Below are 55,106 nucleotides of genomic sequence, written 5' to 3'. Positions count from 1 at the left end.
AAGATGCGTGAGGTCGGTATCCGCACGGTGGTGCGGGTCCGCCCGGTGACCGGCTGGCCGGCCAGGTTGACCCAGTAGCAGCAGTGCCGCAGGTCGAGACGGTCATGGCTGGCGCGCAGCCAGTCCTCCTGGGATCTCGGGACGAGCATCACGACCAGGATCTTGTGCACCGAGACGGGCGTGCGCGCGAGCTTGCGCAGATGGTCGTTGTCGAGCGTGAAGGAGAAGAAGCGCCCCGGCGGGTTCGGCGGGACCTGGTACGTGCACTTCAGCTGCACCTTGATGGTCACCTCGTCGTCGACGGTGTGCCCGGGCGAGCCGTGACTGACGTGCCAGTCGATGCCGTTGTCCGGAAACGGCTGCGACAGCGAGCAGCCGGCCGCCGCGGCGACCGCGTGCAGATAACCCACCTGCAGTGTCTCCATGCAGGCGGTGGTGGCGAGTGTGCCGCGAAGGGGGCCCGTACGTTCGGGCAGCAGCCCGCCCCGCTCGGGCTGCGCTATCGCCATGACCAACAGCCTTCCACGCCAAGAGTTTCCCCGCTGCGGGCCGCTGAACTGCAAAGACCCGTACTCCTGTTGTGTCCTTCCGGCGTACGGCGCAAACAGCCCGGGTATCACCAAACAGGCAGAAGACGGGACGTCAGCTGCCCTGGGTGAACGAGGAGTTGTGTTGGCATGACGACCTGGTACGAGGGGCCCCTGGCCGCCTTCGACACGGAGACCACGGGCGTGGACGTCGAGACCGACCGGATCGTGTCGGCCGCCGTTGTCGTCCAGGACACCCCGGGCAGTCGGCCCCGGGTGACCCGTTGGCTGGTCAACCCGGGTGTGCCGGTGCCGGAGGCGGCGACGGCGGTGCACGGGCTGACGGACGAACACCTGGCGCTCAACGGCCGCTGGCCGGCGCCCGTGATGTACGAGATAGCCGAGGAACTGGCGGAGCAGGCGGCGATGGCCCGTCCGCTCGTGGTGATGAACGCGCCGTTCGATCTGACGCTTCTGGACCGCGAGTTGCGCCGCCATCGCGCCTCGTCGCTGGACCGCTGGTTCGAGGCCTCGACGCTGCGGGTGCTCGACCCACGGGTCCTCGACAAGCACCTGGACCGCTACCGCAAGGGCCGTCGCACCCTGACCGACCTGTGCGCCCACTACGGCGTCACGCTGGAGGGTGCGCACGACGCGGCGGCGGACGCACTGGCCGCACTGGACGTCGTACGGGCCCTCGGGCGTCGCTTCGCCGCCCGGCTGGAGCGTCTGTCCCCCGCCGAGCTGCACACCCTGCAGACCACGTGGCACGCGGCCCAGGCGCGCGGTCTGCAGGCGTGGTTCGCGAAGAGCGGCACGGAGGAGATCGTGAACCCGGCGTGGCCGCTGCGGCCGGATCTTCCGGCGGCGGCATGAGGGGCGGTGGCATGAAGAAGGCCGGTCCGCTGCTGCGGACCGGCCTTTCCCGGTGGGCGATACTGGGTTCGAACCAGTGACCTCTTCGGTGTGAACGAAGCGCTCTCCCACTGAGCTAATCGCCCGGGAACGCACTGAACCATACAGGTCTTCGCGGGTTTCCTTCAAACCGCTTCCAGGTACGCGACCAGGCCTCGCCGCCCGGCCCGCATCATCAGCCGGTGGTTGGCGCGGAACACCGGCCTGCCCGGTACGGCGAACCGCCTCAGCAGAGGCTTGTGCACGACGACGGCCTGCTCGAAGCGGGCGAGGGTGCCTGCGCCCCCGGCCGTGATCGTCCAGCGCGCCCAGCCCTCGATGTCGCCGGACATGGCGATCTCCAGGACGCCCGCGACGGGGTCGTGCCGCGTCTGGCGGGCGGTGAAGTGCAGGTCGTACGGGAGGACGGAGCGGATCCGGATGACGCCGGTGGTGTCGTCGAGCCGGGTCACCTCCCGCACCTGGGGCCACCAGCGGGGGTACTCCTCGGCCCGCTCCAGCACCCCGTACACGGTGGCGGGCAAGGCGGGCACGGCCCAGAGGCTGCGGAAGCGGTAGTGCGTCCAGTCCATGGCGGGAGTCTGCCCCGTACCCAGGGCGTTCGCCCTCGCATCCGAGCCGCGGTGGCGGGATCTGAGTATGTGGCTGAGTACCTGCACTCATGCCGTACGACGTGACGGGGACCACACTCCGAGGCATGACGCATGTTCCGCCCCCGGCCGAGGAGTTGCGACTCCTCGACGCCGAGCTCTGGCAACTGGACGCCCGCCGGGCCCAGTTGCTCCATCGCCGCGCCTGGCTGGTCGCCGCGCTCCAGGCAGCACGCCCGGTGCACCCGGCACCGCAGGCGCCCGTCGAGGCCTCTCGCCCGGAGGCCACCGCGCCCGGCGTGCAGAACCTTCTGCTGCTGCTCGGCGGGGTCCTGCTCACCGTCGCCGCGATGGTGTTCACGCTGGTCAGCTGGGGGCATCTGGGGATCGCGGGGCGGGCCCTGGTGCTCGGCGCGGTCACGGTGACCGCGCTCGGTGCGCCGTTTCTCCTGCTGCGGCGCGGGCTGCGTTCGACGGCCGAGTCGGTGGCCGGCCTGGGGCTGGCGCTGACGGTGCTGGACGCGTATGCGTTGCAGCAGGTCGCCTTCATGGGGACGGACGGCGCGGGGTACACGGCCTTCGCTTCCGCGCTGCTGGCGGGGCTCTGGGCGGCGTACGGCCTGCTGCCGCGTGCGGCGGAGCTGCGGCTGCCGCTGCCCGCCGCGCTGGCCGCGGCCCAGCTCCCGCTGTTCTTCTGGGCGGTCTCGGCCACCGCGGGGTCGTCCGGGATCGCGGCCGCGCTGCTCCTGACGGCCGGGTTCGACACAGGTGTGGCGCTCCGGGTGAACGCCAGGTCCGTACGCCTCCTCGCCGCCGTCGGCGCGTACGGCACGGGCGCCCTGGGTGCACTGACGGCCGGTTGGCTCTCGTGGGAGGCAGCCGGCCCGGGCGCCGCCGCCCGTGCGGCGGCGCTCCTCACCCTTGCGGCGGTGATCGCGCTGGGCGCCGCCTGGCGGCTGCCGAAGCCGGCCGTGGCGACGGCCAACGCCGTGCCGGGCGGTCTGCTGCTGGTCGCTGCGGTCGGTGGCGTGCTGCGGGGGACGCTGCCCGAGGGCTGGACGGTGCCGGGGTATCTGGCCTGCGGCATCGCGCTGCTCGCGGTCCTGCGGGTGCGGCTGCCCGAGCCGGTGCGGCGGGGGTTCGTCCAGGCCTCCGCCGCGGTGCAGGCGGTCGCCGTCGTCTGTGCGCTGCCACTGGTCATGGTCGCACTGCTGGGCCCGCTGGGCTGGGCGGAGCGCTGGTGGACCGGTGCGCCCTCGGACGCCCGTGCCGCGGCGGCAGTCCACATGCCGTGGCCGCCGTATCCCGGTCAGCTGCTCCTCGGCCCGGTGGTCGTCGCGGCCGTACTGGCGCTGCTGGTCCGCAGCGAGACCCGACGGACCCAGGCACTGACCGGCGCGACGCTCCTCGCCTGGGCGACCGCCATGACGCTGCCTGCGGTACTCCAACTCCCCTACTCCGCCACCCTGTTGCTGCAGGGTGCGGCGACCGGAGCGGCCCTCTCGGCGGCGGCCTTCCGGCTCCTGCCCGCGACCGGCACCACGCTCGCCCTGGGCGGGTCGGTCTCCCTGGTCTTCCTCTCGCTGGCCTCCCAGACGGCCACCCTCACCGTGCTGTCCGCCCTGACGGCGCTGTTCGCCGCTGCCTCGCTGCGGCCGCACCTCGCGCCCGTCACCGCACCGGCCGCGCTCGTGTACGCCACCGCGCTGGCGGGCGCGACGGGTCTGGCGGCCGACTGGCGGCCGCAGCACACGGCGCTGCTGGTCCTGGTGGTCCCGGCGGCCGCGGCCCTGCTCGCCGCACGCCTCGGCGAGAGCCACGCGCGCGTGCCGGTCGAAGTGACCGGAGCCGCCGCCGGACTGCTGGCCGTCGGCCTCGCGATCACCGCTCCGTCGATGCTCGCCCTGGTGCTGGCCCTGTGCGGAGTGATCGCGGCGGGCACGGCGGTACGCCCCGACCGCCGCACCGTCGGATACGCGGCCGCCGCCCTGTTCCTGCTGGCCAGTTGGGTCCGCCTGGCCGCCTGGGACATCGGCACCGTCGAGGCGTACACGCTCCCGGTCACCGTCCCGGCGCTGTGTGTCGGCGCCTGGCGCAGGTCCCGCGATCCGCAGGCGTCCTCGTGGACGGCGTACGGCGCCGGACTCGCCGCCACCCTGCTGCCGAGCCTCGCCGCGGCCTGGCACGACCCGCACTGGACGCGCCCGCTGCTGCTCGGCGCGGCGGCCCTCCTGACCACCCTGCTGGGCGCCCGCCACCGCCTCCAGGCACCCCTCGTCCTCGGCGCCTCGGTACTGGTCCTGGACGCCCTGCACGAACTGGCCCCGTACCTGGTACAGATGACGGGCGCCCTCCCCCGCTGGGTACCTTTCGCACTCGCGGGCCTGCTCCTGCTGGCGCTGGGGGCCACCTACGAACGCCGCCTCAGGGATGTCCGCCGAGTCCGGGACATCTTGACCACCATGCACTGAAGCGCCCCCAAAGGGGCGGGGGGAACTGCGCGACAAGCCGCATACGGCCCGCAGACGACAAACAAGCGCAGTTCCCCCGGCACTCTCAGCGGAGCGCTACGGCATCTTGTCGCCGAGAAGGGCCAGATTCTCGATGGCCGCAAGGCCATACAGCGCAGTGTCGTTCGACGACACCCAAGCGGCCTCGCTGCCGGCGACCAACGTCACCGGCCCGCTCAGCTTCTCCGTCTTCCAGGGCGAAGCGTCGGTATACCCGTCGGAGCTGTAGAACTTCGTCCACGCCCGCTCGGCCAGCGCAGCGTCACCCGTCTGTACGGCGGCGTACGCGTCCAGGCGTGAGTGCCCCTGGAACAGCAGCAGGGTGCCGAAGTCGGAGCCGTAGCGGGCCTTCTGCTCGGCCTTGGTGGCGTTGAAGTAGTGGCAGTAGTCGAAGTACGCCTGGTTGAACTTGGGCATGTCCACGAGGTCGATGAGCTCGGCGCACAGTTCATTGAGGCCGAAGACGGCCGAGAGGTGCGAGACGGAGACCACGGGCGTCGAGGCGACGGCGAACCTGCCGGTGTCGAGGTCGTACAGTCCACTGCCCTGGACGAAGCCGTTGGGCTGGGCGGCGATGCCCTCCATCGTCGACAGGACGCGTGCCTTGGCCTTCTCCCACTTGGGGCCCTTGCGCTCCCACTCGGTCAGCCACGCGGACACCAGACCGCTCCAGTCGGTGCCGAAACCGATCGACAGGGCGTGCCGGTCGGGCGTGTAGGGGTCGGTACGGACCTTGCGCTGCGGGTCGAGGACCAGGAAGGTCTCGTCGGAGTCGACGTTGGCGTGCATGAGGTCGCCGACGCGTTCGTCGGCGGTGAGGAAGTAGTAGTAGCGCCGGTAGGTGGTGTTGGCGATGCGCTGCTGCTTGGCGCTGTCGGCGTAGTGCTGGACGCCGTGCCGGGTGCCGAGACCCGCCCAGTCGCCCAGGTGGTAGACGTCGACCTCGCCCGTGTGCCGGGTGAGGGCCTCGGCGAAGCGGAAGATGTCCGCGCGGCCGGAGCGGATGTAGGCCATCCAGAGCCAGATGTCCGGCGAGAGCTCGGAGTTGTCCCAGGCGTAGCCGCCGACGTCGTACCGCCACTGGTGGCGCACGGTGTCGTAGGAGTGCATGAAGTCGCCGTAGTCCCAGAAGCCGTACCAACGGCGCTGCTCCACCTGGTCCTTGTAGTAGGTGAAGAGGAAGTCGAGGTGGTCCTCGATCTTCGCCTTGGCCGGTGTGGAGCGGTCCGGCTCGGAGTACAGGCCCGGGCCGAAGACCTTGGCCTTGATCAGCTGCCTGGGCGGGGCGGCGAGCTGCGGCAGCACTCGTACGGCCTCGATCTGCTGAGCCAGAGTTTCCGCGGTGGGTGTCGACTCGTTGGCCCAGAAGAGGAGTTCGGAGGTGCGGGCGATGCCGTAGGGGGTGCCGAACTTCGGCTCGTAGTCCTCGTAGGTGATGTTGAGGCCTTCGAGCTGCTTCGCATACGTGTCCTGGCCCATGCCGTCGTGGTAGAAGCGCAGGTCCATGGGCTGGGCCTCGGGCGACCAGAGCCAGAGGGTGACCTCGGCCTCCTCGGTGTGGGCGCCGCGGATGTCGAGCTGGGCGGGGTGCTTCTCCCAGAAGTCCCGCAGCCCGAAGGAGAATCCGCCGCTCACGCCGCCCACGTAGCCGAAGCCGGAGGCCCGCCTGCCGCCGCCGGCGCCGATCCAGCCGTAGCCCTTCTTGGTGCGTTTGCGGAGCGTGAAGCCGTCGGCGGAGAGCTGGGCGAGGGTGTAGTCGCCCCACTCCGGGATGTACTGCAGCCGCGTCGTCACCCGATGGTCCCAGGTGGAGGGGTCGGGCAGCTTCTGGCCCGCGTACTGGGCCGCCTGCACGGCCGCACCCGGGTCGCGGCGCAGGCCGGTGATGCCCTTGACCGCCTCCCGCAGCAGTCCGGTGCCCTCGCCGCCGATGCGGATGTGCCGGTCGTACGACGCGTCCCGCATCGGGACGCTGAAGCGCACCCCCAGTCCGCGGATGAAGTCGCCGCTCGCCCTGCCGGGCTCCTGGGTGCCGTCGTAGGTGATGGTGTGCACCATGCGGAAGGAGTCGGCCCCGGCGTAGAAGTACAGCCGGATGGAGAACGGCAGCCAGCTCCGGTCGCCCTTGCGGTGCTTGCCGTCGATGCGGACGACGGCCCGGACGGGGCCTTCCTGCTCGACGGTGACCTCTCCGACGGCCCCGTCGAAGCGCTCGGTCTTCACCGTGCCCTGGTCCTCGTCCTCGATCTCCGGCTGGCGGATCAGGACGAGCCGACCGTTCCTGGCGATCTCCGTCGATCCACGGGTCACCGACTTGATGATGGTGGAGCCGTTCTTGCCGATCTTGACGGTGATGAGGCCGGTCGAGACGTCGATGGTGCCCCCGCTCCTGTCGACGGTGACCTTCTTGTCGGGGGTCGCCGCGTCGCCGACGGCTAGGGTGAGCTTGCCGGAGCCCGAACTCACCGCGTGCGCCGACCACTTGAGGGAGCCGTCCGGCCAGTAGGCGATCGGCCAGGACTGCACGGGCACTGCCTTGCCGTCCGCGTCCGTGAGCGCGAAGGTCTGGTCGGGCTGATGGGCGCCCTTCGGCCACGGGATGCCGACGGTGGAGCCGGGCGCGGCGCCGAGACCACCCTCCTCCAGCCAGTCCAGGGTCACCGGATCCGCGTCGACCGCCTCGGATCTGGTCTCGGCCTGCGCGTCCGTCGCCCCTGGCGCCCAGCTGAACTGCGCGGCGGCTCCGGCGACGGCAGCGGCTTTGAGGAGGGTCCTGCGGGGGATGGGGGACATGGCCATTCCTTCCATGGACAGCTGGTCAGGGGCATGACAGGGAGAGGTGCGGCGCACAGGGCGTCGACCTCGACGTACAGGGCACCGCCCGTCAGCGGCGCCGGTACCGCTCCTCCACGGCGACGGCCGCGGCCGCGACGGCCCCCAGGACCGGGACCGCCAGGGGCGCGATGAGCAGGGCGGAACAGACGACGAGGACCACTCCGCCGACGAGCAGGAAGGATCCGGCGGGGTCGAGGACGGTACGGCGGCCGGCTTCGGCGAGCAGCGTCCGCCAGAGCGCCCCCGGCTCCCACACCGCCGCCGCACGCAGCCCGGCCACGACGAGTCCGATCAGCGCGAACAGGCCGACGGCCCCCACGAACGGTCCCCCGGGCAGCCCGGCACGCGCGGCCTGGAGGTCCACCCGGACCACGCCCGCCGCGAGCCACCCGACGAGCCCGGCGATCCACCCGCCCCGCAGGGCCGTACGGAAGTCGCGGACGAACTCCTGCCGGCCGCCGCCCTCATGGCCCGTGCGACGGCGCAGATGCCGCGCCCCGGCGGCGAAGGCGGCCGGAAAGGTCACCACTCCCAGCGAGGCCACCGCGATCCACACCCCGGTGAGCAGACATTCGGCGAAGACCCCGAACCGCTCCGCGAACACCGGCTCCTTGCGCGCCTTGACCCGCACTTCGGCCATGGTGACCGCCTCAGCCCTTCAGTCCGGAGGTCGCCATACCGTCGATCAGATAGCGCTGGAAGGCGAGGAAGAACAGCAGCACCGGCAGCAGCGCCACCAGCGACATCGCGATCAGGCCGCCGTAGTTTGCGGCGACGCCGTCGGAGTCGCGGAACATCATCATGCCGAGGGAGACGGTGTACTTGCCGGGCTCGTTGAGGTAGATCAGCGGACCCATGAAGTCGTTCCAGGCGTTGATGAAGGTGAAGATGGCGCTGGTGATGAGCGCGGGCCGGCACAGCGGCAGCACGATCGACCAGTAGATCCGCAGATGCCCGCAGCCGTCGATCCGGGCGGCCTCGTCCAGCTCCCTCGGCAGGTTGCGCATGAACTGCACCATGAGGAAGACGAAGAAGGCCTCCGTGGCCAGGTACTTGCCCAGCAGCAGCGGTACATAGGTGTTGATCAGCTCCAGCTTCTGGAACATCACGTACTGCGGTATCAGCAGCACGTGATACGGCAGCAGAAGCGTGCCGATCATCAGCGAGAACAGCAGGTTCCGGCCCGCGAACCTGATCTTGGCGAAGGCGTACGCCGTCAGCGAGCAGGAGATCAGGATGCCGACGACGGCGCCGCCCGCGTACAAGAGGGAGTTCTGGAAGAACGTCCAGATCGAGATGTCGGCGATGCCGTCGGCCAGGCCCTTGAAGTTCTCCAGGACGGGATGGGCGGGGAACAGCTGAAGGCTGTTGATGATGTCCTTGCTCGGCTTGAAGGACGCGCCGATCACCCAGACGACGGGATAGAGGACGACCGCGAGGACCAGCAGCGAGCCGATGTGCCAGGCGAGCGAGCCGGCGCGCCTGCGGCCGGGACCGCCGAGCGGCTTCGAGGTGGTGGGGGTGGTGGCACTCATCGGGCGTCCTCTGCGTCGTTTTCGTAATGCACCCACTTCTTCTGCGACCAGAACAGGACGGCGGTCACCAGGGCCACGGCGAGCAGCAGCATCCAGGCCATCGCGGAGGCGAAGCCCATCTGGGCGTTCTTGAAGCCCTGCTGGTAGAGGTAGCAGGTGTAGACGAGCGTGGCGTCGGCCGGACCGCAGTTGGTGTTGGAGACGACGTAGGCCGAACCGAAGATCTGGAACGAGTGGATGGTCTCCAGCAGGACGTTGAAGAACAGCACCGGGGAAATCATCGGCAGCGTGATGCTCCAGAACTTGCGGAAGGCCCCGGCGCCGTCCAGCTCGGCGGCCTCGTACAGCTCCTTGGGCACCTGCTTGAGCCCGGCCAGGAAGATGACCATGGGCGCGCCGAACTGCCAGACGGTGAGCGCGACCAGGCAGTAGAGAATCCAGTCGGGGTTGCCGACCCAGCCTCCGACGTGGAAGCCGAAGACCGACATCGTACGGTCGACGATGGCGTTGTCGGAGAAGATCGACCGCCAGACGAAGGCGACCGAGACGCTCGCGCCGATGAGCGAGGGCGCGTAGAACGCGGCCCGGTAGAAGGCCTGTCCGCGGCGGCTCTGTGCGAGCAGCAGGGCGACCCCGAGGGCGAGCAACAGCTTCAGCGGGGTGCCGATGATGACGTACTTGGCCGTCACCTCCACCGACCTCTGCCACCGGGGGTCGTCGAACATCTTGGTGAAGTTGTCGAGACCGACCCACTTCGGGGTGTTGAAGAGGTTGTAGTCGGTGAACGCGAAGTAGAGCGAGGCGACCATGGGCCCCGCGGTCAGGAGCAGGAAGCCCGCGATCCACGGGGACATGAAGAGATAGCCGGCGAGGTTCTCCCGCCGCCCTCGCCGCTTGACGGCGGCGGGGGCGCCGGAGCGGGCCTTCCGGGTGGCAGGCGGTGATTCCTTGACGAGCGTCACGGTGCTTCCCAATCGGTTCCGGGGCCAGGGGTCTCCGGCGAAGGCGCCCCCAAAGGGGCGCGGAGAACTGCGCGACCAGCCACGACGGCGCGGCAGACAAAAAGCAACCCACCGGGCCCCCAGCGGAGCGCCTACGCCTGGAAGGCGGCCTGCGACTCGTCGAAGAACTGCTTCACCGCGGCGGAGGGCTTCGTCTTGCCCTGGGCCAGGTCGCCACCGATGCGCAGGAAGGCCGCCTCGATGGTGTCGGCACCGGAGGGGTGCGGGGTGATCGTGCCGAGGACGCCGGCCTTGGCGGTGTCCGCCTCGTACTGCGCGATCTCCTTGTTGACCGGGTCGGTCGGCTTGAACGCGTCATACTGCTGGGTCGAGGCGAGGATGCCCCGGTCGTAGCCCATGATCTTGCCGACTTCGGGGTCGTGGACCATGAAGTCGATGAACCGGGCGACCTCCTTGGGGTGCTGGGTGCGCGCGGAGGCGCTCAGCATCAGGGAGGCCAGGTACTGCCCGGTGTGCTTTCCGTCGATGGTGGGGATCGGCGCGAGGCCGTACTCGCTGTTGCCCTCGGCCGTGTAACGAACGGTGAAGTTGTCCCAGGTGAATTCCGAGGCTCCGTGGCCGGCGGAGAGGGAGGACTTGGGCCGGTCCTGCTCGACGGTCCTGGGGTCGGTGATGATGCCGGCCTTCACGCGGCTGTAGCCGTCCTGCCACCACTCCGTCAGATCGGCCTTGTCGAAACCGAGCCCGTCCTTGGTGTAGAACGCCTTTCCGTTCTGCCGCAGATACAGGTCGTACAGGTACATGATGCTGAAGTAGCCCGTGTCGCCGGGCACCTTGGTCCTGTCGTGGATGGTCTTGAGGGCCTTGAAGTAGTCGTCCCAGGTCCAGCCCGTGGCCGGCTCGACGCCCGCCTTCTGGAAGACCTTCTTGTCGATCACCAGCGCCATCGTGTTGGAGCCGACGGGGATGCCGAGCTGCTTGCCGTCGACCTCGCCCACCTTGGTGACGCCCGCACGGAAGTCGTCCAGGCTCAGATTGCCCGCGCCGATCTGGGGCTTGAGGTCGAGCAGGATGCTTCTCTTGTCGTACTTCCGAAGGAAAGTGACGGCGTTTTGGAAAACGTCCGGTGGATTTCCGCCGGCCGCCTGCGTCTGGAACTTCTCCCAGAATGAGACGTAGTCCTGGAAGTCCGTCTTCACCTTGATCTTCGGGTACTTCTTCTCGAAGAGCCTGATGGTCCGGTTGATCTTCTTGGCCCGTTCGTCCGCACCCCACCACGAGTAACGGATCGTCACTGTCCCGTCGGCGGAGGTGCCGCTGTCGCCACCGCAGCCCGTCGTCGCGGCCAGCCCCAGCGCGGCCGCCGACGCCCCGGCAGCCTTGAGGATCGTACGCCTCTCAACATTCCTGCTGGTTCCCACAGTCGGGCCCCTCCCCGGCATCATTGCCAGCTGCATGAATCGTTTCAAGTAAGCGCTTGCCGCCACAAGTTACGGAGGGCCTCGGGGTGCGTCAATGATTCGGACAGGAATTTCTTACCGGACGCCCGGACGGGTTGACGGCGCATCGGCATCAGAACGCGCCATGAGCGGGGCGATGCCACAGGTGAGAGGCGTGCGCCCGACGGACCGAACATCAACTGGCCATCCGCACACGGATGTTGCTCGGCCGAAACCCACCGGCACGCGGGACCCGCACGGGGGTGCATACGGCGGCGGCCCGCCTGCTCTCGCAGACGGGCCGCCGGTCCGGGTGGGCGATACTGGGTTCGAACCAGTGACCTCTTCGGTGTGAACGAAGCGCTCTCCCACTGAGCTAATCGCCCGGACGCAGGAAGAACATTACCCCATGTCAGGGGGTGCCTGTGACCAGCATGAACCGGTACGCACCGGCACCCGCGCCGCCCGCCCGGATCACTGGTTCCTGATCTTCCAGGGCATCACGACGCCGAACTTCCAGAGGTAGATCCCGGCCAGCACGCCCACGATCACGAGACCGATCGCCGTGAGCGTGATGTTGCGGCGCCGCACCTTGGGGTCGAGGGCCCGCTGGGCCGCCTCGGTGACCTTGCGCTTCGTCCAGCGGAGCACCAGCTGGGCCCATACGAACTCGGTCGCCCAGATGGCCATGCCACCGAAGATCACCACCCAGCCGGGCCCGGGCAGCGGCAGCATCACGATGCCGGCGACCACGACCGCGAGACCGACGACGAAGACCCCGACCTGCCAGCTCAGATGCAGGGCGCGACGCCTCTTGATGAACGCCGGCGCCTTGGAGCCGAGCCCGTGCTCGCCCTGTGCCCCGTCCGGCCTCGTCTCGTCCGATGCCACGACAGCCTCGCCCGGAACTCCCTCGGTCCGGTTACTCCCCGTATTCATACGGCCAAACTTTACCTTACTTTACCGAGCGGAAACCAGTCACCGGAATGGCCGTACCGCGCGAACGACCCATCGGCCGGAAGAGTTACGTAAAGGCACGCAAAACACTCAGAGGGGTTTACAACGGCACCGTAGGTGGCATGTCGATTTCGCCGACGTGCGAATCCCCGAGCGCACACTGAGCGAAAGGCCCTGGCGCTTATGAACACCACGGTCAGCTGCGAGCTGCACCTGCGCCTCGTTGTGTCGAGCGAGTCCTCCCTGCCTGTCCCCGCAGGCCTGCGGTACGACACGGCCGACCCCTACGCCGTGCACGCCACCTTCCACACCGGAGCCGAGGAGACCGTCGAGTGGGTGTTCGCCCGCGACCTCCTCGCGGAGGGGCTGCACCGGCCCACCGGCACCGGCGACGTCCGTGTCTGGCCGTCACGCAGTCACGGTCAGGGGGTCGTGTGCATCGCGCTGAGCTCTCCGGAGGGCGAGGCCCTGCTGGAAGCCCCGGCGCGAGCGCTGGAGTCCTTCCTGAAGCGAACCGACGCCGCTGTGCCCCCCGGCACGGAACACCGGCATTTCGATCTGGATCAGGAGCTCTCGCACATCCTGGCGGAGAGCTAGGGCGAGGCACCACGAAGCCGCCCGGCGCCGTCGACTCGGGGAGACGGCTCGGGCCAGAACAACTGCATACGGTACGCATCAGCGCCGCCGCCGCGATCGAGTCGTGGGGCGGCGCCGGTGTGTGCGGCGGCGCAGGGGGAAGGAGCCCCGACGGCACGACCGCCCGCAGCCGGGCGGCAAGCCACTAACATCGGCCTGCATGAGGCGGGCGTCCGCCCGACCCCCAGGCCAGGGAGCGAAACGTGCTGATCACCCACGACACCCGGTGCGCGCTCGACACCGTGGTGGATCTGGTGAACACCGCACCGGAGGACGACACGGCACCGGACGGACTGCCCGACGTCGCGGCTCTCGAGGATTTCGTACAAAACCACGAAATCAGCGATGTGGGGGCGCTCTCGGAGTTCGACCTCTCGGCCGTGCGCAAGATCCGTGGCCGGTTCGCCTCGGTCTTCGCGGCACACGATGCCCGGACCGCCGCCGGCGTGATCAACGAGCTGGTCGCCGCCGCCGGCACGACTCCGCGCCTCACGGACCACGACGGCTACGACTGGCATGTGCACTACTTCGCGCCCGGCGCCTCGGTCGCCGACCATCTGGCGGCCGACTGCGGGATGGCACTGGCCTTCTTCGTGGTCGCCGGTGAGCAGGAGCGACTGCGCCGCTGCGAGGCCCCCGACTGCCGGCGCGCCTTCGTCGACCTCTCCCGCAACCGCTCGCGCCGCTACTGCGACAGCCGTACCTGCGGAAACCGACTGCACGTGGCCGCGTACCGGGCACGGCGCAAGGAGGCGGCGGGCTGACATCCGGGCCGGACAGGGATGTCGACGTGGTCCCCCAGCGGGTGGCGCCGGGGACCACGGGTACGGCTCACAGCATCAGCAGGTCGTGCAACGAAGCCATGAGCAGCAGACACCCGATCACCGCAAGGAAGATCATCAGCGGTGGCTGGGAAAGGGCGAAGAGGCATCCGCGCGGCTCGTCCTTCGGCGGCGCGGTGTCGCCGTGTTCCGTGTCCAGCATCTCGCGGCGATGATGGCGCATTCCGCACGTCCGGCGCGCTCAACACGCCCGGAATGACCGGCAGTTCGCCGGAATCCGTGAAGTCCGGTTCGGGTCGTGATCACTTCACGCCACAGCCTTGATCCACTGTGTCGTTTCAGTCGTCATGCGCGGGTCATATGCCGTGCTTCTTGAGGATGGCCTCGATGTCGCTGAAGTCGTCCCCCGACTCGGTGCGGGGTGTGCTCGCGGGCCGGGTCGCCTGCCGGGCCCCCGGGCCCAGGGAAGGCGCGGAAGCCGTCGGAGCGACCGCTTCGCGCTGCCCCGCGGCCCTGGCTTCCCTGCGCTCCTTGCGGGTGCCGCCCCGGCGGCGCTCCACCGCGCGCGTGGTGGAGAACAGCAGCCAGGCGGCGCCGAGCACGCCGAAGCCCGCCCAGGCCGTCGGACTGAAAGCGGTGTCCGCCAGCCACTGCACGGTGCCGGTCATCACCAGGCCGATGGGGACGAGTGAGTAGGCAGCGATGCGGGCGGCCGCGAGGAAGCGCTTGCGGTAGGCCGTGACCACCGCGATGCCCAGGCCGGCCGCGGACACGGCGGAACAGACGGTCTCGGCAATCATCCGGTCCTCCAGGCAGGGCTCGCTCGGGCAGGGCACTTTCGTCCCTTCCATCCTGCACCGCCCGGACCCCGCGCGGCCATGGTCCGGGCGGACATCAGGGACATCTCCGGGTCGGCTCCTCCGAAGGTGCCGGTCCCGGGCACTGCCCCGGGTGTGGATCAGGGTTCCGGGACGCAGGTCACCGAGGCCGGGGGCCGATTGGGTCGACCAGGTCCGAGCTGGGAGACTGACGGCATGAGCGAGTCCTCCCCCGTGCCTCCCGCCGCGCCCGTCCTCGACGTCTGGTGCGACCTCCAGTGCTCCGACTGCCGTAGCGCCCTCGACGACCTGCGTGCCCTGCGCGCCCGCTACGGCGACCGACTGGAACTGCGGCTGCGCCACTTCCCGCTGGAGAAGCACAAGCACGCCTTCGCTGCCGCGCAGGCCGCCGAGGAGGCCCTCGAACAGGGCAAGGGCTGGGCCTACGTCGAGGCCGTGCTGGCGCGGGTCGAGGAGCTGGACCGTAAGGGAGAACCCTTCCTGGTCGAAGTGGCCACCGAACTCGGTCTGGACGCCGAGGAGTTCGACACCGCGCTGATCGACGGCCGGCACATCCTGATCGTCGACGCCGACCAGGCCGAGGGCAAGGCGATCGGCGTGACCGGTACCCCGACGTACGTCATCGGCGGCGAGCGCCTGGACGGCGGCAAGAGCCAGGAGGGGCTGCGGGAGCGGATCGAGGAGATCGTGGACCGGCTGCTGGCCGAGGCGGGGGCCTGACCGCCTCCTTGGCACTCCTCGGTATGTGCGGCCATGGACTGTCGCTCGTCTGCGGCGTCGTCGTGGCTGGTCGCGCCCACGCGGCGGCGCCGCATATCGACACGCCCCGCGCCCCTTCAGAGCGCGCCGCTCAGAGCAGCGGCTTGCACAGGGCGTACTGCGTCGTCTCGTAGCCGAGTGACTCGTAGAGCCGCTCGGCCGGAGTGTTGCCGGCGAACACGTTGAGGCCGAGGACACGTCGGCCGGCGGCGATCGCCTGGGTCTCCGCCAGGAGCATGAGCGTGCGGCCGTGTCCGTGTCCGCGGTGCGCGGCATCGGCCTCGACGTCGTAGACGTAGGCCTTGTCCTCCACGAGGGCCACCCAGAGGACGCCGACGCGCGTCCCCTCGTGTTCGAGGACGCTGAACTGCATGTCCTGCGTGTCGAGCCCTTGCGGCAGAAGCCTTTCGTGGCCGCGCCGCGAACTCTCGTACGCCTCGGCCTCGGGCACGCCCCGCTCGATCCACACGCGCGCGTAGTGCTCGCACTCGTACGCGAACCAGGCCTCGTAGTCGGCCTCGGTCATGGGCCGGCCCCGGCTGCCTTCCGGCAGAGCGGGCGGGGTGTCGCCGAGCGGCTTCTCCATGCCGCGGTTGCGCAGGACGTAGCCGAGCGCTTCGACGAGCCGCAGCGCCGGCTGCGCGTCGGCGGGCACGATCACCTCGATCTGCCTGCATCCCCAGCCGCGCGCCACTTCCTCCGCGGCCAGCGCGGCCACAGTGCCCCGGCCGCGGCGCCGGTCCGGCTCCTCGATCCGCAGGTCGACGATGCGGGCCACCCGGTCGCCGAGGCTCGGCGAGGTACCGAGGTGGACGGTGCCGACGGGCCGGCTGTTCACGCACACCTGGAAGCGGCGTGAACGCGTGCCATCACCGTTGTGCTGAAGCGGCTCGGTCGGCCGCAGGGTCGTGGTCATCAGGGGTGTTCTACCCGCCGCGGACGCACCCGTCAGCCCGATTTCCGGTGCTCCTACGGATCCAGGTCGTTCCCGGACCGCTCGTCGAAGATCCGCATGGCCTTGGCGGTCACCGGGCCCGGTGCGCCCGTCAGTTCGCGGTCGTCGACGCGGTGCACGGCCTGGACGTCGCGCAGGGTGGAGGTGAGGAAGACCTCGTCCGCGCGCTCCAGGACGTCGAGCGGCAGGTCGGTCTCCTTGGCGCCGGTCCACTCGACGGCGAGCGCCCGCGTGATGCCCGCGAGGCAACCGGAGGCGACCGGTGGGGTGTGGATCTCGCCGTCGAGGACGACGAAGACGTTCGACCCGGTGCCCTCGCAGAGTTGCCCGACGGTGTTCGCGAACAGGGCTTCCGAGGCGCCGTGTTGGTGGGCCCGGGCGAGCGCGACGACGTTCTCGGCGTACGAGGTCGTCTTCAGGCCGGTGAGGGCGCCGCGTTCGTTGCGGGTCCACGGCACCGTGATGACGGCGGTGGAGTCGGCGCGGCGGGTGGTCTCGCCCAGGGCGACGACGAGGGTCGGGCCGTGCTCACCGCGGTCGGAGCCGAGCGGGCCGTGACCGCCGGTGTAGGTGATGCGCAGTCGGCCGAGCGGCATCGGGTTCGCTTCGAGGACGGCGGCGCAGGCGCGGCGGACCTCGTCGTGGTCGGGGTCGGGCAGCCCGAGACCACGCGCTGAGCGGGTCAGCCGGTCGAGGTGCCGGGTCAGCGCGAACGTCTTCCCGTCCGTCGCCTTCACGGTCTCGAAGATGCCGTCGCCCACGGTCAGCCCGTGGTCGAAGACGGAGACGCGGGCGGACTCGATGTCCTGCAGCCCGCCGTCGAGCCAGATCTTCACGTTCCCAGTCCCTCTCCGCTCACTGCGTACGTGCCCGACGCTACCGCGAGCAGTCGGGCCGCCTTCAGCTCGGTCTCCCGCCACTCCGCCTCCGGGTCGGAGCCCCAGGTGATGCCCGCGCCCGTCCCGAAGCGCAGGACGCCCTCGGCGCGGTCGATCCAGAAGGTGCGGATGCCGACGGCCAGCTCGCCGGCTCCCTGGTCCGCGTCGACCCAGCCGATGCCACCGCAGTACGGACCGCGCGGCGCCGTCTCCAGGGTGTCGATGATCCGCAGGGCGCTGGACTTGGGTGCACCGGTGACCGATCCGGGCGGGAAGGTCGCGTCGAGCAGTTCGGGCCAGCCGACGTCGGCACGCAGCTCGCCGCGGACCGTCGACACGAGGTGGACGAGCCCCGGGTGTTTCTCCACGGCGCACAGATCGGGAACGGTCACGCTGCCGGTGGCGCAGACACGCCCGATGTCGTTGCGGACCAGATCCACGATCATCACGTTCTCGGCGTAGTCCTTCTCCAGCAGGTCCGCCTCGGTGCGCCCGGTGCCCTTGATCGGCCCGGACTCCACGACACGGCCGGCGCGCCGCAGGAAGAGTTCGGGCGAGGCCGTGGCTATCTCGACCCCGTGGGCGGGCAGCCGGATCGTTCCTGCATACGGTGCCGGGTTGCCGCGGGCCAGCAGCGCGGTCAGGGCGTCCACGTCGGCCTCGGGCGCTACGGGGGCGGAGAGCACCCGGCAGAGGTTCGCCTGATAGACCTCGCCGGCCGCGATGTGCTCGCGGATCCGGCGCACACCCGCCGTGTACGCACCGCGGTCGAGAGATGACGTCCAGCCATCGGCGGCCGGTCCACCCCACTCCCCCGGCACCGGGGCGGGCACGGGCTCCACTCGTACGTCCCCGAAGCGGGCGCAGGTCAGCTGCCCCTCGAAGTCCGCCACGACGGCCCAGAAACCGGTGGAGTCGAGGGCCGCGGGATCGCTGGTGACATCGAGGAGTCCGGTGGCGACGCGGTCACCGAAGCGGGCGAGAGGAGGGAGGTCGAGCACGCAGTCGAGTCTAGGGCGGGTGTCGTGAAGGTGGCCCGGGCATGTCCCTTCGGGGGCCCTGACCACGTACGCAAGCAGGTGCAGCGCAGCACGCTGCGCAAACGCGTTTTTGTGCTGGCCCCGGAATCCGCTAGAGTTCACTTCGTCGCCGGGACGCGGGAGCGGACCGAAACGACAAGCGGACGTAGCTCAGTTGGTAGAGCGCAACCTTGCCAAGGTTGAGGTCGCGAGTTCGAGCCTCGTCGTCCGCTCGATGGAAACAGGGGATCTTCCCGAACCCCTGCACTCCTGGTGGAGTGGCCGAGAGGCGAGGCAACGGCCTGCAAAGCCGTCTACACGGGTTCAAATCCCGTCTCCACCTCCAAGGACGATTAGCTCAGCGGGAGAGCGCTTCCCTGACACGGAAGAGGTCACTGGTTCAATCCCAGTATCGTCCACTGGATCTTCCAGCACGTACGGTGAGATCCACACCCGCGCGATTAGCTCAGCGGGAGAGCGCTTCCCTGACACGGAAGAGGTCACTGGTTCAATCCCAGTATCGCGCACGCAGTACGCATCACATGCAGGTTCACCTGCGCGATTAGCTCAGCGGGAGAGCGCTTCCCTGACACGGAAGAGGTCACTGGTTCAATCCCAGTATCGCGCACCAGCCGAAGCCCCCGGCCGTCTCGTACGGTCGGGGGCTTCGTCGTGTGCCGTCAGCTGGAGAACAGCATGTGGCCGAAGCTCTTGTGGCGGTGGTGACCGCCGTGGTGGCCGCCATAGTGACCTCCGTGGCCGCCGTGCTGGGCGCCCCAGGCGGGCGCGGGCGGGGCCGGGTACGCCTGCGGGGCGGGCGGGGGCGGCGGCGCGGGCTGGGACCACTGGGACTCCAGGCGGGTCAGCGCCTCCAGCTCGCCGTAGTCGAGAAAGATCCCGCGGCAGCCGCTGCACTGCTCGATCTGGACACCGTTGCGGTTGTACGTGTGCATCGGCGCATGGCACTTCGGACACTGCATGGTCGGCTCAACTCCTCGCCGGTCGGTCCTGCTTCGCGTTTCGCCAGGACAGACTCTGTCAGGGTGCGGTCGGTTGCACCCTACTTCGCGAATCCCGGGGCCAACTCCGGCGGGAGCGAAGCCATTCGGGCACATGCGTCGATCATGGACAGTTCGACCTCGTCCAAGGGGCGGTCCTCCGCTGCTGCCTTGGCTGTCGCGCGTGCGGCCGTCTGCACGGTGAGGGCTCGGGCCGAGACGTCCAGGGCGGGCCAGGGGTCGCCGTCGGCGGGGACGGCCGGGCCGCCTGCCGTGCGGTAGGCGGTGAGGAAGCGGGTCCACTCGTCCGGGGGGAGGAGGCCGCAGGCGTACCAAGCGGCGGGGCGGGCCAGGTCCCAGGCGGGGACGCCGGTGCCGAGGTCGTCGACGTCGATGAGCAGCCAGGGGCCGTCGGGGGCGGGGTGGCGGACGAGCTGGCCGAGGTGGAGGTCGCCGTGGCACAGGGTGGTGGTGTCCGGCATGGGGGCTTCGGCTCGGGCCCAGGCCGGCAGGGCGTTCCAGGCCTCCAGGATCGGTGGTGTGGCCGGGTGGGCGGCGGCTGTTGCCCTCAGGCGGGCGATGGCTCGGGCGGCCTTGGCGGGGCCTCGCATGGGCGGGAGGGGAGTTCGGACGGGGGTGCGGTGGAGGCGGGCGAGGAGGGTGCCTGCGGGTTCCCAGGGGGCGGCGTCGGGGGTGTCCGGGTCCACGGGGGTGCCGTAGGGCCAGAACGTGACGAGGCGGCCGTGCAGGTCGAGGGGGGTCGGGGCGAGTGGGGGCAGGAGGATTCCGGGGAGGTGGGTGGCGGTGGTGAGGCGGAGGGTGAGGTCGGCGCGGGGGGTGTTCGGGGCGTGGGCCTTGGCGACCGTGTCGGCGTGGCGGACGACGGTGGCGTCGGGGCGGTCGGCGAGGGTGGCTGCGCCGCAGGGGCAGGTGTCTGTGCGGGAGTGGGCCTTGGCCTTGGCTCGAGCGGTCAGGGCGGTGAGCAGGGGGGTGGGGGTCACGGGGCTCCCTGGGGGCGGCGGGTCTCTCGCGAGGGTACGGCGGGGGCGGTGGGGGTGGGCAGGGCAGTCGGGGGTGTTGGGGGCCGGCGCTGCCCGGGGGTGGGAGCCGGTGCTGGATGCGCCCCCGCCGCCCCTTCCCTTCCCGTCCGTCCCCAGGGGCTGCCGCCCCTTCGACCCCGCCAGGGGCTCCGCCCCTGCACCTCGGCGGGGACCGCGTCCCCCGCACCCCCCGCGGGGCTCCGCCTCCGCACCCCGTTTCGGGGCTCCGCCCCGGACCCCGATCGGCCTGAACGGCCTCGTCCTCAAACGCCGGACGGGCTGAGAGTGCCTGAGCGGTCTCTTCCTCAAACGCTGGACAGGCTGAGAGTGCCTGAGCGGTCTCGGCCTCAGACCCCGGAGGTGCTGCAACCCCGGAGGGGCTGAAAGTGGCGTGGGTGGGTGGGCACGAGTGGGGGGCTGGTCGGGAGGGAAAAGCAATGCCGGCGCAGCTCCCCAGCTGCGCCGGCATTTTTGCCGTCCGCCGCACCCCCGTCCCCACGGGGTTTCATGGGTGGATGTCCCCGCCCGGACCGCTCTTCCGGGCCTGGGGTCGCCGCTCAGCGCCCCAGCATCACGCCCACGGACGACGCCTGTGTGGCCACTGTCTCCCAGCCGTCGAAGACGAAGAAGAGCAGGGCCGCCAGGGGGAGGGCCATGAGTGTCGCCACCAGGGGGTGGCGGCGGCCCGTGCGGCGGTGGAGCGCGGTGCGCTCCTGGGTGCGGATCAGTGTCCGCGGTGCCGTTAGGGCCATGGTCCCTCTCCTGACCGTTCTCAGTTGTCGTTGGCAGCGGCGGGTGTCTGACCTCGGGGGACGAGTGCTGCACCCGCCGCTTGACCTCAAATCTAGGCGTCCGGCGCTCGCCGCACGTCATGCCCTCGTACCGATTGCCGGGCCTCCCGGAGGATGAGCCGTGAGCTGGTGAGTACTCCCCTGGGTGGAGACGGGGTCCTAGGACTCAGGGTCTTCCCGGAGGGGGCGCCCGGTGCGCCCGGCCTTTTCCGAGCTGTCCTCCCTGGGGATCGGCTGCTCGACCAGGGCCAGCACCCGGTTCGCCATGAAGCGGGCCGTACGGACCACGGAGCCGCTTCGGGTGACTTCGCTCACTTCCACGACACCTCGGCGTACCGCCGTCTCCACCCGGCGGCCCGCCCTGCTGGCCACCACCTCGTAGGTGCGGGTCGTGTCCCCCGCGTCCACGACTATTTCCACGCGATCACCCTTCACGTGTTCAATCCCCCTTCTTCGGTGGGTGGTTGAGGTCGCGGGACTACTGAAGTCCGCCTGCTCACGGGGTCCCTGACCACCCTTCAAGTCTCCCATCCGGCACTGACAATCGATCTGGGCGAGAGGGCGCGGCCTCTGCGCGCGGGCGGCCGTGGAAACGTAAGCTGTGCCACGTCACACGGACCGGGCAGCGGGGATGAACATGGCGATGATGCGCCTGAGGCGCGAGGACCCGCGCGTCGTCGGCTCGTTCAGGCTTCACAGACGGCTCGGCGCGGGTGGGATGGGCGTCGTGTACCTGGGCTCCGACAAGAAGGGGCAGCGGGTCGCCCTGAAAGTCATCCGGCCGGATCTGGCGGAGGACCAGGAGTTCCGGTCGCGGTTCGCGCGGGAGGTCTCCGCCGCGCGGCGGATCAGGGGCGGGTGCACGGCTCGGCTCGTCGCCGCCGATCTCGACGCCGAACGGCCCTGGTTCGCCACTCAGTACGTGCCCGGTCCCTCACTGCACGACAAGGTCGCCGACGGGGGGCCGCTGGGTGCGGCCGATGTGGCGGCTGTGGGAGCAGCGCTGTCGGAGGGGCTCGTCGCCGTGCACGAGGCCGGCGTCGTGCACCGGGATCTCAAGCCGTCGAACATCCTGCTGTCCCCGAAGGGGCCGCGGATCATCGACTTCGGTATCGCCTGGGCGACCGGGGCGTCCACTCTGACGCATGTCGGCACTGCTGTCGGCTCCCCCGGTTTCCTTGCGCCGGAGCAGGTGCGCGGTGCCGCCGTCACCCCGGCCACCGACGTGTTCTCGCTGGGGGCGACCCTGGCGTACGCGTCGATGGGCGACTCGCCCTTCGGGCACGGCAGTTCCGAGGTGATGTTGTACCGGGTCGTACACGAAGAGGCGCAGTTGCGCGGCGTTCCGGACGCGCTGGCTCCGCTGGTGCGGGCCTGTCTGGCGAAGGATCCCGAGGAGCGGCCCAGCACGCTTCAGCTGTCGCTGCGGCTCAAGGAGATCGCCGCCCGTGAGGCGCAGGGGCTCGCCGACCCGCGTCCGCCCGCGCCGCGTTCCGGGGAGGCGGACCGGCCCACCGGGCGGCTCGTCGACACCTATCCGGAGCAGCAGCGCGAACACCGCCGGCCCCCGGGCCCGCAGGGGGCTGCGCCGTCGCGGGGTTCTTCCGCCGGGTCGCGCGGGGTCCCTCCGGTGCGGGGCGGGGCGGCTCCTTCGCGAAGCGGCAACGCCTCCCGCGGTGGCCCCCCGCCGCCCCAGCGTTCCGGGGCCCGGCCCCCCGCCCCGGGGTCGCGGAACACGTCCCGGCAGGGCACGGGGGCCCGGCCCGCGCCGCGCAGCGGCACCGGTCGTCCGGCGCCCAGGCCCACGGGGACGGGGCGGCGGCCTGCCAATCCCCGGTTGCTGCGGCAGCGGCTGTTCGTGTTCGTCGTCGTGACGTTGCTGGTGGCGCTCGGCATCGCCGCGGCGCAGGGATGCCAGGGGCCGTCGCGGGGACTGGGCGGGGGCGACGGCTTCGTACCGCTGCAGCAACAGCATGTGGAGCCCGGAAGCGCCCAGGTGAACTGAGGCGTCACAGCCCCGGCAGGGTCCGTTCGAAGAACTCCCGGTCGCCGTCGAAGACCGGGGTGAGCGCCAGGAACTCCTCCGGTGTGACCCAGCGGGTCTCGGCGACCTCGACGGGGTCGGGGACGACCTCGCCGTCGGTCGCGTCCGCGGTCCACCAGTGGAGGCGGAAGAGACCGTCGTCGGTCTCCGACTCCCAGACCTTGGCGAGAGGGGAGACCGTGAGGCCGACCTCCTCCCGGACCTCGCGGACCACGGCCTGCTCCTGGGTCTCCCCCGGTTCGACCTTGCCGCTGAGGGGCTGCCAGTAGCCGGGGCGGGGGACGCCGGGGCCGCGACGGATCGCCAGTACCCGGCCGTTCCGGCGCAGGACCGCGACGATCGCCTCCCGCTGGGGCACCGGACTATCCCGGCGGGCGGCCCGTGGCCACCGCGTAGAAGGCGACCGCGGCCGCCGCGCCCACGTTGAGGGAGTCGACGCCGTGGGACATGGGGATGCGGACCCATTCGTCGGCGGCGACCAGTGCCTGGGTGGACAGGCCGTCGCCCTCGGCGCCGAGCATCAGGGCCACGCGGTCCATCTTGTGCGGGGCGGCCTCGTCGAGGGACCTGGCCTTTTCGTCGGGGGTGAGCGCTAGGAGCGTGAAGCCGGCCTCGCGGACCGATTCCAGGCCCTTGGGCCAGGTGTCGAGGCGGGCGTAGGGGACGGAGAAGACCGCGCCCATCGAGACCTTGACGCTGCGGCGGTACAGGGGGTCCGCGCAGTCCGGGGAGAGCAGGACCGCGTCCATGCCCAGGGCGGCCGCCGAGCGGAAGATGGCGCCGATGTTGGTGTGGTCGTTGACCGACTCCATGACGACGACCCGGCGCGTGGTCTGGAGGAGTTCGGCGGCCGTCGGCAGCGGTTTGCGCTGCATGGAGGCGAGCGCACCGCGGTGCACGTGGTAGCCGGTGACCTGTTCGGCCAGGTCCGGGCTGACCGCGTACACGGGTGCCGGAAGCTCGTCGATGACGTCGCGCATGACGTCGACCCACTTCGCGGACAGCAGCATCGAGCGCATCTCGTACCCGGCGTCCTTCGCCCGGCGGATGACCTTCTCGCCCTCGGCGATGAACAGGCCCTCGGCCGGTTCGCGCTTGCGGCGCAGCTCCACGTCGGTCAGGCCTGTGTAGTCGCGCAGGCGCGGGTCGTCGGGATCCTCAACGGTGATGAGATCGGCCACAGGGTGATACTGCCTTGTCCTGGGTGTGGTGCCAACGGCTGTGCAAGAGTTGGGTTACCCGCGGTTACGCGGACGGCTGCGGACCTACGCCGACGACCTCGCCGATGACGATGACCGCCGGCGGCTTGACCTCCTGCGTCCGCACGGTCTCGCCGACCGTCGCCAAGGTCGCGTCGACGCGGCGCTGGGCGGCCGTGGTGCCCTCCTGGACCAGGGCGACGGGGGTGTCGGCGGGCTTGCCGTGTGCGACGAGGGTCTCGGCGATCTTTCCGATCTTGTCGACACCCATGAGGATCACGAGCGTGCCGGTGAGCTTCGCCAGGGACGCCCAGTCGACCAGGGAGCGCTCGTCGTCGGGGGCGACATGGCCGCTGACCACCGTGAACTCGTGAGCGACGCCCCGATGGGTGACCGGGATGCCGGCCGCGCCCGGGACCGAGATCGAGCTGGAGATGCCGGGGACGACGGTGCACGGGATGCCGGCCTCGGCGAGGGCGTTCAGCTCCTCCATGCCCCGGCCGAAGACGTAGGGGTCGCCGCCCTTCAGCCGTACGACCGACTTGCCCTGCTTGGCGTGTTCGATCAGGGCGTTGTTGATGGCCTCCTGGGCCATGAAACGGCCGTACGGGATCTTCGCCGCGTCGATCACCTCGACGTGCGGCGGGAGTTCGGCGAGGAGGTCGCGGGGGCCGAGGCGGTCGGCGATGACGACGTCGGCCTCGGCGAGGAGGCGGCGGCCGCGAACCGTGATGAGGTCCGGATCGCCCGGGCCGCCGCCGACGAGGGCGACGCCCGGGGTGCGGGTGCGGTGATGGGGCGCCACCAGGGTGCCGTCGCGCAGGCCCTCGACGACCGCGTCGCGGATGGCGGCGGTGTGGCGGGGGTCTCGGCCGCGGGCATCGGTGGTGAGGACGGCGACCGTGACGCCCTCGCTGTGGCCGGCCGCCGGGGTCCAGGCCGTCGCGGCGTCGGCGTCGTCGGAGCGGACGCACCAGACGCGGTGGCGTTCCGCCTCGGCGGAGGCACGGGTGTTCGCTTCCGTGTCGCCGGTGGCGATCAGGGCGTACCAGGCGTCTTCGAGGTCCCCTTCGGCGTACGAACGCTTCTGCCAGGTGATCTCGCCCGCGTCCGCCATGGCTTCGACGGACGGCGTCGCCTCGGGCGATACGAGGAGGACGTCCGCGCCCGCTGCGATCAGGGCCGGGAGGCGGCGCTGGGCCACCTGGCCGCCACCGAGGACGACCACTTTGCGGCCGGTGAGGCGGAGGCCTACGGGGTAGGCGGGGTTTTCGGCCATGAGGGTGCGGCTCCTCTTTACGGCGGTGCAGTGGCCCTGACGTGCGGATTTTAAAGGGCAGGAGGGTTTGGCGGCTCACGTGGTCCAGTGGCTGAGCACCGTGGCCGGGTGCGGGTTCGTGGTCCGTGCACGCCCGTTCCGTCCTGCGGGACGACTGGCCACGGACCACTTACGCCTACTTTTCAGTTACCCCTGCGGAGTCGAAGGTCGCCACCTCGTGCATGGCCCGTGCCGTGCTCTGCACCAGCGGCAGGGCGAGGAGGGCGCCCGTGCCCTCGCCGAGGCGGAGGTCGAGGTCGACCAGGGGGCGCAGGCCCAGCTTGTTGAGGGCGGCCACATGGCCGGGCTCGGCGCTGCGGTGGCCCGCGATGCAGGCCGCGAGGACCTCGGGGGCGATCGCACGGGCGACCAGGGCCGCGGCGCCGGCGCTGACGCCGTCAAGGATCACCGGGGTGCGGAGCGAGGCGCCGCCCAGCAGGAGGCCGACCATCGCCGCGTGTTCGAAGCCGCCGATCGCGGCGAGGACGCCGATAGGGTCGGCCGGGTCCGGCTGGTGGACCTCGATCGCGCGGCGGACGACCTCGGTCTTGCGGGCCAGGGTCTCGTCGTTGATGCCGGTGCCGCGGCCGGTCACCTCGGCCGGGTCGGTGTCCGTGAAGACCGAGATCAGGGCGGCGGACGCCGTGGTGTTGGCGATGCCCATCTCGCCCGTCAGCAGCGCCTTGTTGCCGGCCGCCACCAGGTCGCGGGCCGTCTCGATGCCGACCTCGATGGCCTGCTTGGCCTCCTCGCGGGTCATCGCGGGGCCGGTGGTCATGTCGGAGGTGCCCGCGCGAACCTTGCGGGGAAGCAGGCCGGGGGTGGCGGGCAGGTCGGCGGCGACGCCGACGTCCACCACGCACACCTCCGCGCCCACCTGTCCGGCGAAGGCGTTGCAGACCGCGCCGCCGCCGAGGAAGTTGGCGACCATCTGAGCGGTCACCTCCTGCGGCCAGGGGGTGACGCCCTGCGCGTGCACGCCGTGGTCACCGGCGAAGATCGCGACGGCCGCGGGCTCCGGGATGGGCGGCGGGCACTGGCGCGACAGCCCGGACAACTGCGCGGAGATGATCTCCAGCATGCCGAGCGCACCGGCCGGCTTGGTCATACGCTTCTGCCGCTCCCAGGCCTCGCCGAGGGCCTTGGCGTCCAGCGGGCGGATCTGGGCGACGGTCTCGGCGAGCAGGTCGTGCGGCTCCTCACCGGGCAGGGCGCGACGCCCGTACGTCTCCTCGTGCACGACCCAGGACAGCGGGCGGCGCTTGGACCAGCCGGCCTGCATCAGCTCGGGCTCGTCCGGGAACTCGTCGACGTAACCCACGCACAGGTAGGCGATCACTTCGAGGTGCTCGGGCAGCCCCAGCGCGCGGACCATCTCGCGCTCGTCGAAGAAGCTGACCCAGCCGACGCCGAGGCCTTCGGCGCGGGCGGCGAGCCAGAGGTTCTCGACCGCGAGCGCGGCGGAGTACGGCGCCATCTGCGGCTGGGTGTGGCGGCCGAGGGTGTGCCGGCCGCCGCGGGTCGGATCGGCGGTGACGACGATGTTCACCGGGGTGTCGAGGATGGCCTCGATCTTCAGTTCCTTGAACTGCTTCGCCCGGCCCTTGGGCAGCGACTTCGCGTATGCGTCGCGCTGGCGCATGGCCAGTTCGTGCATGCTGCGGCGGGTGTCGGCGGAGCGGATGACCACGAAGTCCCACGGCTGCGAGTGGCCGACGGACGGGGCCGTGTGCGCGGCCTCCAGGACGCGGAGCAGCACCTCGTGCGGGATCGGGTCGCTGCGGAAGCCGTTGCGGATGTCGCGGCGCTCGCGCATGACCTTCATGACGGCCTCGCGCTCGGCCTCGTCGTAGGCGGGCGCGGCCGGGCCAGTGGACTGTCGTACTTCTTCCACGGCGGCCGTGCTCTCTTCTTCCGGGTCTTCCTGGTCGGCGGCCCTGGTGTCCAGGTCCTCCGCGTGCTGTACGAGTTCGGAGTCGGCCTCCCGCGGGGCGGGGACCCTGACGATCGGTTCCGGCGAGTCCTCCTCCGAGGGGAGGGTGAGGGCGTGCGGCGGGGTCGGGGCGAGGTGCGGGGTCGTCGGCACGGAGCCCTCGACGAGGATGAACTGGCCGACGGACGCGTCCGGTTGCGGGTCCGCGGCGACCGGCTCGGGCGTGTCCGCGCCTGGGACGGACTGCGCCGGGTCCGCAGCCTCGTCGGCCGCAGGTGCAGGTGCGGCCTCGGCGGAGCTTGCGGTCGGCTCGGGGGCGAGGGGCTCTGCGGGGTGCGCCTGGTCCGCCGTGGAACCGGCGTCGGCGGGCTCGGGGGCCGGGGCGGAGAGCGCCGGAGACACGGCGGGAGTGGCCGGGTCGGCTACGGCGACGGCCTCGGGCTGCACTTCGGTCTGAGGCGCGGGCGTCGGAGCGTCCGGGGCGGTCTGGACCGGGTGACCGCTCTGGTCCTGGTGGCCGTGCTCTGCGTCCACGAGGTGAGGCGAGGGCTCGGGGGCGGCGGTTGCGTCTGCCGCCGGTACCACGGGCTGCCCGGGGTGTGCCGGGTCCGGGGCTGCCGGGAACGGGGTTGCTCCGGCGGCCTCCGCGGTCCCCGGCATCTGTGCGGGCGCCTCGGCGGTCTGCAGGGGCTCGACGGGAAGGGCCTGGGCGGGTTCGCTGGCGACGGCCTGGGCGGGCGCAACGACGATGGGCTGGGGCGCAGCCAGGTCGGTGGCGTCAGCAGCTTGGCCGGCATCCGGCGCCACGGTCTGTGCGGCCTCGGGGGCGATTGCTTCAGGTGCCTGTTCGGTATGCAGTGCGGCCGTCTCGGGGAGCTGCCCGGCCTCGGCGACCACTGCCTGGGGGAACTGCCCGGCCTCGTGGGCGACCGCCTCGGGGACCTGCGCGGCCCCTGCCGCGACCGCCTCGGGGGACTGCTCGCTCTCGGGCGCCACCGCCTCCGTGACCTGTGGTGCTTCGGGCGTCACAGCCACGGCGGGCTGCTCGCTGCCGGGCGCAGCCCCCTCGGTGATCGCTGCGCCCTCTGACGTGGCGGCCTCTGTGATCGGTGATGCAACGGGCTCGACCGGTGCGCCCTGTGCCGCGGGCCCCTCGGCGACCGGGGCAGCCCCAGGCGTAAGACCCTCGGCGACCGGTGCGTTCTCAACCGTCGGCGCCTGTGCCGGGGCGTGGGGCGCCTCCGGAACCTGGCCGGCCTGCTGCGCGGGCGCTGCCTCGGGAGTCGGCACGGCCTCGGGTGCGGGCACAGGAGCGGACACGGCCTCCACACCGGGCACGGCTGGAACGGGCTGCCCGCCTTGGGGGGCGAGTCCGGCTCCGGGGATCAGCCCGGCCTCGGGCGCAGAACCGGCCAGTTCGTCCTGCCCGGCGTCCGGGGCAACCGGGGGAACCGCGCCCGGCTGGACGTCTTCAGTGGCTCCCGCCGGAGCCGCCTGCGCGCTGTCCGCGGCGAACTCGCCCGGAGCCCCGTGCCCACTCCCCTGGGCGGGGAATCCGCCGGGAGCGGCGTGTCCGTCCCCGGCGACAGGCCCGCCCTCAGCCGGCGCACCCGCAGCCGCTCCGGCGGCCTGCCCGCCCTCCACGGCGGACACCCCCACCGGAACGTGCCCGCCTTGCGGGCCGTGGGCCACGCCGACGTCACCGCGCTGCGCCGCCGGGGCGGTCTCCGTTGCGATGTGGGCCATGGCGGGCTGCGCGGCGGCCACCGGCTCCGGGCTCGGCTCAGCCGCCGGAACAACCGTTTCCGCAGTCTGTGCCTCGGCGGTCACCGGTGCCCCCGTCTGCGGCGCGGCCTGCACCTGGGCACCCCAAGGGGCCGCGCCCTGCGGGGTCACCTCGCGGAGCTGGGAGGCGTCGAAGTAGTCGGGGCCGGTGGCCGGCGCGGCGGGCTGGCGTACCGGTGCGCCCGCGGGGCCGCGGTCGGCGAGAGAGCGGACCGGGCTTGCCGAGGTGTCGGGGATCGGCGGGCCGAGGTGCAGCGGGCGACGCGGCGTCACCGGCGTGGGCGCGGGCGTCGGGTTGGGGAGGCGGACGCCGCCGAGGTCGACCGAGCCGCTGTCGCGGCCCGCCGTCTCGTGCGGGCCCGGCTCGTGGACGGCCTCGACGACCGGCTCGGGCGCGGGCGGGGCGACCTCGTTGCCCCACGGGCTCTGGGCGCCCGGCAGCAGCAACAGGTCTTCGTCCTCGGCGGTGGTCTCGGAGAGGTAGGTGTACGCACCGTGCGCGTGGACGCCCGGCTGTTCCACCATGCCTGCGCTCTCCGGCAGTCCCTCGCCCGGGACCTGGCCGGTGTCGGTCATGCGTACCCCTCGCCCATCGGTTAGTGCTTCTACGTCCAGCCCACCGGGAGCGGCGCACCGACCGCCCCCGCAGTGAAGAACGAGCGTGCCTGCCCAGCGGCACGAACGACCCGCCCGCAAAAGGCGACAAAGCCATTCAGTGGCATTGTCCCGGCCGTTCCCCCGTCACGACAGGTTGATCCGTGACGACCCGCTGTGGACTGCGCCACGTTGCGCGTCCTCCGGTTCTGCCGTACCGCACCCACCCCAAAAGGGGCGTGTTTTCCGGACATTGACGAACGAAGTGCCGGGCCACCCAGTGCGGTACAACAGTCGGCCAGCCTACCGCGAGCGGTACGACTACAGGATCACCGGGACGGCAGAAACCAGGATCACTGGGACGGCGCCAGGGTCACGATGCGCGCCCCGGGAGCTCCCGCCCGCCACACCCCTCAACGAGGCTCCCCCAGTGCTCAACGCCTGGGGGCACCCCCATCGCGCCGCTCCAATTCTCCTGTGAGCAGGAACGCAACGCTCCGCTCCGTCTCCGTCCAGGCCCTGGTGTCGAGTTCGACGGACTGGATGAGGGCGCACTCGACCTGGTAGCCGTGCTCCGTGAGGTCCCGGCCGACGAGTTCGGCCGCGTCGCGGGTGGCGGCGTGGGTGACGATGCGCTGCGGGCGGCGGTCGGCGACCGCGGAGACCACGGCCGCTCCCCCGCCGCCGACGCGGACGACGTCGGGCTCGGGCAGGTTTTCCAGGACGTGCGGGGCCGTGCCCTGCACGATCTGCAGCTGGACACCGAAGTGCCGGGCGGCGGCGTCCGTGCGGGCGCAGGCCTCCAGCTCACGGTCGACGGCGATGACGGCGGCCCCGGCGCGTGCCGCTTCGGTGGCGAAGGCACCGCTGCCGCAGCCGATGTCCCAGACGAGGTCCCCTACCCGCGGGCCCAGCCGGGCGAGTTGTGCGGCGCGGAGCAGATCCGTCTCGCCCTCGCCGAGCGGGCCGTCGTAGGCCTCGGCGGGCTGGGTCCAGCCGCGCGGTCCTGCGGCCGGGTCGCGGCCGGACAGCCAGCCGCCGCCCTCGCCTGGGACACCGGGTCCGGCGGGTCCGCCGATGACGATGACGACGTTCGGGTCGCGCCAGGTGTGGTCGGGGGCCTTGTCGGAGGTGACGACGGTGACCTGTTCGCGTTCGGTGCCGAGTTCCTCGCAGATGACGAAGGTGCGGTGGACGCCTTCGAGGAGGAGGCCGAGTTCGGCGGGGCCCGCACCGGGTGAGGTGAGGACGGCGACTTTGGTGTGGGCGCGGCACACATTCACTGCGCGTCGCAGGGTACGGCGGTGTGCGACGACCACTTGGGCGTCGTCCCAGGGCATACCGGCGCGGGCGAAGGCCGCGGCCACGGAGGAGACCGCGGGAACGACCTCGACCTCGAGGCCGAACTCGGGTGCGCGCAGGGTTCGTACGACGCCGAAGAATCCGGGGTCGCCGTCGGCCAGTACGACCGCGGTGCCGCGGTGGCCGGCGATGCGGCGGGCGGCGAGGGAGACGCTGCCGAGGCGGATGCGCTCGGCGCGGGGCGGCACTTCGGGGAGCGCCAGGTGGTGGGCGGCACCGGCCACCAGTGTGGCGGCGCTCAGGGCGGAGCGGGCCGCGGCGGTCAGGGGCGAGCCGTCCCAGCCGATCACCGTGACACGGTCGGCCATCGTCGTCGGTCTCCAGGGGTTTTACGCAGGTCGGGCTCCGTGAGGGTACCTGGTGTCAGGCGTGCGCCCTCGAGCCCCAGGGTTCAGTTCCAGTCGGTGAAGGTCGTGAAACCGCCGGTGTCGGCCAGTTGTTCGCTGACTCCGGCCAGGTCCTCCGGCAGCAGGCTCCAGACGATGACGTCGGTGCGGACGTCCGTCCATTCCCCGTCCCCGCCCCGGGCGCGGGCTATCCAGGCGTTGCGCAGGACGCCCTCGCTGATACAGCCGATCTTCTGGGCCACCTGCTGGGAGGCGGTGTTGTCGGCGGCGGTGCGCAGTTCCAGACGTTCGAACTTCTGGTCATGGAAGAGCCACTGTGCGGTGGCTAGGGCCCCCTCGGAGGCGTAGCCCTCACCGCGGGCCCAGGGGGCGATGACATAGGCGATCTCGCTGGAGCGGACACGCCAGTTCGTGTTCTGCAGGTGCACGATGCCGACGAGGCGCTGGGTGAGGAACTCGGTGACGGCGAAGACGATGCCGCGGCCCTCGGCGCGTTCGGCGGGGGCGAGTCGGTCGATCCAGGTGCGGGCGTCGGCCTCGGTGTAGGGGTGCGGGGCGGAGGTCCAGGCGACGACCTGCTCGTCGTTCATCATCTCGGCAAGACCGGTCACGTCGTCCTCGTCGAAGGGACGCAGCACCAACCGCTCCGTGCTGATGGAGATGTTGGGGAAGGTGCTAGTCATGCGCCGCTCCGTAACCTTCGGAAAACCTTCAGGGCCTGCTGAACTGCCCAGCATGCAGCATCAAGGCACGGAACTGCACCACGGGGTCCACCCGCGGTGAGCGAGTGGACCCCGTGCGTGGCGATACGCCGTATACGTGAGGTTAGAAGGACGGGATGACCGAGCCCTGGTACTTGTCCTCGATGAACTTCTTCACCTCGGGCGAGGTGAGCAGCTTGGCGAGCTTCTTCACCCGCGGGTCCTTCTCGTTGCCCTTCTTCACCGCGAGGAAGTTGCCGTACGGGCTGTTCTTCGCGGACTCCAGGACGAGGGCCTCCTTGGCGGGCTTGATGCCCGCGGAGATGGCGTAGTTGCCGTTGACGACCGCGGCGTCCACGTCGTCCAGGGAGCGCGCGGTCTGGGCCGCCTCGACCTCCTTGAAGTTGAGGTTCTTCGGGTTCTTGGCGATGTCCTGGGGGGTCGCTTCGCTGCCTGCGCCGTCCTTGAGCGTGATGAGCCCATTGGCGGCGAGCAGCTTCAGGGCGCGGGCCTCGTTCACGGCGTCGTTCGGGACGGCGATCGTGGCACCGCTCTTCAGCGCGTCGGCCTTCTTGACCTTGTGGGAGTAGAGGCCGAGCGGCTCCAGGTGGACCGTGACGACGGGCACGATGTGGGTGCCGCGCTTCTTGTTGAAGTCGTCGAGGTACGGCTGGTTCTGGAAGTAGTTGGCGTCCACCGAGCCGTCCTCGGTCGCGGTGTTCGGGACGATGTAGTCCTGGAACTCCTTGACCTCAAGGTCGAGTCCGGCCTTCTTCGCCAGGTTCTTCTTGACGAAGTCGAGGATCTCGGCGTGCGGGGTCGGGCTCGCGGCGACGACCAGCGGTCCGCTGTAGTCGGAGGAGCTCGCGGCGGAGTCCGTGCCCGAGCCGCAGGCGGTGAGCCCGAAGGTGAGGGCCCCGGCGGCGAGGACGGCGGTGGTGAGCTTTGCGGTGTTACGCACGAAAAGTGCCTTTCCTGAAGGGTGCAGCGACCCCGCAATGGGTGGTGCGGGGAGTCTGTGAGAGGGGTTACGCGACCTTGCCGACGTCGGTGGTCGCGGCCTCCTCGGGCTTGAGCAGACGGAGCCTGGGCGCCGCGCCGGAGCGCCCGCCGCGCCGGTGCAGCGAGCGGGCCGCGTAGTCGCCGGCGAACTGGATGACCGAGATGACCACGGCGAGGATCGCCACGGTGATCCACATGAGCTCGGTCTCGAAGCGCTGGTAGCCGTAGCGGATGGCGATGTCGCCGAGGCCGCCGGCGCCGACCGTGCCGGCCATCGCGGAGTAGCCGATCAGGGCGACGATCGTGGTGGTGGTGCTGGAGATCAGCGAGGGCAGCGACTCGGGGACGAGGACCTTGCGGACGACGGTCCAGGTGTTGCCGCCCATCGACTGCACCGCCTCGACGAGCCCGCCGTCCACTTCGCGGACAGCCGTCTCGACAAGGCGCGCGAAGAACGGGATGGCCCCGATGGCCAGCGGCACGATGGCGGCCTCGCGACCGATGGTCGTGCCGGTTATCCAGCGGGTGAAGGTCATCAGGGCGACCATGAGGATGATGAACGGCATCGAGCGGGCGACGTTCACGATCTGCCCGATGACCCTGTTGGCGAGGACGTTCTGCAGCAGCCCGCCGCGGTCCGTGAGGACGAGCAGGATGCCGAGCGGGAGCCCGCCGACGACGGCGATCAGCGTGGACCAGCCGACCATGTAGAGGGTGTCCCAACACGCCTGGGACAGCAGCGGCGACATCTCCGACCAGGTCACAGCTCGGCACCTTCCTTGAGCAGTACGGGCTCCTGGCCCAACACGTCGATCTGCAGGCCCTGTTCGCGCAGGAAGCCGATCGGCACGACGTTGTCCTCGTAGCGGCCGGGCAGTTCGAGGCGCATCCGGCCGACCTGGAGTCCGCCGACGGTGTCGATGGCGGCACCCAGGATCGAGATGTCGATGTTGTAGGTGCGCGAGAGCTGCGAGATGACCGGCTGGGTGGCGGCCTCGCCCTGGAAGGTCACGTCGACGACGGTGCGGTCGTCGTCGCCGGTGGCCTCGCCGCCCACCGGGAAGAGAGCGGAGGCCAGCTCGGAGCCCGGCGTCGCGAGCAGCTCGCTCACCGTCCCGGACTCGACGATGCGTCCCTTCTCCATCAGCGCCGCCGAGTCGCAGATCGACTTCACGACGTCCATCTCGTGGGTGATGAGCAGGACCGTCAGACCCAGCTGCCGGTTCAGGTCGCGCAGCAGCTGGAGGATGGAGCGGGTGGTCTCCGGGTCGAGGGCGCTGGTCGCCTCGTCGGACAGCAGGACCTTGGGGTCGCCGGCCAGGGCGCGGGCGATGCCGACGCGCTGCTTCTGGCCGCCGGAGAGCTGGGCGGGGTAGGCCTTGGCCTTGTCGGCGAGCCCGACGAGGTCGAGGAGTTCGAGGGCCTTCCTCGACCGCTCCTTGCCCGACTTGCCGAGGATCTCCAGCGGCAGCTCGACGTTGTCCTGGACGGTCCGCGAGGACAGCAGGTTGAAGTGCTGGAAGACCATGCCGATATGGCTGCGGGCCTGGCGGAGCTCCTTGCCGGCTCGGGGGCCGCGCCCCGCCAGGGCGGTGAGGTCCTGCCCGGCGACGGTCACCGTCCCGGCGGTGGGCCGCTCCAGCAGGTTGACGCAGCGGATGAGCGAGGACTTGCCGGCGCCGGACTGGCCGATGACGCCGTACACCTCGCCTTGGCGGACATGCAGGTCTACGCCGTCCAGGGCGGTGACCTCTCGGCCGCGTGAGCGGTAGACCTTGGTCAGGCCTGAAGTCGTGATCACTGGGTTTCCGTCACTGTCGAGTACGCGGGCGTGGGTGTGCCCTGGTACGGAAGGGAAAGTCATGCGCGGGTGGCTCGGTCACATACGGCAGACGGCGTACGGACATGCCACGGCGGCTCGCTTCGGGGCGCGAGGCTCAGGGGGGTGGTGCAGGGGCCCTCTAGAAGGCGCGCATTCGACACATACAACGAGCACCGGGCGTCATGGTCGCCTCGGTCGCAAGGGTGCGGCAGCTCGTCGTGGTCATGCGATCAGTAAAGCAGACGTATCGGAGCGACCAAGACCCGCTGTCCACATGGCGGACAGTGGTGGACGGGTCAGGGCGGCGTCCAGCCGCTGGGCCGGGCCGGGCGCAGCAGGTCTTTTGGGCCGTATTAAGGTCGCTCCATGCTTGATGCCCTGACGCTGGTGACCGGCGTCGCCGCGCTGCTGCTCGCCGCCTGGTGCGGGTGGGCCGCCTACCGCGACCAGCCGACGAAGGACTGGCACTTCATCGGCATGGCCGTGGTGTCGCTGCTGGCCGTGGTGCAACTGGCGATCGGGATCGTGCTGCTGGCGCGTGGCGAGAAGCCGGAGCAGGGCACGACGATCTTCGTGGCGTATCTGCTGGGCGCGTTCGCGTGTGTACCGGCGGCGGGCTTCATGTCCCTGGCGGAGCGCACCCGTTGGGGTTCGGTGACGGTCGCCGCCGGCGGTATCGTCCTGGCCGTTCTCGAAGTGCGGCTCTACGACATCTGGGGAGGCTGAGGTGACCTCGGTGCAGGAGAAGCCCACGAGGACGCGGCTGATCAGCGGGCCGGGGATGCTGCTCGTCTGGTTCTACGGCGTCATGGTCGTCGGGGCCGTTTCACGCTCCGTGTTCCAGATCGCGACCGAGTTCGACCGGGCACCGCTCGCCTACTCACTGTCCGCCGTCGCGGGTGTCGTCTACGGCTTCATCACGTACTCGCTGGTCCGCGGCGGCGAAACCGCCCGCAAGGCGGCACAGTGGTGCTGCGCCGCCGAACTCGCGGGTGTGCTGATCGTCGGTACCTGGACCCTGGTCGAGCCGTCCGCCTTCCCGGACGCGACGGTGTGGTCGGACTACGGCATGGGGTACGTCTTCATCCCCGTACTGCTGCCGCTGTCCGCGCTGTACTGGCTGCGCAGGAACCGCACGGTCACGCAGTAGCCACGTACGCCTCGGCCGGCTTCTCCAGGACGATCATCGGTACCCCGTCGTTGCCCTGCGAGGTGCCCACGGCCTGGTAGCCCACGCGACGGTACAACCGCAGGTTGCCCTCGCTGCGGTGGCCGGTGTGGAGGCGGAACACCTTGGCGCCGCGCTCCTCCGCCAGCGCCGACTCGGCCGCGCGCAGCAGTCGCGCCCCGATGCCGTGGCCCTGGAGGCGGGGGTGGACGCAGAGCTTGCCGATGGAGGCGGAGCCGTCCTCGGTCACGCGGCCGCGGACCGAGCCGACGACCTCCTCGCCGAGCCGCGCCACGAAGACGCAGTCGGCGGCCACCTCCTGGCGGACCGAGTCCAGGCTCTGGACGAGCGGGTCGATGCGGTAGTTGCCGTACAGCGCCGCCTCGCTCTGGAAGCACAGGTACTGGAGCCTGAAGATCTGCTCTGCATCCTGCTCGGTCGCCACCGAGATGGTCACGCTCATGCCCATGTGCGCACGCCTCCCGCTCACCTGATCGCCACGTTGTCCCTCACTCCTATCCCCGCGGTTCGCGGGCCGCAACCTCCGGCGAGAGCAAACGACGGAGACATCCCAGGCATCTGGAACGTTCCGGGCCGAGACTGCCCTGTGAGATACCCAACTCCCCCGCGATTTCCCGGTATGTCAGATCCTTCGGGGACAGCAGGGCCTCCATCAGGCTGGGGCAGCGGCCGGGCAGGCGGCGGACGGCATCCCGCAGGGCCCGGCGGCGGGCCGCCGCGAGGGCGAGCTGTTCCGGGTCGCGGTCGACGTCGTCGGCCGGCTCGATGTCGTACGGCCGTTCGTGTCGGGTCGTACGGCGGGTGCGGCGCGCCTCGGAGCGGACGGCGCTGCGCAGCCAGCGCTGGGGATCGACGGGCGGGCCGTCCGCCTCGAGATGTTCCAGGAGGCGGAGCCAGACCGCCTGTTCCAGGTCACCCGGCTCGGCTCCGGAGGCATGCGCCTCGGCGGAGGCCTCGGCGGTGAGCAGCGGGCGCAGAGCGGCAACCAGGTCATGCGTCATATGCGGTTCGACGCGGCCGCCCGGGCCCGCGTTGCCCGGACGACCCACTGTTCACCCCAACCGGGGCCGGGGGCTCAGCCGTTGACGAAGTCCTCGCGGGCCAGCACACCGGTGTCGGCGTTGTCCGTGAAGACGCCGTCGATGCCGGTGGCGAAGTACGTCTCGAAGGCGCCGAAGGGGTCGCCGTACCCGTCCACGGCCGTGCCCTTGCGGAAGTCGGCTGGCAGGAACGGGTTCTCGTTGCGCATGGTGTACGGGTGCAGGATCAGGCCGACCTTGTGCGCGTCCGCGACGAGGGTGGTCGGCTTGTCGAGGCTGCCGTCCGCCTTCTTGGTGATGATCAGGTCGAGGGTCGGGCCGAGGCCCTGCGCGTAGCCGGCTATCTCCCGCAGGCCCTTCGGGGTGATCAGGTCGGCGACGGTGCGCGGGTCACCCGCCTCGACGAAGTCCCAGGGACGGGTGTTCGCGGCGGACAGGAGCACCACCAGCGGGTTGTCGACCAGCTTGTTCAGGCGCTGGATGCTGCTCGGCTCGAAGGACTGCAGGATGACCGGCGAGTTCCGCCTGTCCTTGCCGTACTTGTGCAGCAGCTTGGCGACCCGCTCCTCCAGGCCGAGGCCCAGCTTGCGGAAGTAGGTGGGGTGCTTGGTCTCGGGGTAGATCCACACCTGCTTGCCGCGCTTACGGGTCTGCTCGTCCTGCCACTTCAGGACCTCTTCGAAGGTGGGGATCTCCCAGCGGCCGTTGTAGAGCGTGTTGTGCGGGCGGTTGGCCGGAATGCGCTCGATCGCGCGCAGCGTCTTCAGCTCCGCAAGGGTGAAGTCCTCGGTGAACCAGCCGGTGACGGAGACGCCGTCGAGGACCTTGGTGGTCTTGCGGTCGGCGAACTCGGGGTGGTCGGCGACGTTCGTCGTCCCGCCGATCTCCGGCTCGTGGCGGCAGACCAGATGGCCGTCCTTGGTGGGGACCAGGTCGCCCGCCTCGACGACGTCGGCGCCCAGGTCGAGGGCCAGGTTGTACGAGCCGAAGGTGTGCTCGGGCCGGTAGCCGCTGGCTCCGCGGTGGCCGATGATCGTCGGCTTGGGCAGGCTCTTCAGCCCGCCCTTCCCGTAGCTCGCCTCCGCGGCTCTCGCCGTACCGGACAGGCCGAGTACGGCTCCGCCCGCGCCGAGTACCGCCGCGCCGAGGAGCGCCCGTCGTCCGGTGCTGCCTGTCTGCTCGTTCTCCTGCGTTCCCATGAGCGCCTCCCCTGACGTCGGCTCGATCTGTTCTCTCAGCGCGCCGATCGTAGGGGCGTGGACATGACGCGAGGGAGGCGCTGGCCGGAACATGCGGGTGACTCGGGATGTCGTATGGGTCGTACCGGGAACGAGAGCCGATGAGCGGTGAAGGGGCCCGCGTGGCTCGCCCGTTCGGCGGCGAGTCGTCCGTCACATAGTTCCGGGCTGTTACCGGCGGGCAACCTGGCGTCACCGCAGGTAAACCTGCGTCAACAGTGCGTAAGACCTCGGTGAACCCGATGTGCAAGACCCCGGGAACCGCGAGTATCGTCCTCACCTGCACATACTCATACCGAATCCCTTGACACCGGAGGGCCCGTTGTCCCGCTTCGCGCTCATCAAGGCAGTGCTCGGACCGATCATGCGCCTGATGTTCCGCCCACGGGTGGAGGGCGCGGAGCACATCCCGGGTGACGGTCCGGTCATCCTGGCCGGCAACCACCTCACCTTCATCGACTCGATGATCCTGCCGCTCGTGTGCGACCGGCAGGTGTTCTTCATCGGCAAGGACGAGTACGTCACCGGCAAGAGCCTCAAGGGCCGGCTGATGGCCTGGTTCTTCACCGGCGTCGGCATGATCCCGGTGGACCGCGACGGCGGCCGGGGCGGGGTCGCCGCGCTGATGACCGGGCGCCGCGTGCTGGAGGAGGGCAAGGTCTTCGGGATCTACCCCGAGGGCACGCGGTCGCCCGACGGGCGGCTGTACCGGGGGCGCACCGGTATCGCGCGGCTGACGCTGATGACGGGGGCGCCCGTTGTTCCCTTCGCGATGATCGGCACGGACAAGTTGCAGCCGGGCGGGGCGGGGATGCCCCGCCCCGGGCGGGTCACTGTTCGGTTCGGTGAGGCGATGGAGTTCTCCCGTTACGACGGGATGGACCGGGATCGGTATGTGCTGCGGGCTGTTACCGACTCCGTGATGGCTGAAGTCATGCGGCTGTCCGGCCAGGAGTACGTGGACATGTATGCGACCAAGGCCAAGGAAGCCGCGTAGGGGTTCGTTGTCGGGTGCGGCTTGTCTGTGGCTGGTCGCGCCCACGCGGTTGAGCCGCAAATCGATACAGCCCCGCGCCCCTTAAGAACGGCTGTCCAACCGTTGGTCTCGCAGCATGAACCAGGCTGCTGCCGCCGCCACCAACAGAACCGCCGCGCCCACGCCCACCGCGAGGTTGAGGCCGTTGACGAAGGCTTCTCGCGCCGACGTCAACATCTCCTGGGCTGCCTGCGACGGCATGCCCGACGCCGACTCCACCGCGCCGCCCAGTGACTCATGCGCCCCTGACGGCGTTCCCGCCGGAGCGGCGAAGCCGCGGTAGATGCCCGTCACGATCGACCCGAGTACGGCGATTCCGAGGGCCGCGCCCAGTTCGTACGCCGTCTCCGAGACCGCCGACGCGGCGCCTGCCTGCTCCTTCGGTACGGAGGAGAGGATGACGTCGGCCGTCACCGTGAAGGAGAAGCCGGCGCCCACTCCGACCACCAGGAGCGCGGTGCCGAGGAGCGGGTAGCCGGTCGACTGGTCGATGACGGTCAGGGCCGCCAGGGCGAGGCCCACCGCTGCCAGGCCGCCCGCTACGACTGCCCGGACCGAGAAGCGGCGGGCCGCACGTCCGGCGACGAGACCCGCCGCCACCGCGCCGACCGCGGCGGGCAGTTCGGCAAGGCCCGCCTCGAACGGGTTCCTGCCCTGGACGAGTTGCAGGTACTGGGAGAGGAAGAAGACCAGGCCGGAGAGGCCGAGGATGGTCAGCAGGTCGGCCAGGACCGCGGCGCTGAAGCCGCGGTTGCGGAACAGACGCATGTCCAGCAGCGGGGTGGGGAGCGTGAGCTGGCGGCGGATGAACCAGTACAGCGCCGCCGCGCCCAGTGCGCCCGCGGCGAGCGCGGGCCACTCGAAGCCGTGAGTTGCGGCCTCCTTGACCGCGTAGACGATGCCGATCACACCGACCAGGGACAGGGCGACGCTCGTCAGGTCCCACGGGCCCGGGTTCGGGTTGCGGGACTCGGGCAGGGTGCGGATGCCGACGAGGACCAGGACCGCCATCACCGGCAGGTTGATCAGGAAGACCGAGCCCCACCAGAAGTGTTCGAGGAGGAAGCCTCCTGCGATCGGACCTATTGCCGTGCCCGCGGATGCGGTCGCGCCCCAGATTCCGACGGCCAGGCTGCGTTCGCGCGGGTCGTGGAAGAGGTTGCGGATCAGGGCGAGAGTGGCGGGCATGAGGGTGGCGCCCGCGACGCCGAGCAGGGCGCGGGCCAGGATCATCAACTCCGGTGTCGTCGCGTAGGCGTTGAGGACCGATATCGCGCCGAACGCCGTCGCACCGCCGAGCAGGATCCGCTTGCGGCCGATGCGGTCGCCGAGGCTGCCCATCGAGACCAGCAGGCCCGCGATGACGAAGGAGTAGACGTCTCCGATCCACAGGAGCTGGGTACCGGACGGCTTCAGGTCCTCGCTGATGTAGGGGGTCGCGAGACCGAGGACGGTCGCGTCGACGGCCACCAGCAGCACGGCGAGCACCAGGACGGAGAGCGCGAGCCAGCGGCCCGGGCGCTTCACCGCCTCGGTCGTGGTCGCCGGCTGCAGGGTGCTGGTCATGATTCCTCTCTCCGTAGCGCGCCGCCGAGCAGGAGCTCGGCGACCATGTGGGTGAAGTCCTTGGGGGCGACGCGGCCGTCGTGCATGGCCCAGGCGCACGAGGCGATCAGGCCGTAGAGCGCCTCCGTGAGCCAGACAGGGGTGAGATCGATACGGAACTCGCCCGCTTGCTGTCCGCGGACGAACAGCGCACCCATGCGGGTGTCGAGCCGCTGCCAGCCCGCGTCCTGGCCGGCTTCCCAGAGCTGGCTCTCGCCGTACAGGAAGGCGAGCAGTCCGGCGGCGGGCTGAATCTCGCTCACCAGCCGGCGCACGGCCTCGCTCGCGGTTCCCTCGTCCAGCCGGGCGGCGTCCAGCGCCGCCTCGCACTCCGCGATGCCGAGCGCCTCCAGCGCCCGCACCAGTGCGTCACGGCCCGCGAAGTGGCGGTGCAGGGTGGCACGGCTGATGCCGGCAGCCTTGGCGACCTCGTCCATCGTCGCGGTGGACTTGCGGGTCAGCAGGGCTGCGGCGGTGCGCAGGACGTGGTCACGATCGACGGCCATGAGACAACCATAGCGCATATGAGACATTGATGTCTCATTGCGGGCGTGAGCGTCTCACGAAGGCAAGGGTCCTGCCGGATTTCAGTGCCAGGGCAGCTGTCCGCGCTGCTCCCAGTAAGCCTGCGGCTTCTCCACCAGTTCGGCGAGGCGGGCCAGCTGGTCCTCGTCCAGGTCCACGACCGCCGCATGCAGGTTGGAGGCGAGCTGGGTGGCGGTCGCGGCGCCGGAGAGCACGACTCCCACCCAGGGCTGGCGCAGGATCAGGGCGAGCGCCACCGCGTCGCAGCCCAGAGACGTTTCTGCAGCTACGGCCTTCAGGGCGTCCGGCGCATATGGGTCAGCGAGGCGGCCGTTGGCCATGCCCTCCTTGACGATCACCGTGAGACCGGCGTCGTGCGCCTCGGCGAGAGCGGGAGCGGCCGAGGTCTCCAGGACGTTGTACGTCGACTGGACGGTACGGAAGAGGGGTTCGCCGTCGACCGTCACGGCGAGGGCGGCGCGGATGGCGTCGGCCTGCGCCGGGCCGCTGGTGGAGAAGCCGATGGTGGTGCCCTCGGCGGCCGCCTCCGCCAGCTTGGCGTGGAGTTCCTTGTCGGTGAGGGCCCGGCTGTCCGGGGTCACCGAGTGGATCTGGTAGAGGTCGAGTCGGTCGCCGAGCAGTTCGGCGGTCTCGGCGCGCTGGCGCTCGTAGGTCTGCAGGCTGTGGTCCTTGACCTCGTGCGTCTCTGCGTCCGCCGACCAGCCGGCGGTGTAGGTGTAGCCCCACTTGCTGCCGATGACCACGTCGTCGATGTCGGGGCGGGCGTTCAGCCAGTCGGCGAGGAACTCCTCGGAGCGGCCGTAGGAGCGGGCCACGTCGAAGTAGCGGACGCCCTGCGCGTAGGCGGCATCGAGGAGTTCATGGGTGCGGGTGCGCATCGCTTCGGCGCTGCGGTTGTCTCCGAGGTCCTGATCCCGGCCGAGGTTGATGTAGCCCGGGCGGCCGACGGCGGCGAGACCCAGTCCGATGTGCGCGGTGGGCGTGGTCGCGTGGGCCAGGCGGCTGAAGGGCATGGTGGCTCCCTGCACGATCGGCGGAGGAGATCCCGCATCAGGAGTGGGATCTCGCACCAATCTACCCAGCCTCGTGCGGTTCAGCCCGCCCTGATCAGACGCAGCGCGGCACGAACGCAGGGTCGGCCGGCCCCTTGCGCCCCAGGGCGTTGAGCACCCATTGCTCGACCAACGGCGACTTGGGGGCCTGGTCGTGCTCGGTGGTGTCGAGCGGGCAGCGGTCCTGGAGGAGGACGTCGGTCACGTACGAGTCCGGGCTCTTGAGGAAGGCGCTGGTGTACGGCACAACGACCTCGTCGTACTTGGTCGCGATCGCCGTGTAGTCGGGGCCCACCGGAGCCTCCGGGTCGGAGTTGAGCTTCTGCAGGAAGTCCGAGCCGGCGGTCTGGTCGACGCAGGACGGGCAGACGGTGGCACCGGCCGCGAGGGCAAGCGGGTTGGTGGTGCCGTGGTTGGACGGCACGATGCCGACGAGGTCGTCGACCTTGGTCGCACCGCCGAGGAACTTCACGTAGTAGCGGGGCATCATGCCGCCCTGGCTGTGCCCGACGATGTCGACCTTCTTGGCGCCGGTCGCGCCGAGCACGGCGTTGACGAAGTCCCGCAGCTCGGCCGCCGAGTCCGGGATCGGGGCGGTCTCCAGGCCGCCGTACTCGAAGGAGAAGACGCAGTAACCGGCGTTCGCCAGCGCGGGCGAGAGGGTGAGCCAGTTCTCGTACGAGGTCTTGAAGGTGCCGTTCACCAGGACCACCGGCTGTGGATGGGCGGAGTCCGGCTTGCAGGACCAGTCGTTGGCGCCGGGTGGAGGAGGGTCGGCGGCGCCCGCGGGAGCGGTGAGCCCGAAGGCGCACAAGGCGGCTATGGCGGTGACGGCGAGAAGGCGGGCTGTTCGTCTGGTACCTCGGGCGCGCATGACGTCCCTTTCATGCTCGGCTGCGATCGACCGTCGTTCGGCATTGTCGACCGGATAACCGGAATGGTTACCTCCGAGTAGAGCTGCGTCAAGGTTTCGGACAGTGGCCGAATCTCATCCGTTACCAAGCGGTCCGGGCAGCACGAAGGGCCCGGACGCGTCGTCCGGGCCCTTCTGTGCGCTGCGGCGCGGCCGTCAGGCCTGCTTGGCCGTTGCCCATGCGTGCTGTGCCGCCACGTCCGCCTTCACCTCGGCCAGCTGGATCGCCACCGCGCTCGGGGCGGTACCTCCACGGCCGCTGCGGGAGGCCAGGGCGCCCGGCACGTTCAGGACCGTCCGGACCTCGGGGGTCAGGTGGGCGGAGATCTTGGCGAACTGGTCGTCCGTCAGCTCGTCCAGTTCCTTGCCCTCGGCCTCCGCGGCCTTCACGCACTCGCCGGCGACCTCGTGTGCGACGCGGAACGGGACGCCCTGCTTGACCAGCCACTCGGCGACGTCGGTGGCGAGGGAGAAGCCGGCCGGGGCCAGTTCCTCCATGCGCTCACGGTGCACGGTGAGGGTGGCCATCATGCCGGTGAACGCCGGGAGCAGGATCTCCAGCTGGTCGATGGAGTCGAAGACCGGCTCCTTGTCCTCCTGGAGGTCGCGGTTGTACGCGAGCGGGAGCGCCTTGAGCGTGGCCATGAGGCCGGTGAGGTTGCCGATCAGGCGGCCGGACTTGCCGCGTGCCAGTTCCGCGATGTCCGGGTTCTTCTTCTGCGGCATGATCGACGAGCCCGTGGAGAAGGCGTCGTGCAGGGTCACGAAGGAGAACTCCTTCGTGTTCCAGATGATGATCTCCTCGGCGATCCGGGAGAGGTTCACGCCGATCATCGCGGCGATGAAGGCGAACTCCGCCACGAAGTCACGGGACGCCGTGCCGTCGATGGAGTTCGCGGAGCTGCCGTGCTCGAAGCCCAGGTCCTTGGCCACCGCCTCCGGGTCCAGGCCGAGGGAGGAGCCCGCGAGGGCGCCCGAGCCGTACGGCGAGACCGCCGTCCGCTCGTCCCACTGGCGCAGGCGCTCCGCGTCCCGGGACAGGGACTGGACGTGCGCGAGGACGTGGTGGGCGAAGAGGACCGGCTGGGCGTGCTGGAGGTGGGTGCGGCCGGGCATCGCCACGTCCGGGTGGGCCTCCGCGAGGCCGATCAGGGCGTCCTGGAGCTCGGCGATCAGACCACCGATCGTCCGGGCGTGGTCCCTCAGGTACATCCGGAACAGGGTGGCGACCTGGTCGTTGCGGGAGCGGCCGGCGCGGAGCTTGCCGCCGAGGTCCGGGCCGAGCCGCTCCAGGAGGCCCCGCTCCAGGGCGGTGTGGACGTCCTCGTCGGCGATCGTGCCGACGAAGGAGCCGTCGGCCACGTCGGCTTCGAGCTGGTCGAGCCCGGCGATCATGCGCTGCAGCTCGTCCTCGGTGAGAAGCCCCGCCTTGTTCAGCACGCCCGCGTGCGCACGAGAACCGGCGATGTCGTACGGCGCCAGCCGCCAGTCGAAGTGGACGGACGCGGACAGCTTCGCCAGGGCCTCGGAGGGGCCGTCGGCGAACCGGGCGCCCCAGAGCCGTACGTCACCGCTGTTGCTGCTCACTTGCGTTGCTCCTAGGGAGGGTGTGGATGTGACCGCGGGCCTTGTGGCCTTATGCGAGGTCCCGCTTGGCTGCGATCTTCGACGACAGGCTGTAGATGTCGATGAAGCCCTTGGCCGCGGCCTGGTCGAAGGTGTCACCAGTGTCGTACGTCGCGAGGTTGAAGTCGTAGAGCGACGTGCTGGAGCGGCGGCCCGTCACGACCGCGCGGCCGCCGTGCAGGGTCATCCGGATGTCGCCGCTCACGTGCTGATTCGCTTCGTTGATGAAGCCGTCCAGCGCGCGCTTGAGCGGGGAGAACCACTGGCCGTCGTAGACGAGTTCGCCCCAGCGCTGCTCCACCTGGCGCTTGTAGCGGGCGAGTTCGCGCTCGACCGTGACGTTCTCCAGCTCCTGGTGGGCCGTGATGAGGGCGATCGCGCCCGGGGCCTCGTACACCTCGCGGGACTTGATGCCGACCAGGCGGTCCTCGACCATGTCGATCCGGCCGATGCCCTGGGCACCGGCGCGCTCGTTGAGCTGCTGGATCGCCTGGAGGACGGTGACGGGCCCGCCGTCGATGGCGACCGGTACGCCCTGCTCGAAGGTGATGATCACCTCGTCGGCCTCGCGCGGGGTCGCCGGGTTCGAGGTGTACTCGTAGATGTCCTCGATCGGGGCGTTCCAGATGTCCTCCAGGAAGCCCGTCTCGACCGCGCGTCCGAAGACGTTCTGGTCGATGGAGTACGGGGACTTCTTGGTGGTGGCGATCGGGAGCTGCTTCTCCTCGCAGAAGGCGATCGCCTTGTCGCGGGTCATCGCGTAGTCGCGGACCGGGGCGATGCACTTGAGGCCGGGGGCGAGGGCGACGATGCCGGCCTCGAAGCGGACCTGGTCGTTGCCCTTGCCGGTGCAGCCGTGGGCGACCGTGGTGGCGCCGTGCTTCTGCGCGGCGGCGACCAGGTGCTTGACGATCGTCGGCCGGGAGAGCGCGGAGACCAGCGGATAGCGGTCCATGTAGAGGGCGTTGGCCTTGATCGCCGGGAGGCAGTACTCCTCGGCGAACTCGTCCTTGGCGTCGGCCACTTCGGCCTCCACCGCGCCGCAGTCGAGGGCGCGCTTGCGGATGACGTCCAGGTCCTCGCCGCCCTGGCCGACGTCGACCGCGACAGCGATGACCTCTGCGCCCGTCTCCTCGGCGATCCAGCCGATGGCGACGGAGGTGTCCAGACCGCCTGAGTAGGCGAGCACGACGCGCTCGGTCACGGGGTTCTCCTCACGCTGCATTCACTGACATGCATGAGTATGCAGTGCTCTGCATGATTCGTCAATCGACCTCGGGCGGCGAGCGGTGTGGAGAAGTTCTGCAGGGCGTTTGAACAAACGAAACCGCTTACCCGTACTTCACCCCGAACGCCGGCGCCGCGTTTGTAAACCCACTCCTGACCCAAGTGAGGCATCCGCATGTCCAGGGCTCTTCCGAAGTACAACAAGCGTCGCGTCGCGATCATCGGCGGCGCCGCCGCGGTGGCGCTGTCCGGAGCGGTGATCGCCGGTTCCGCCCTCGCCGGGACGCCGTCCAAGAGCAGCGCGAACAACGCCCGGACCCTGGCCGCGTCCCCCGGCACCATCACCTGCCAGGACGTCGCCTCCAAGCTCCCTGCGATCCCCGCCTCCGCGCAGGCCGAGGTCACCCGCAACCTCACCCTGCTGCAGACCCAGATCCAGGAGGCCAACAAGCGGCTGGTCGACACGGTCGGCCAGGGCGGCCCGAACTTCGTGAACAACGCCATCCTGGGGCCCCTGAAGGACAAGCGGGTGGCCACGATCAACCGCATCGCCACCGCCATCGGGCGCAAGGCGGCCAAGCCGACGGGCCTGGACGCGCTGGCGCCGTGCACGCTCAACGCAGCGGGCGCGAAGGCCGGTGCCAACACCGGCAACGGCAACAAGGGCAACGGCAACAAGGGCAACGCCGGCTCCGGTGCCGCCGCGAACACCGCGGCCGGCGGACAGGCGGCAGGCACCGGTGCCGCCGCCGTCGGCACCATCACCTGCCCGGACGTCGCCTCCAAGCTCCCTGCGATCCCCGCCTCCGCGCAGGCCGAGGTCACCCGCAACCTCACCCTGCTGCAGACCCAGATCCAGGAGGCCAACAAGCGGCTGGTCGACACGGTCGGCCAGGGCGGCCCGAACTTCGTGAACAACGCGATCCTCGGTCCGCTGGCCGACAAGCGGAAGTCGACCATCGACCGCATCGCGATCGCCATCGGCCGAACCTCCGCCAAGCCGACCGGCCTGGACTCCCTGGCCGCCTGCACGCTCACCAAGTAGCGGGCGTGACAGGCGCTGTGGCCGCCCCGATTGAGCGCCGGCCGGGGTGGCCACGGCCGGCGGCCGGCAACTGGAGCCCGCAATTCCTTAGACAGGCGAAAGGTTTGCACCCATAATCGTGAGGCGTGGGAAAGACTTATGAACGCATAGACGGCAGGCTGCGCACTTTCATCGAGGCGCAGCCCCTCTTCTTCACCGCGACCGCGCCCCTCTCCGGCGACGGCACGGTCAACCTCTCCCCCAAGGGCCTCAAGGGCTCCTTCGTGGTGATCGACGAACTCACCGTGGCCTATCTGGACTTCGCCGGATCCAACGCGGAGACGATCGCGCATCTGCGGGAGAACGGGCGGATCACGCTGATGTGGTGCGCCTTCCAGGGCCCGCCGAACATCGTGCGGGTGCACGGGCGCGGAGAGCCCGTCTTCCGCGACGACCCGCGCTTCAAGGACCTGCTCACCCGTTTCCCGGACATCGACCCGGCCCCGCACGGCCTGCGGGCAGTCATCGTCGTAACGGCCGAACTCGTCCGGGACACCTGCGGTTACGCCGTGCCCTTCATGACCTACGACGAGGACCGCGACCTGCACGGCAAGCGCTTCGCACGGGAGGACGACGCCTCGCTCAGCGACTACTTCGCAAAGAAGCAGCACATCGCCACGAGCCTGGATGGCCTACCCGGGCTGCCCTTGCCGCTGCCTCCGTCTACGGTCTGAGCCATGCGATCAGCTCTCGCCGCCGGCGCTCTGGTGTGCGCCTCGCTCCTGGTCCTCGGTGCCGTGCCGGCCGCCTCGGCCGACGGTGCGCCTCTTCCCGCCCGGATGGCCGACACGGGCGGCGGTACGCAGCTGATCACCGCCGTGGCCCCGTCGGCGGGCTCGACGGCCGGCAAGGTCACCTGGTGGGACCTGCGGGGCGGCCGGTGGGTGAAGGCCGGTTCGGCGTCCGCGCGGTTCGGGGCGAGGGGGCTCGTGGAGGGGGCGTCGCGCAAGCAGAACACGAACACGACTCCGACCGGGCTGTACGACCTGCCGTACGCCTTCGGCATCAAGGCCGCGCCGCGCGGGACCCGGTACAAGTACCGTGCCGTGAAGCAGAGTTCGTGGTGGTGCGAGGACATCGCCTCGCAGGCCTACAACCGCTGGACGGATCCGCGTCCGGCCGACTGCCGTGCGTCCGAGTCCGAGCACCTTGCCTCGTACGGGACGCAGTACGCGTATGCGCTGGTCATCGGGTTCAACTACCACCAGCGCGTGCGAGGGCGTGGGGCCGGCATTTTTTTGCATGTCAACGGGCGTGGGGCCACTGCGGGTTGTGTGTCCGTGCCCGCGGATGCGATGCGGGCGATTCTCGGGTGGGCGGTTCCCGGGAGAAAGCCGCACATTGCTGTCGGGACGGCGAGTGGGTCCACCGGTATTACGCGGTATTAGCGTGAGTGGGGCTTGTCTCGGCCACGCGGCGCAGCCGCATTTCGATACAGCCCCGCCCCTCTCTAGGTCGGCAGTCGCACCGTGAACGTCGTTGATCCCGGCGTGCTCTCCAAGGCCACACTCCCCCCGTGTGCCTCCGCCACCGCCGCCACGATCGAGAGGCCCAGGCCCGCGCCGCCGCCGGGGGCGTCCTTGCGGCGGCGGTGTTCGGCTCGGGTGAAGCGTTCGAAGACGCCGGACTGGATGTCCTCGGGGACGCCGGGGCCGTCGTCGTGGACCTTGAGGACGGCCGAGGGGCCATCGGTCTCCAGTGTCACCGTCACCTTGGTGCCGACCGGTGTGTGCAGACGCGCGTTGGCCAGGAGGTTGGCCAGCACCTGGTGGAGGCGGTGCTCGTCGCCGGTGACCGTGACCGGTTCCTCGGGGAGCTCCAGGGTCCAGCGGTGGTCGGGGCCGGCGGCGCGGGCGTCGGTGACGGCGTCCAGGACCAGGCGGGTCAGATCGACGGGGAGGCGTTCGAGGGGGCGGCCCGCGTCCAGTCGGGCCAGCAGCAGGAGGTCGTCCACCATGGCGCCCATGCGGCCCGACTCGGCGGCGATGCGTTCCAGGGCGCGGGTGACCTCCGGGGGCACCGGCCCGGGGTGCAGGAGGGCCAGTTCCGCGTGGCCGCGGACGGAGGCGACCGGGGTGCGCAGTTCGTGGCTGGCGTCGGCGGCGAAGCTGCGCAGCCGCTCCTCGCTGGCGTGACGCTTGGTCAGGGCGTCCTCGACATGGCCGAGCATGCGGTTGAAGGCGCCGGCGACCCGGCCCACCTCGCTGCGCGGGTCCGACTCGGGGGCGCGCGGCGGCAGGGCCACTTCGCCGCTCGCAAGGGGGAGTTCGCTGACCCGGGTGGCGGTGGCGGCGACCCGGCTCAGCGGCCTGAGCGACCAGCGCACCCAGAGGGCGCCCGCGACGCCGGTGAGGGTGAGGGCGGCGCCGAAGACGATCCCGGCGACCAGTTCGAGACGGTGGACGGTGGCCTCCACGGGCTCCAGGGGCAGCCCGGTGATCAGGACGTCGCCGTCGAGGCCTTTGGACGCCGTCACCCGGTAGCCGTCCAGGGCGGAGATCCAGACGCTGTGGCCCCTGCCGTCGACCGGGACTGCGGCGAGCTGCCTGGTGTCCCTGGCCGTCAGCGTGACGTCGACGACTCCGCCGGTCCGGACTACCGCGGCGTTGGTGGCCGAGCCGTCGACCAGACGGGCGCCGAAGGTGCCGGCGGCCTGTCTGCGGTCGTCGCCGTGTTCGTCGCCGTCGTGGTCGTCGGGGAGCCTGCCCCCGTGTTCCAGGCTGGCGGCGAACCGGGGCCCGACCTCGCTGAGCTGCTCGTCGAGACGGCTGGTGAGGAAGCCGTTCAACTCGATCACGGCCGCAAGCCCCACCGCCGCGCAGCTGACCGCCAGCAGCACCACCAGCCCGACAGTGAGCCGAGCCCGAAGCGTCCGCGGACGCGGCAACCGCCTCCACAGCACCCTCATGACACCACCGGCCTGAGCGCGCACCCGGCTCCCCGCACCGTATGGATCACCGGGTCGCGTCGCACGTCCGCCTTCTTGCGCAGGTCGAGCAAGCCACTCGGCTCAATCACGGCCGCACGGCCCACCCCCACGCAGCCGACCACCAGGCCGACAGTGAGCCGAGCCCGGAGCGTCCGGGGCCGCGGCAGACGCCTCCACTGCACCCTCATGACGCCACCGGCTTGAGCACATACCCGGCCCCCCGCACCGTATGGATCATCGGGTCGCGGCCCGCGTCCACCTTCTTGCGCAGGTAGGAGATGTACAGCTCGACGACATGGGCGCGGCCGCCGAAGTCGTAGGACCAGACGCGGTCGAGGATCTGTGCCTTGCTGAGGACGCGGCGAGGGTTGCGCATCAGGAAGCGGAGGAGCTCGAACTCGGTGGGCGACAGCTCGACCAGCTCGCCCGCCCGTGTCACCTCACGGGCCTCCTCGTCCATCACCAGGTCGCCCACCGTCAGTCGCGGGCCCTCGTCCAGCTGCCGTGCCATGCCGGCGCGGCGCAGCAGTCCGCGGACGCGGGCGACGACCTCCTCCAGGCTGAAGGGTTTGGTGACGTAGTCGTCGCCGCCCGCCGTGATGCCGGCGATGCGGTCCTCGACGGCGTCCCGGGCGGTGAGGAAGAGCACGCACACATCGGGTTTCACGGTGTGTAGGGAGCGCAGCACGGCGAAGCCGTCGGTGTCGGGCAGCATCACGTCCAGCACCACGGCGTCCGGCATGAGCTCCCGTGCCTCGGCGAGTGCGGTGGCGCCGTCGCCGGCCGAGCGGACCTGCCAGCCCTCGTAGCGCAGGGCACCCGAGAGCACCTCGGCCAGGTCAGGGTCGTCGTCGACGACCAGGACGCGCAGCGGAGTGCCGTCGGGTCGGGTGAGGGCGGGACGGCCGGAGCGGGTGGTGTTCATCGCCCTACCAGGATCACCCCTCGGTGGGGCGGACGGGCGTGCGCGGATGCTCTGAGTTTCCTCTGAGTGGACTCAGAGGGTGCCGGTTCAGAGCGGGCTGAGAGGTTGCGGCGGCACAGTTGCGTGCGGATACAGGCGAAAGGACGCACACATGACCACCGTGTACGAGCGGCGGACGGCACCGGCCGTGGCGCCGGCCGCGCGGCGCTCCCCCGCGGGCCCGCTGCTCGCCCTGCTGTGGGCCGGGGCGGCGGCCGTGGTCGCCCTGTGGTGGGCGGACACCGGGTCGGTGGTCGGCGCGGCCGGCTGGCTGACCGGGGCCGGGCGGATCGCCGGGCTGCTGTGCGGGTACGCCTGCGCGGTGCTCGTCGGCCTGATGGCCCGGGTGCCGCTGCTGGAGCAGCGGGTCGGCTCGGACCGGGTGGCCCGCTGGCACGCGATGGCCGGCCGGTACACGATCAGCCTGCTGGTGGCGCACGTCGTGCTGATCCTGCTCGGGTACGCCGCCCAGGACCAGGCCTCGCTGCTGCACGAGACGGTCACGGTGGTCCTGGACTATCCGGAGATGCTCAAGGCCACGGCGGGGACGGTCATCCTCTTCGCGGTCGGCATCACCTCGGTCCGGGCCGTGCGGCACAGGACCACGTATGAGTTCTGGTACTACGTCCACCTGCTCACCTATGCGGCCGTGTTCCTGGCCTTCGGCCACCAGCTTGCGCTGGGCAACGACTTCAACGGGCACGCGTTCGCCGCGGCCGCCTGGTACGCCCTGTACCTGGGCGTCGCCGCGCTGGTGCTGTGGTTCCGGATCCTGGCCCCGGTCCGGCTGAACCTGCGGCACCGGCTTCGGGTCCAGTCCGTGCACCGCGAGGCGCCGGGCGTCTACTCGGTCGTCGTCCGGGGACACCGGCTGGACGAGATGGGGGCACGGGCAGGCCAATTCTTCCGCTGGCGGTTCTTCGGCGAGGGCATGGGCTGGACGTCGACGCCGTACTCGCTGTCGGCCCCGCCCCGCCGTGACCTGCTGCGCATCACGGTGAAGGCGCTCGGCGACCACAGCGCGGCCGTCTCCCTGCTGCGCCCCGGCACCCGGGTGTGGGCCGAGGGGCCGTACGGCTCGCTGACCGAGGATCGGCAGACCTCGCCGAAGTCCCTGCTGATCGCCGCCGGTGTCGGCATCACACCGATGCGAGCGCTGTTCGAGACGCTGCCCGGAGAGGTCACCCTCCTGTACCGGGCGCGCACGGCCGAGGACCTCGCCCTCGGCGGCGAGCTGGAGGCCATCGCCCGCTGGCGCGGCGCGAAGGTGCTGTACGCGCTCAACGGACAGGACGGCCGGCGCCCCAGCCTGACCGCGCGGAACCTGCGCGCCACCTTCCCGGACCTGGCCGCGTACGACGTCTACATCTGCGGCCCGCACGGCTTCGCACGGGACCTGTACGAGGAGCTGCGCGACGCGGGTGTGCCGGACCGCCGTATCCACCACGAGTCGTTCGAATTCTGAGAGCTGTGAGGCCGTCAAGTGCACGCGCTGAAGAAGAACCATCCGCTGCGCCGCATCGTGCTCGCGAGCGCCGCCACCGTCTCCGGCATGGTGCTGCTGCTGTCGCTGAAGCCGCACTCCTCGCCGGAGGCGGCACTGGCGGTGCCCGCGCCCAGCAGCAGTTCGAACGCTTCGAGCGGCTCGACCGGGTCCGGCGGCTCGACCACGAGCGCCACAAAGACCGTCACCGGCGACACGATCCAGACACGCTGGGGCCCCGTCCAGGTCCGGATCACCCTCAAGAGCGGGAAGCTCACCGAAGTGACGGCCGTCCAGTACCCGACGGACAACCCACGCGACCAGGAGATCAACAGTTACGCACTCCCCCGGCTGCGCAGCGAGGCGCTGCAGGCCCAGAGCGCAAGCATCGACACCGTCTCCGGCGCCACGTACACAAGTGACGGTTACCGCCAGTCACTCCAGTCCGCACTGGACTCGGCACGCGGCTGAACACACCGGCGTCGCGGCACGTATCTCAGGGCCAAGGGACCACGACAGCCCCCTTGCCCCCGCCCCGGAGGAACAGTGACCACCACGCTCGCAGGCGGCCGCGCCGCCCGCCGCCAGACGATGCGCCGCATCCGTCCGCGCCGCTCCCCGGCGACCGTCCTGCTGCTCGCCGTATGGGCGGGCGCGGTCGGTGTGCTGTGGCTGTGGTGGCACAACACGCCGTCCATCGCCGACCAGAACGGCAAGATCCTCAACGCGGGCCGGATCACCGGCCTGCTGGCCGGTTACCTGATGGCGCTCGTAGTGCTGCAGATGGCCCGCGTGCCCGCTCTCGAACGGCGCGTCGGCTCCGACCGGGTGGCTCGCTGGCACGCGATGAGCGGCCGCTACACGCTCTGCCTGGTCTTCGCGCATGTCTTCCTCATCATGTGGGGCTATGCGCTGCAGGCGGGCAAATCGCTCGGCGACATCGTCCAGCAGACGATCGACTCCATCAACCAGCTGCCGGACATGGGCAAGGCGGCCATCGGCACCGGCCTGTTCGTGCTCATCGGGCTGACCTCGATCGGCCCGGTGCGGCGCAGGATCCCGTACGACACCTGGTACCACGTCCACCTGCTGACGTACGGGGCCGTGTTCCTGACGTTCTGGCACCAGATCACCACCGGCAACGACTTCGCCGTCGAGCCGACCGCGAAGACCTTCTGGTACGCGCTGTACGGATCGGTCACCGCGCTGGTCGTCTGGTACCGCATCCTCACGCCGATCCGGCTGAACATGCGGCACCGCATGCGCGTCGAGGCGGTCATCGAGGAGACCCCGGGCATCGTCTCCGTCCTCATCGGCGGGCGGAAGCTGCACCGGATGGGCGCGGAGGCCGGGCAGTTCTTCCGGTGGCGGTTCCTCGCGCCGGGCATGCGGTTCTCCTCCCACCCGTACTCGCTGTCGGCGGCGCCCCGCCCGGACATGCTGCGGATCACCGTCAAGGCGATCGGCGACCACAGCGCCCGGCTGCGCGAGCTGACTCCGGGCACCAGGGTGTGGGCCGAGGGCCCGTACGGTGCGATGACCGCGCAGCGGCGCAGCCGCGGCAAGGTGCTGCTGGTGGCGGGCGGCGTCGGCATCACGCCGATGCGGGCACTGTTCGAGACGCTGCCGGGCGCCTCCGGCGACATCACCCTCCTCTACCGGGCCAACACCACGCAGGATCTGGCTCTTTGGGACGAACTCGCCGCCATCGCCGACGACCGCGGCGCCCGGCTGATGTACGCGGTCAACAGCCCGGACGGGGAGCGCCCGGACATCTCGGCGGAGCGGCTGCGGCAGAAGCTGCCGGACATCGAACAGCACGACGTCTTCATGTGCGGCCCTGCCGGGTTCGCGCAGGGCGTGTACGAAGCACTGCGCGGCGCGGGAGTGCCCGCCCGCCGCATCCATCACGAGTCGTTCGAGATGTGAGCGACGGGACTTCAGGAGTCTGGGAAAGCGATGAAGAAGAGTCACCCCATCCGGCGTGTCGTGCTGGCCACCGCCGCCACCGTGTCGGGCGTCGTACTGCTGCTGTCGCTGAAACCGGCGTCCGACCCGAACGCCCAGGCGGCCGGCGTGGCCCCGCAGCAGACCGCGGCC

General features: G+C 70.6%; 53 protein-coding genes and 7 tRNA genes (2 of these 60 only partly in view). 21 read left to right on the top strand and 39 right to left on the bottom strand.

Going from position 1 to position 55,106, the window contains the following annotated elements:
* On the bottom strand, positions 1 to 509 hold the 5' portion of the coding sequence (locus ACWDAG_RS22850) for a DUF4365 domain-containing protein (RefSeq protein WP_450697391.1). Its footprint begins 58 nt before the window's first position; only the first 509 of its 567 coding nucleotides appear in the window; it begins with the start codon at positions 507 to 509; the stop codon falls past the left edge of the window.
* A gap of 168 nt (positions 510 to 677) precedes the next feature.
* On the opposite strand from ACWDAG_RS22850, the gene ACWDAG_RS22845 reads away from it, so the two are divergent.
* A complete protein-coding gene (locus ACWDAG_RS22845) occupies positions 678 to 1,403 on the top strand; it encodes an exonuclease domain-containing protein (RefSeq protein WP_450697390.1) in 726 nt (241 codons plus the stop codon).
* Between the two features lie 53 nt (positions 1,404 to 1,456).
* On the opposite strand, the gene ACWDAG_RS22840 is transcribed toward ACWDAG_RS22845, so the two are convergent.
* Together ACWDAG_RS22840 and ACWDAG_RS22835 are read right to left on the bottom strand one after the other, a co-directional pair.
* Positions 1,457 to 1,528, bottom strand: a tRNA-Val gene (locus ACWDAG_RS22840).
* Positions 1,529 to 1,567: 39 nt separating this feature from the next.
* Positions 1,568 to 2,014, bottom strand: coding sequence for an SRPBCC family protein (locus ACWDAG_RS22835; RefSeq protein ID WP_450697389.1), 447 nt, complete (start codon positions 2,012 to 2,014; stop codon positions 1,568 to 1,570).
* Positions 2,015 to 2,103: 89 nt separating this feature from the next.
* Here ACWDAG_RS22835 and ACWDAG_RS22830 point away from each other — a divergent pair, with 89 nt between their 5' ends.
* Positions 2,104 to 4,503, top strand: coding sequence for an SCO7613 C-terminal domain-containing membrane protein (locus ACWDAG_RS22830; protein WP_450697388.1), 2,400 nt, complete (start codon positions 2,104 to 2,106; stop codon positions 4,501 to 4,503).
* Positions 4,504 to 4,599: 96 nt separating this feature from the next.
* Here the strand turns inward: ACWDAG_RS22830 and ACWDAG_RS22825 are convergent, their stop codons facing one another.
* The 7 genes from ACWDAG_RS22825 to ACWDAG_RS22795 form a co-directional block, all read right to left on the bottom strand.
* Positions 4,600 to 7,335, bottom strand: a complete 2,736-nt coding sequence (locus tag ACWDAG_RS22825; protein ID WP_450697387.1) for an exo-rhamnogalacturonan lyase family protein — start codon at positions 7,333 to 7,335, stop codon at positions 4,600 to 4,602.
* 91 nt (positions 7,336 to 7,426) lie between these two features.
* Positions 7,427 to 8,017 (bottom strand): hypothetical protein, encoded by a 591-nt coding sequence (locus tag ACWDAG_RS22820; protein WP_450697386.1) that lies wholly within the window; start codon positions 8,015 to 8,017, stop codon positions 7,427 to 7,429.
* A gap of 10 nt (positions 8,018 to 8,027) precedes the next feature.
* Entirely contained in the window at positions 8,028 to 8,912 is an 885-nt protein-coding gene (locus ACWDAG_RS22815; RefSeq protein ID WP_450697385.1) for a carbohydrate ABC transporter permease, read from the bottom strand.
* The gene (locus ACWDAG_RS22810; protein ID WP_450697384.1) at positions 8,909 to 9,874 is read right to left on the bottom strand and encodes a carbohydrate ABC transporter permease; all 966 of its coding nucleotides are present in this window, start codon (positions 9,872 to 9,874) and stop codon (positions 8,909 to 8,911) included. Before ACWDAG_RS22810 ends, ACWDAG_RS22815 begins: the two co-directional genes overlap by 4 nt.
* Positions 9,875 to 10,005: 131 nt before the next feature.
* A complete protein-coding gene (locus ACWDAG_RS22805; protein WP_450697383.1) occupies positions 10,006 to 11,295 on the bottom strand; it encodes an ABC transporter substrate-binding protein in 1,290 nt (429 codons plus the stop codon).
* 332 nt (positions 11,296 to 11,627) lie between these two features.
* A tRNA-Val gene (locus ACWDAG_RS22800) sits at positions 11,628 to 11,699 on the bottom strand.
* An 88-nt stretch (positions 11,700 to 11,787) separates the two neighbouring features.
* Positions 11,788 to 12,252 carry a TIGR02611 family protein gene (locus ACWDAG_RS22795; protein WP_450697382.1) on the bottom strand — a complete coding sequence of 155 codons (465 nt, stop codon included), beginning with the start codon at positions 12,250 to 12,252 and terminating at the stop codon, positions 11,788 to 11,790.
* Positions 12,253 to 12,453: 201 nt separating this feature from the next.
* Here ACWDAG_RS22795 and ACWDAG_RS22790 point away from each other — a divergent pair, with 201 nt between their 5' ends.
* Both ACWDAG_RS22790 and ACWDAG_RS22785 read left to right on the top strand, forming a co-directional pair.
* A complete protein-coding gene (locus ACWDAG_RS22790; RefSeq protein ID WP_004002642.1) occupies positions 12,454 to 12,867 on the top strand; it encodes an SsgA family sporulation/cell division regulator in 414 nt (137 codons plus the stop codon).
* A 242-nt stretch (positions 12,868 to 13,109) separates the two neighbouring features.
* Complete coding sequence (locus ACWDAG_RS22785) at positions 13,110 to 13,670, top strand: CGNR zinc finger domain-containing protein (protein ID WP_450697381.1); 561 nt, start codon at positions 13,110 to 13,112, stop codon at positions 13,668 to 13,670.
* A gap of 67 nt (positions 13,671 to 13,737) precedes the next feature.
* Here ACWDAG_RS22785 and ACWDAG_RS22780 read toward each other — a convergent pair whose 3' ends face one another.
* Together ACWDAG_RS22780 and ACWDAG_RS22775 are read right to left on the bottom strand one after the other, a co-directional pair.
* Positions 13,738 to 13,890 carry a hypothetical protein gene (locus ACWDAG_RS22780; RefSeq protein ID WP_180292031.1) on the bottom strand — a complete coding sequence of 51 codons (153 nt, stop codon included), beginning with the start codon at positions 13,888 to 13,890 and terminating at the stop codon, positions 13,738 to 13,740.
* Between the two features lie 154 nt (positions 13,891 to 14,044).
* Positions 14,045 to 14,488, bottom strand: coding sequence for a hypothetical protein (locus ACWDAG_RS22775; RefSeq protein WP_450697380.1), 444 nt, complete (start codon positions 14,486 to 14,488; stop codon positions 14,045 to 14,047).
* Between the two features lie 234 nt (positions 14,489 to 14,722).
* On the opposite strand from ACWDAG_RS22775, the gene ACWDAG_RS22770 reads away from it, so the two are divergent.
* Positions 14,723 to 15,247, top strand: a complete 525-nt coding sequence (locus ACWDAG_RS22770; protein ID WP_450697379.1) for a DsbA family protein — start codon at positions 14,723 to 14,725, stop codon at positions 15,245 to 15,247.
* Between the two features lie 130 nt (positions 15,248 to 15,377).
* On the opposite strand, the gene ACWDAG_RS22765 is transcribed toward ACWDAG_RS22770, so the two are convergent.
* The 3 genes from ACWDAG_RS22765 to ACWDAG_RS22755 are packed head-to-tail and all read right to left on the bottom strand — an operon-like array spanning position 15,378 to position 18,120.
* Positions 15,378 to 16,202 (bottom strand): GNAT family N-acetyltransferase, encoded by an 825-nt coding sequence (locus ACWDAG_RS22765; protein WP_450697378.1) that lies wholly within the window; start codon positions 16,200 to 16,202, stop codon positions 15,378 to 15,380.
* A gap of 53 nt (positions 16,203 to 16,255) precedes the next feature.
* Positions 16,256 to 17,077 carry an aminotransferase class IV gene (locus ACWDAG_RS22760; RefSeq protein WP_450697377.1) on the bottom strand — a complete coding sequence of 274 codons (822 nt, stop codon included), beginning with the start codon at positions 17,075 to 17,077 and terminating at the stop codon, positions 16,256 to 16,258.
* The gene (locus tag ACWDAG_RS22755) at positions 17,074 to 18,120 is read right to left on the bottom strand and encodes a chorismate-binding protein (protein WP_450697376.1); all 1,047 of its coding nucleotides are present in this window, start codon (positions 18,118 to 18,120) and stop codon (positions 17,074 to 17,076) included. The genes ACWDAG_RS22760 and ACWDAG_RS22755 overlap by 4 nt, the downstream gene beginning before the upstream one ends.
* A gap of 178 nt (positions 18,121 to 18,298) precedes the next feature.
* Here ACWDAG_RS22755 and ACWDAG_RS22750 point away from each other — a divergent pair.
* The 5 genes from ACWDAG_RS22750 to ACWDAG_RS22730 all read left to right on the top strand — a co-directional run bounded on the left by ACWDAG_RS22750 (position 18,299) and on the right by ACWDAG_RS22730 (position 18,769).
* A tRNA-Gly gene (locus ACWDAG_RS22750) sits at positions 18,299 to 18,371 on the top strand.
* A 39-nt stretch (positions 18,372 to 18,410) separates the two neighbouring features.
* Positions 18,411 to 18,484, top strand: a tRNA-Cys gene (locus ACWDAG_RS22745).
* 1 nt (position 18,485) lies between these two features.
* A tRNA-Val gene (locus ACWDAG_RS22740) sits at positions 18,486 to 18,557 on the top strand.
* Positions 18,558 to 18,593: 36 nt separating this feature from the next.
* A tRNA-Val gene (locus ACWDAG_RS22735) sits at positions 18,594 to 18,665 on the top strand.
* Between the two features lie 29 nt (positions 18,666 to 18,694).
* Positions 18,695 to 18,769: transfer RNA gene (locus tag ACWDAG_RS22730), tRNA-Val, on the top strand.
* A 49-nt stretch (positions 18,770 to 18,818) separates the two neighbouring features.
* Here ACWDAG_RS22730 and ACWDAG_RS22725 read toward each other — a convergent pair.
* The 4 genes from ACWDAG_RS22725 to ACWDAG_RS22710 form a co-directional block, all read right to left on the bottom strand.
* Positions 18,819 to 19,118 carry a TFIIB-type zinc ribbon-containing protein gene (locus tag ACWDAG_RS22725; protein WP_115909298.1) on the bottom strand — a complete coding sequence of 100 codons (300 nt, stop codon included), beginning with the start codon at positions 19,116 to 19,118 and terminating at the stop codon, positions 18,819 to 18,821.
* Between the two features lie 80 nt (positions 19,119 to 19,198).
* Entirely contained in the window at positions 19,199 to 20,137 is a 939-nt protein-coding gene (locus ACWDAG_RS22720; RefSeq protein ID WP_450697375.1) for a phosphotransferase family protein, read from the bottom strand.
* A gap of 596 nt (positions 20,138 to 20,733) precedes the next feature.
* Complete coding sequence (locus tag ACWDAG_RS22715) at positions 20,734 to 20,928, bottom strand: hypothetical protein (RefSeq protein ID WP_450697374.1); 195 nt, start codon at positions 20,926 to 20,928, stop codon at positions 20,734 to 20,736.
* Between the two features lie 198 nt (positions 20,929 to 21,126).
* Positions 21,127 to 21,402: a hypothetical protein gene (locus ACWDAG_RS22710; RefSeq protein WP_450697373.1), complete on the bottom strand. Its 276-nt coding sequence runs from the start codon at positions 21,400 to 21,402 to the stop codon at positions 21,127 to 21,129.
* 196 nt (positions 21,403 to 21,598) lie between these two features.
* Here ACWDAG_RS22710 and ACWDAG_RS22705 point away from each other — a divergent pair, with 196 nt between their 5' ends.
* Positions 21,599 to 22,972, top strand: coding sequence for a protein kinase domain-containing protein (locus ACWDAG_RS22705; RefSeq protein ID WP_450697443.1), 1,374 nt, complete (start codon positions 21,599 to 21,601; stop codon positions 22,970 to 22,972).
* A 4-nt stretch (positions 22,973 to 22,976) separates the two neighbouring features.
* Here the strand turns inward: ACWDAG_RS22705 and ACWDAG_RS22700 are convergent, their stop codons facing one another.
* The 9 genes from ACWDAG_RS22700 to ACWDAG_RS22660 all read right to left on the bottom strand — a co-directional run bounded on the left by ACWDAG_RS22700 (position 22,977) and on the right by ACWDAG_RS22660 (position 35,053).
* Positions 22,977 to 23,369, bottom strand: a complete 393-nt coding sequence (locus ACWDAG_RS22700) for an NUDIX domain-containing protein (RefSeq protein WP_450697372.1) — start codon at positions 23,367 to 23,369, stop codon at positions 22,977 to 22,979.
* A gap of 4 nt (positions 23,370 to 23,373) precedes the next feature.
* Entirely contained in the window at positions 23,374 to 24,192 is an 819-nt protein-coding gene (locus ACWDAG_RS22695; RefSeq protein ID WP_450697371.1) for a TrmH family RNA methyltransferase, read from the bottom strand.
* Between the two features lie 64 nt (positions 24,193 to 24,256).
* Entirely contained in the window at positions 24,257 to 25,489 is a 1,233-nt protein-coding gene (gene cobA / locus ACWDAG_RS22690) for a uroporphyrinogen-III C-methyltransferase (protein WP_450697370.1), read from the bottom strand.
* Positions 25,490 to 25,664: 175 nt separating this feature from the next.
* Entirely contained in the window at positions 25,665 to 29,822 is a 4,158-nt protein-coding gene (gene cobT / locus ACWDAG_RS22685; RefSeq protein ID WP_450697369.1) for a nicotinate-nucleotide--dimethylbenzimidazole phosphoribosyltransferase, read from the bottom strand.
* Positions 29,823 to 30,274: 452 nt separating this feature from the next.
* Positions 30,275 to 31,510, bottom strand: coding sequence for a precorrin-6y C5,15-methyltransferase (decarboxylating) subunit CbiE (gene cbiE / locus ACWDAG_RS22680; protein ID WP_450697368.1), 1,236 nt, complete (start codon positions 31,508 to 31,510; stop codon positions 30,275 to 30,277).
* An 83-nt stretch (positions 31,511 to 31,593) separates the two neighbouring features.
* Positions 31,594 to 32,232: a GNAT family N-acetyltransferase gene (locus tag ACWDAG_RS22675; RefSeq protein WP_450697367.1), complete on the bottom strand. Its 639-nt coding sequence runs from the start codon at positions 32,230 to 32,232 to the stop codon at positions 31,594 to 31,596.
* A 142-nt stretch (positions 32,233 to 32,374) separates the two neighbouring features.
* Positions 32,375 to 33,211, bottom strand: coding sequence for a MetQ/NlpA family ABC transporter substrate-binding protein (locus tag ACWDAG_RS22670; RefSeq protein ID WP_450697366.1), 837 nt, complete (start codon positions 33,209 to 33,211; stop codon positions 32,375 to 32,377).
* Between the two features lie 67 nt (positions 33,212 to 33,278).
* The gene (locus tag ACWDAG_RS22665) at positions 33,279 to 34,016 is read right to left on the bottom strand and encodes a methionine ABC transporter permease (protein ID WP_450697365.1); all 738 of its coding nucleotides are present in this window, start codon (positions 34,014 to 34,016) and stop codon (positions 33,279 to 33,281) included.
* Positions 34,013 to 35,053, bottom strand: a complete 1,041-nt coding sequence (locus tag ACWDAG_RS22660) for a methionine ABC transporter ATP-binding protein (protein WP_450697364.1) — start codon at positions 35,051 to 35,053, stop codon at positions 34,013 to 34,015. The genes ACWDAG_RS22665 and ACWDAG_RS22660 overlap by 4 nt, the downstream gene beginning before the upstream one ends.
* A 387-nt stretch (positions 35,054 to 35,440) precedes the next feature.
* On the opposite strand from ACWDAG_RS22660, the gene ACWDAG_RS22655 reads away from it, so the two are divergent.
* Positions 35,441 to 35,800 carry a hypothetical protein gene (locus ACWDAG_RS22655; RefSeq protein ID WP_450697363.1) on the top strand — a complete coding sequence of 120 codons (360 nt, stop codon included), beginning with the start codon at positions 35,441 to 35,443 and terminating at the stop codon, positions 35,798 to 35,800.
* Between the two features lies 1 nt (position 35,801).
* Complete coding sequence (locus ACWDAG_RS22650) at positions 35,802 to 36,224, top strand: hypothetical protein (RefSeq protein ID WP_450697362.1); 423 nt, start codon at positions 35,802 to 35,804, stop codon at positions 36,222 to 36,224.
* On the opposite strand, the gene ACWDAG_RS22645 is transcribed toward ACWDAG_RS22650, so the two are convergent.
* The 3 genes from ACWDAG_RS22645 to ACWDAG_RS22635 form a co-directional block, all read right to left on the bottom strand.
* Entirely contained in the window at positions 36,214 to 36,711 is a 498-nt protein-coding gene (locus ACWDAG_RS22645) for a GNAT family N-acetyltransferase (RefSeq protein ID WP_450697361.1), read from the bottom strand. The genes ACWDAG_RS22650 and ACWDAG_RS22645 overlap by 11 nt on opposite strands.
* 46 nt (positions 36,712 to 36,757) lie before the next feature.
* Positions 36,758 to 37,264, bottom strand: a complete 507-nt coding sequence (locus tag ACWDAG_RS22640) for a sigma-70 family RNA polymerase sigma factor (protein ID WP_450697360.1) — start codon at positions 37,262 to 37,264, stop codon at positions 36,758 to 36,760.
* A gap of 74 nt (positions 37,265 to 37,338) precedes the next feature.
* Positions 37,339 to 38,502, bottom strand: coding sequence for a glycerophosphodiester phosphodiesterase (locus tag ACWDAG_RS22635; protein ID WP_450697359.1), 1,164 nt, complete (start codon positions 38,500 to 38,502; stop codon positions 37,339 to 37,341).
* 361 nt (positions 38,503 to 38,863) lie between these two features.
* Between ACWDAG_RS22635 and ACWDAG_RS22630 the strand changes: the two genes are divergently transcribed.
* Positions 38,864 to 39,538, top strand: coding sequence for a lysophospholipid acyltransferase family protein (locus ACWDAG_RS22630; RefSeq protein WP_361259634.1), 675 nt, complete (start codon positions 38,864 to 38,866; stop codon positions 39,536 to 39,538).
* An 81-nt stretch (positions 39,539 to 39,619) separates the two neighbouring features.
* Here the strand turns inward: ACWDAG_RS22630 and ACWDAG_RS22625 are convergent, their stop codons facing one another.
* The 6 genes from ACWDAG_RS22625 to ACWDAG_RS22600 all read right to left on the bottom strand — a co-directional run bounded on the left by ACWDAG_RS22625 (position 39,620) and on the right by ACWDAG_RS22600 (position 46,523).
* A complete protein-coding gene (locus ACWDAG_RS22625) occupies positions 39,620 to 41,143 on the bottom strand; it encodes an MFS transporter (RefSeq protein ID WP_450697358.1) in 1,524 nt (507 codons plus the stop codon).
* Positions 41,140 to 41,688, bottom strand: coding sequence for a TetR/AcrR family transcriptional regulator (locus tag ACWDAG_RS22620; RefSeq protein ID WP_450697357.1), 549 nt, complete (start codon positions 41,686 to 41,688; stop codon positions 41,140 to 41,142). The genes ACWDAG_RS22625 and ACWDAG_RS22620 overlap by 4 nt, the downstream gene beginning before the upstream one ends.
* A gap of 81 nt (positions 41,689 to 41,769) precedes the next feature.
* On the bottom strand, positions 41,770 to 42,741 hold the full coding sequence (locus ACWDAG_RS22615; RefSeq protein WP_450697356.1) for an aldo/keto reductase: 972 nt from the start codon (positions 42,739 to 42,741) through the stop codon (positions 41,770 to 41,772).
* Between the two features lie 94 nt (positions 42,742 to 42,835).
* Positions 42,836 to 43,654, bottom strand: a complete 819-nt coding sequence (locus tag ACWDAG_RS22610; protein ID WP_450697355.1) for an alpha/beta fold hydrolase — start codon at positions 43,652 to 43,654, stop codon at positions 42,836 to 42,838.
* 195 nt (positions 43,655 to 43,849) lie between these two features.
* Positions 43,850 to 45,280: an argininosuccinate lyase gene (gene argH, locus ACWDAG_RS22605; RefSeq protein ID WP_450697354.1), complete on the bottom strand. Its 1,431-nt coding sequence runs from the start codon at positions 45,278 to 45,280 to the stop codon at positions 43,850 to 43,852.
* 49 nt (positions 45,281 to 45,329) lie between these two features.
* Positions 45,330 to 46,523, bottom strand: a complete 1,194-nt coding sequence (locus ACWDAG_RS22600; protein ID WP_450697353.1) for an argininosuccinate synthase — start codon at positions 46,521 to 46,523, stop codon at positions 45,330 to 45,332.
* Positions 46,524 to 46,721: 198 nt separating this feature from the next.
* Here ACWDAG_RS22600 and ACWDAG_RS22595 point away from each other — a divergent pair, with 198 nt between their 5' ends.
* From ACWDAG_RS22595 to ACWDAG_RS22585, 3 genes are all read left to right on the top strand, one after another.
* Positions 46,722 to 47,591 carry a hypothetical protein gene (locus ACWDAG_RS22595; RefSeq protein ID WP_450697352.1) on the top strand — a complete coding sequence of 290 codons (870 nt, stop codon included), beginning with the start codon at positions 46,722 to 46,724 and terminating at the stop codon, positions 47,589 to 47,591.
* 125 nt (positions 47,592 to 47,716) lie between these two features.
* Positions 47,717 to 48,304: a pyridoxamine 5'-phosphate oxidase family protein gene (locus ACWDAG_RS22590; RefSeq protein ID WP_450697351.1), complete on the top strand. Its 588-nt coding sequence runs from the start codon at positions 47,717 to 47,719 to the stop codon at positions 48,302 to 48,304.
* Between the two features lie 3 nt (positions 48,305 to 48,307).
* Positions 48,308 to 49,018 carry a L,D-transpeptidase family protein gene (locus ACWDAG_RS22585; protein ID WP_450697350.1) on the top strand — a complete coding sequence of 237 codons (711 nt, stop codon included), beginning with the start codon at positions 48,308 to 48,310 and terminating at the stop codon, positions 49,016 to 49,018.
* A gap of 62 nt (positions 49,019 to 49,080) precedes the next feature.
* Here ACWDAG_RS22585 and ACWDAG_RS22580 read toward each other — a convergent pair whose 3' ends face one another.
* Positions 49,081 to 50,538, bottom strand: coding sequence for a sensor histidine kinase (locus tag ACWDAG_RS22580; protein WP_450697349.1), 1,458 nt, complete (start codon positions 50,536 to 50,538; stop codon positions 49,081 to 49,083).
* A gap of 205 nt (positions 50,539 to 50,743) precedes the next feature.
* Positions 50,744 to 51,484, bottom strand: a complete 741-nt coding sequence (locus ACWDAG_RS22575; RefSeq protein ID WP_450697348.1) for a response regulator transcription factor — start codon at positions 51,482 to 51,484, stop codon at positions 50,744 to 50,746.
* A 151-nt stretch (positions 51,485 to 51,635) separates the two neighbouring features.
* Between ACWDAG_RS22575 and ACWDAG_RS22570 the strand changes: the two genes are divergently transcribed.
* The 4 genes from ACWDAG_RS22570 to ACWDAG_RS22555 all read left to right on the top strand — a co-directional run.
* The gene (locus ACWDAG_RS22570; protein WP_450697347.1) at positions 51,636 to 52,988 is read left to right on the top strand and encodes a ferredoxin reductase family protein; all 1,353 of its coding nucleotides are present in this window, start codon (positions 51,636 to 51,638) and stop codon (positions 52,986 to 52,988) included.
* An 18-nt stretch (positions 52,989 to 53,006) separates the two neighbouring features.
* Complete coding sequence (locus ACWDAG_RS22565; protein WP_450697346.1) at positions 53,007 to 53,477, top strand: FMN-binding protein; 471 nt, start codon at positions 53,007 to 53,009, stop codon at positions 53,475 to 53,477.
* Positions 53,478 to 53,552: 75 nt separating this feature from the next.
* The gene (locus ACWDAG_RS22560; RefSeq protein ID WP_450697345.1) at positions 53,553 to 54,935 is read left to right on the top strand and encodes a ferredoxin reductase family protein; all 1,383 of its coding nucleotides are present in this window, start codon (positions 53,553 to 53,555) and stop codon (positions 54,933 to 54,935) included.
* 30 nt (positions 54,936 to 54,965) lie between these two features.
* Positions 54,966 to 55,106, top strand: partial view of an FMN-binding protein gene (locus ACWDAG_RS22555; RefSeq protein WP_450697344.1) — the start only. Its footprint extends 657 nt past the window's final position; 141 of the gene's 798 nt are visible here — the first part of the coding sequence; its start codon is at positions 54,966 to 54,968; its stop codon lies off the right edge, out of view.

Source organism: Streptomyces sp. NPDC001157, assembly GCF_053598255.1.
Note: the sequence above shows the minus strand (reverse complement) of the source record. Positions and strands in the feature narration are given on the sequence as shown.

What these genes read in the sequence shown, in the direction of transcription:
- ACWDAG_RS22825 (WP_450697387.1), bottom strand. Translation starts at nt 7,335, where the DNA reads ATGTCCCCCATCCCCCGCAGGACCCTCCTCAAAGCCGCTGCCGTCGCC.
- cbiE (WP_450697368.1), bottom strand. Translation starts at nt 31,510, where the DNA reads ATGGCCGACCGTGTCACGGTGATCGGCTGGGACGGCTCGCCCCTGACC.
- ACWDAG_RS22770 (WP_450697379.1), top strand. Translation starts at nt 14,723, where the DNA reads ATGAGCGAGTCCTCCCCCGTGCCTCCCGCCGCGCCCGTCCTCGACGTC.
- cobA (WP_450697370.1), bottom strand. Translation starts at nt 25,489, where the DNA reads ATGGCCGAAAACCCCGCCTACCCCGTAGGCCTCCGCCTCACCGGCCGC.
- ACWDAG_RS22625 (WP_450697358.1), bottom strand. Translation starts at nt 41,143, where the DNA reads ATGACCAGCACCCTGCAGCCGGCGACCACGACCGAGGCGGTGAAGCGC.
- ACWDAG_RS22765 (WP_450697378.1), bottom strand. Translation starts at nt 16,202, where the DNA reads ATGACCACGACCCTGCGGCCGACCGAGCCGCTTCAGCACAACGGTGAT.
- ACWDAG_RS22570 (WP_450697347.1), top strand. Translation starts at nt 51,636, where the DNA reads ATGACCACCGTGTACGAGCGGCGGACGGCACCGGCCGTGGCGCCGGCC.
- cobT (WP_450697369.1), bottom strand. Translation starts at nt 29,822, where the DNA reads ATGACCGACACCGGCCAGGTCCCGGGCGAGGGACTGCCGGAGAGCGCA.
- ACWDAG_RS22620 (WP_450697357.1), bottom strand. Translation starts at nt 41,688, where the DNA reads ATGGCCGTCGATCGTGACCACGTCCTGCGCACCGCCGCAGCCCTGCTG.
- ACWDAG_RS22675 (WP_450697367.1), bottom strand. Translation starts at nt 32,232, where the DNA reads ATGACTAGCACCTTCCCCAACATCTCCATCAGCACGGAGCGGTTGGTG.
- ACWDAG_RS22790 (WP_004002642.1), top strand. Translation starts at nt 12,454, where the DNA reads ATGAACACCACGGTCAGCTGCGAGCTGCACCTGCGCCTCGTTGTGTCG.
- ACWDAG_RS22725 (WP_115909298.1), bottom strand. Translation starts at nt 19,118, where the DNA reads ATGCAGTGTCCGAAGTGCCATGCGCCGATGCACACGTACAACCGCAAC.
- ACWDAG_RS22705 (WP_450697443.1), top strand. Translation starts at nt 21,599, where the DNA reads ATGAACATGGCGATGATGCGCCTGAGGCGCGAGGACCCGCGCGTCGTC.
- ACWDAG_RS22775 (WP_450697380.1), bottom strand. Translation starts at nt 14,488, where the DNA reads ATGATTGCCGAGACCGTCTGTTCCGCCGTGTCCGCGGCCGGCCTGGGC.
- ACWDAG_RS22655 (WP_450697363.1), top strand. Translation starts at nt 35,441, where the DNA reads ATGCTTGATGCCCTGACGCTGGTGACCGGCGTCGCCGCGCTGCTGCTC.
- ACWDAG_RS22830 (WP_450697388.1), top strand. Translation starts at nt 2,104, where the DNA reads ATGCCGTACGACGTGACGGGGACCACACTCCGAGGCATGACGCATGTT.
- ACWDAG_RS22645 (WP_450697361.1), bottom strand. Translation starts at nt 36,711, where the DNA reads ATGGGCATGAGCGTGACCATCTCGGTGGCGACCGAGCAGGATGCAGAG.
- ACWDAG_RS22640 (WP_450697360.1), bottom strand. Translation starts at nt 37,264, where the DNA reads ATGACGCATGACCTGGTTGCCGCTCTGCGCCCGCTGCTCACCGCCGAG.
- ACWDAG_RS22815 (WP_450697385.1), bottom strand. Translation starts at nt 8,912, where the DNA reads ATGAGTGCCACCACCCCCACCACCTCGAAGCCGCTCGGCGGTCCCGGC.
- ACWDAG_RS22585 (WP_450697350.1), top strand. Translation starts at nt 48,308, where the DNA reads ATGCGATCAGCTCTCGCCGCCGGCGCTCTGGTGTGCGCCTCGCTCCTG.
- ACWDAG_RS22820 (WP_450697386.1), bottom strand. Translation starts at nt 8,017, where the DNA reads ATGGCCGAAGTGCGGGTCAAGGCGCGCAAGGAGCCGGTGTTCGCGGAG.
- ACWDAG_RS22595 (WP_450697352.1), top strand. Translation starts at nt 46,722, where the DNA reads ATGTCCAGGGCTCTTCCGAAGTACAACAAGCGTCGCGTCGCGATCATC.
- ACWDAG_RS22715 (WP_450697374.1), bottom strand. Translation starts at nt 20,928, where the DNA reads ATGGCCCTAACGGCACCGCGGACACTGATCCGCACCCAGGAGCGCACC.
- ACWDAG_RS22780 (WP_180292031.1), bottom strand. Translation starts at nt 13,890, where the DNA reads ATGCTGGACACGGAACACGGCGACACCGCGCCGCCGAAGGACGAGCCG.
- ACWDAG_RS22795 (WP_450697382.1), bottom strand. Translation starts at nt 12,252, where the DNA reads ATGAATACGGGGAGTAACCGGACCGAGGGAGTTCCGGGCGAGGCTGTC.
- ACWDAG_RS22580 (WP_450697349.1), bottom strand. Translation starts at nt 50,538, where the DNA reads ATGAGGGTGCTGTGGAGGCGGTTGCCGCGTCCGCGGACGCTTCGGGCT.
- ACWDAG_RS22615 (WP_450697356.1), bottom strand. Translation starts at nt 42,741, where the DNA reads ATGCCCTTCAGCCGCCTGGCCCACGCGACCACGCCCACCGCGCACATC.
- ACWDAG_RS22845 (WP_450697390.1), top strand. Translation starts at nt 678, where the DNA reads ATGACGACCTGGTACGAGGGGCCCCTGGCCGCCTTCGACACGGAGACC.
- ACWDAG_RS22635 (WP_450697359.1), bottom strand. Translation starts at nt 38,502, where the DNA reads ATGGGAACGCAGGAGAACGAGCAGACAGGCAGCACCGGACGACGGGCG.
- ACWDAG_RS22575 (WP_450697348.1), bottom strand. Translation starts at nt 51,484, where the DNA reads ATGAACACCACCCGCTCCGGCCGTCCCGCCCTCACCCGACCCGACGGC.
- ACWDAG_RS22835 (WP_450697389.1), bottom strand. Translation starts at nt 2,014, where the DNA reads ATGGACTGGACGCACTACCGCTTCCGCAGCCTCTGGGCCGTGCCCGCC.
- ACWDAG_RS22610 (WP_450697355.1), bottom strand. Translation starts at nt 43,654, where the DNA reads ATGCGCGCCCGAGGTACCAGACGAACAGCCCGCCTTCTCGCCGTCACC.